Origin of the sequence: Flavobacterium sp. DG1-102-2, assembly GCF_033042555.1 — a bacterium.
In the GTDB taxonomy this organism is placed as follows: Bacteria; Bacteroidota; Bacteroidia; order Flavobacteriales; family Flavobacteriaceae; genus Flavobacterium.
The window spans coordinates 1-57671 of the sequence record NZ_JAWLIK010000004.1 but is presented as its reverse complement, the minus strand read 5'-3'; the positions used below and the strand labels follow the sequence as shown (position 1 = coordinate 57671).

46 protein-coding genes and 1 tRNA gene (1 of these 47 running past the window's edge) are annotated in these 57671 nt (G+C 39.8%); 18 read left to right on the top strand and 29 right to left on the bottom strand.

Annotated features, from left to right (window positions below):
• From R1T16_RS07430 to porU, 10 genes are all read right to left on the bottom strand, one after another.
• Positions 1-3987: the 5' portion of a gliding motility-associated C-terminal domain-containing protein gene (locus R1T16_RS07430; RefSeq protein ID WP_317500472.1), read on the bottom strand. The gene continues 267 nt to the left of window position 1, outside the view; 3987 of the gene's 4254 nt are visible here — the first part of the coding sequence; its start codon is at positions 3985-3987; its stop codon lies off the left edge, out of view.
• A gap of 87 nt (positions 3988-4074) precedes the next feature.
• Positions 4075-5148 (bottom strand): mannose-1-phosphate guanylyltransferase, encoded by a 1074-nt coding sequence (locus R1T16_RS07425; RefSeq protein WP_317500471.1) that lies wholly within the window; start codon positions 5146-5148, stop codon positions 4075-4077.
• 79 nt (positions 5149-5227) lie between these two features.
• Positions 5228-5824: a SprT-like domain-containing protein gene (locus tag R1T16_RS07420; protein WP_317500470.1), complete on the bottom strand. Its 597-nt coding sequence runs from the start codon at positions 5822-5824 to the stop codon at positions 5228-5230.
• Between the two features lie 11 nt (positions 5825-5835).
• Positions 5836-6513, bottom strand: coding sequence for an SDR family oxidoreductase (locus R1T16_RS07415; RefSeq protein WP_317500469.1), 678 nt, complete (start codon positions 6511-6513; stop codon positions 5836-5838).
• Positions 6513-7469 carry a M28 family peptidase gene (locus tag R1T16_RS07410; RefSeq protein WP_317500468.1) on the bottom strand — a complete coding sequence of 319 codons (957 nt, stop codon included), beginning with the start codon at positions 7467-7469 and terminating at the stop codon, positions 6513-6515. Before R1T16_RS07410 ends, R1T16_RS07415 begins: the two co-directional genes overlap by 1 nt.
• A 203-nt stretch (positions 7470-7672) precedes the next feature.
• Positions 7673-8299 (bottom strand): alpha-ketoglutarate-dependent dioxygenase AlkB family protein, encoded by a 627-nt coding sequence (locus tag R1T16_RS07405; protein ID WP_317500467.1) that lies wholly within the window; start codon positions 8297-8299, stop codon positions 7673-7675.
• 93 nt (positions 8300-8392) lie between these two features.
• Positions 8393-10060, bottom strand: coding sequence for a pyruvate dehydrogenase complex dihydrolipoamide acetyltransferase (locus R1T16_RS07400; protein WP_317500466.1), 1668 nt, complete (start codon positions 10058-10060; stop codon positions 8393-8395).
• A gap of 1 nt (position 10061) precedes the next feature.
• Positions 10062-11063: a pyruvate dehydrogenase (acetyl-transferring) E1 component subunit alpha gene (gene pdhA, locus R1T16_RS07395; RefSeq protein ID WP_317500465.1), complete on the bottom strand. Its 1002-nt coding sequence runs from the start codon at positions 11061-11063 to the stop codon at positions 10062-10064.
• 220 nt (positions 11064-11283) lie between these two features.
• Positions 11284-12474 (bottom strand): type IX secretion system outer membrane channel protein PorV, encoded by a 1191-nt coding sequence (gene porV / locus R1T16_RS07390; protein WP_317500464.1) that lies wholly within the window; start codon positions 12472-12474, stop codon positions 11284-11286.
• 40 nt (positions 12475-12514) lie between these two features.
• Entirely contained in the window at positions 12515-16372 is a 3858-nt protein-coding gene (porU, locus tag R1T16_RS07385) for a type IX secretion system sortase PorU (RefSeq protein ID WP_317500463.1), read from the bottom strand.
• Between the two features lie 204 nt (positions 16373-16576).
• Here porU and gldJ point away from each other — a divergent pair, with 204 nt between their 5' ends.
• The 4 genes from gldJ (at position 16577) to R1T16_RS07365 (ending at position 22300) form a co-directional block, all read left to right on the top strand.
• Positions 16577-18247, top strand: a complete 1671-nt coding sequence (gene gldJ / locus R1T16_RS07380; RefSeq protein WP_317500462.1) for a gliding motility lipoprotein GldJ — start codon at positions 16577-16579, stop codon at positions 18245-18247.
• Between the two features lie 68 nt (positions 18248-18315).
• A complete protein-coding gene (locus R1T16_RS07375) occupies positions 18316-19605 on the top strand; it encodes a UDP-N-acetylmuramoyl-tripeptide--D-alanyl-D-alanine ligase (RefSeq protein WP_317500461.1) in 1290 nt (429 codons plus the stop codon).
• A gap of 155 nt (positions 19606-19760) precedes the next feature.
• On the top strand, positions 19761-20948 hold the full coding sequence (locus tag R1T16_RS07370) for an ankyrin repeat domain-containing protein (RefSeq protein WP_317500460.1): 1188 nt from the start codon (positions 19761-19763) through the stop codon (positions 20946-20948).
• Between the two features lie 17 nt (positions 20949-20965).
• Positions 20966-22300, top strand: coding sequence for an ankyrin repeat domain-containing protein (locus R1T16_RS07365; RefSeq protein ID WP_317500459.1), 1335 nt, complete (start codon positions 20966-20968; stop codon positions 22298-22300).
• Between the two features lie 66 nt (positions 22301-22366).
• On the opposite strand, the gene R1T16_RS07360 is transcribed toward R1T16_RS07365, so the two are convergent.
• Together R1T16_RS07360 and R1T16_RS07355 are read right to left on the bottom strand one after the other, a co-directional pair.
• Entirely contained in the window at positions 22367-23020 is a 654-nt protein-coding gene (locus tag R1T16_RS07360) for a suppressor of fused domain protein (protein WP_317500458.1), read from the bottom strand.
• A 100-nt stretch (positions 23021-23120) separates the two neighbouring features.
• Positions 23121-23681: a DUF6642 family protein gene (locus tag R1T16_RS07355; protein ID WP_317500457.1), complete on the bottom strand. Its 561-nt coding sequence runs from the start codon at positions 23679-23681 to the stop codon at positions 23121-23123.
• Between the two features lie 138 nt (positions 23682-23819).
• Between R1T16_RS07355 and R1T16_RS07350 the strand changes: the two genes are divergently transcribed.
• The 6 genes from R1T16_RS07350 to R1T16_RS07325 all read left to right on the top strand — a co-directional run bounded on the left by R1T16_RS07350 (position 23820) and on the right by R1T16_RS07325 (position 28930).
• Positions 23820-24686, top strand: a complete 867-nt coding sequence (locus tag R1T16_RS07350) for an alpha/beta hydrolase (protein WP_317500456.1) — start codon at positions 23820-23822, stop codon at positions 24684-24686.
• A 127-nt stretch (positions 24687-24813) separates the two neighbouring features.
• Positions 24814-26502, top strand: coding sequence for an RluA family pseudouridine synthase (locus tag R1T16_RS07345; protein WP_317500455.1), 1689 nt, complete (start codon positions 24814-24816; stop codon positions 26500-26502).
• 31 nt (positions 26503-26533) lie between these two features.
• Positions 26534-27112, top strand: a complete 579-nt coding sequence (locus R1T16_RS07340; RefSeq protein WP_317500454.1) for a Crp/Fnr family transcriptional regulator — start codon at positions 26534-26536, stop codon at positions 27110-27112.
• 71 nt (positions 27113-27183) lie between these two features.
• Complete coding sequence (locus R1T16_RS07335) at positions 27184-28071, top strand: SDR family oxidoreductase (RefSeq protein ID WP_317500453.1); 888 nt, start codon at positions 27184-27186, stop codon at positions 28069-28071.
• Between the two features lie 129 nt (positions 28072-28200).
• Positions 28201-28446, top strand: coding sequence for a redox-active disulfide protein 2 (locus R1T16_RS07330; RefSeq protein ID WP_317500452.1), 246 nt, complete (start codon positions 28201-28203; stop codon positions 28444-28446).
• Between the two features lie 31 nt (positions 28447-28477).
• Positions 28478-28930, top strand: a complete 453-nt coding sequence (locus tag R1T16_RS07325; protein ID WP_317500451.1) for a GNAT family N-acetyltransferase — start codon at positions 28478-28480, stop codon at positions 28928-28930.
• Positions 28931-28960: 30 nt separating this feature from the next.
• On the opposite strand, the gene R1T16_RS07320 is transcribed toward R1T16_RS07325, so the two are convergent.
• Both R1T16_RS07320 and R1T16_RS07315 read right to left on the bottom strand, forming a co-directional pair.
• The gene (locus R1T16_RS07320; protein ID WP_317500450.1) at positions 28961-30109 is read right to left on the bottom strand and encodes an aspartyl protease family protein; all 1149 of its coding nucleotides are present in this window, start codon (positions 30107-30109) and stop codon (positions 28961-28963) included.
• Between the two features lie 136 nt (positions 30110-30245).
• Positions 30246-30464 carry a hypothetical protein gene (locus R1T16_RS07315; RefSeq protein WP_317500449.1) on the bottom strand — a complete coding sequence of 73 codons (219 nt, stop codon included), beginning with the start codon at positions 30462-30464 and terminating at the stop codon, positions 30246-30248.
• A gap of 164 nt (positions 30465-30628) precedes the next feature.
• Here R1T16_RS07315 and R1T16_RS07310 point away from each other — a divergent pair, with 164 nt between their 5' ends.
• On the top strand, positions 30629-32443 hold the full coding sequence (locus tag R1T16_RS07310; RefSeq protein WP_317500448.1) for a histidine kinase: 1815 nt from the start codon (positions 30629-30631) through the stop codon (positions 32441-32443).
• The gene (locus R1T16_RS07305) at positions 32443-33189 is read left to right on the top strand and encodes a LytTR family DNA-binding domain-containing protein (RefSeq protein WP_317500447.1); all 747 of its coding nucleotides are present in this window, start codon (positions 32443-32445) and stop codon (positions 33187-33189) included. Before R1T16_RS07310 ends, R1T16_RS07305 begins: the two co-directional genes overlap by 1 nt.
• A gap of 66 nt (positions 33190-33255) precedes the next feature.
• On the opposite strand, the gene R1T16_RS07300 is transcribed toward R1T16_RS07305, so the two are convergent.
• From R1T16_RS07300 to R1T16_RS07285, 4 genes are all read right to left on the bottom strand, one after another.
• Positions 33256-34557: an NAD(P)/FAD-dependent oxidoreductase gene (locus R1T16_RS07300; protein WP_317500446.1), complete on the bottom strand. Its 1302-nt coding sequence runs from the start codon at positions 34555-34557 to the stop codon at positions 33256-33258.
• Positions 34558-34746: 189 nt separating this feature from the next.
• The gene (locus R1T16_RS07295) at positions 34747-35220 is read right to left on the bottom strand and encodes a hypothetical protein (protein WP_317500445.1); all 474 of its coding nucleotides are present in this window, start codon (positions 35218-35220) and stop codon (positions 34747-34749) included.
• 17 nt (positions 35221-35237) lie between these two features.
• Entirely contained in the window at positions 35238-35657 is a 420-nt protein-coding gene (locus tag R1T16_RS07290; RefSeq protein WP_317500444.1) for a Dabb family protein, read from the bottom strand.
• A gap of 9 nt (positions 35658-35666) precedes the next feature.
• Entirely contained in the window at positions 35667-36995 is a 1329-nt protein-coding gene (locus R1T16_RS07285; RefSeq protein ID WP_317500443.1) for a hypothetical protein, read from the bottom strand.
• Between the two features lie 260 nt (positions 36996-37255).
• Between R1T16_RS07285 and R1T16_RS07280 the strand changes: the two genes are divergently transcribed.
• Positions 37256-37945 (top strand): response regulator transcription factor, encoded by a 690-nt coding sequence (locus tag R1T16_RS07280; RefSeq protein ID WP_317500442.1) that lies wholly within the window; start codon positions 37256-37258, stop codon positions 37943-37945.
• Positions 37942-39315, top strand: coding sequence for a HAMP domain-containing sensor histidine kinase (locus tag R1T16_RS07275; protein ID WP_317500441.1), 1374 nt, complete (start codon positions 37942-37944; stop codon positions 39313-39315). The genes R1T16_RS07280 and R1T16_RS07275 overlap by 4 nt, the downstream gene beginning before the upstream one ends.
• 54 nt (positions 39316-39369) lie before the next feature.
• On the opposite strand, the gene R1T16_RS07270 is transcribed toward R1T16_RS07275, so the two are convergent.
• From R1T16_RS07270 to R1T16_RS07245, 6 genes are all read right to left on the bottom strand, one after another.
• A tRNA-Val gene (locus tag R1T16_RS07270) sits at positions 39370-39444 on the bottom strand.
• Positions 39445-39662: 218 nt separating this feature from the next.
• The gene (locus R1T16_RS07265) at positions 39663-40877 is read right to left on the bottom strand and encodes a folylpolyglutamate synthase/dihydrofolate synthase family protein (RefSeq protein ID WP_317500440.1); all 1215 of its coding nucleotides are present in this window, start codon (positions 40875-40877) and stop codon (positions 39663-39665) included.
• A 63-nt stretch (positions 40878-40940) separates the two neighbouring features.
• The gene (locus tag R1T16_RS07260; RefSeq protein WP_317500439.1) at positions 40941-42167 is read right to left on the bottom strand and encodes a Glu/Leu/Phe/Val dehydrogenase dimerization domain-containing protein; all 1227 of its coding nucleotides are present in this window, start codon (positions 42165-42167) and stop codon (positions 40941-40943) included.
• Positions 42168-42240: 73 nt separating this feature from the next.
• The gene (locus tag R1T16_RS07255; RefSeq protein WP_317500438.1) at positions 42241-44199 is read right to left on the bottom strand and encodes a sensor histidine kinase; all 1959 of its coding nucleotides are present in this window, start codon (positions 44197-44199) and stop codon (positions 42241-42243) included.
• A gap of 147 nt (positions 44200-44346) precedes the next feature.
• Entirely contained in the window at positions 44347-44520 is a 174-nt protein-coding gene (locus R1T16_RS07250; RefSeq protein ID WP_317500437.1) for a hypothetical protein, read from the bottom strand.
• 334 nt (positions 44521-44854) lie between these two features.
• A complete protein-coding gene (locus R1T16_RS07245) occupies positions 44855-45580 on the bottom strand; it encodes a LytTR family DNA-binding domain-containing protein (RefSeq protein ID WP_317500436.1) in 726 nt (241 codons plus the stop codon).
• A 107-nt stretch (positions 45581-45687) separates the two neighbouring features.
• Here R1T16_RS07245 and R1T16_RS07240 point away from each other — a divergent pair, with 107 nt between their 5' ends.
• Complete coding sequence (locus R1T16_RS07240; protein ID WP_317500435.1) at positions 45688-46365, top strand: response regulator; 678 nt, start codon at positions 45688-45690, stop codon at positions 46363-46365.
• On the opposite strand, the gene R1T16_RS07235 is transcribed toward R1T16_RS07240, so the two are convergent.
• Positions 46362-47429 (bottom strand): anhydro-N-acetylmuramic acid kinase, encoded by a 1068-nt coding sequence (locus tag R1T16_RS07235; protein ID WP_317500434.1) that lies wholly within the window; start codon positions 47427-47429, stop codon positions 46362-46364. The two genes, R1T16_RS07240 and R1T16_RS07235, sit on opposite strands and share 4 nt — an antisense overlap.
• Before the next feature lie 91 nt (positions 47430-47520).
• On the opposite strand from R1T16_RS07235, the gene R1T16_RS07230 reads away from it, so the two are divergent.
• Complete coding sequence (locus R1T16_RS07230; protein WP_317500433.1) at positions 47521-48663, top strand: acyl-CoA dehydrogenase; 1143 nt, start codon at positions 47521-47523, stop codon at positions 48661-48663.
• 38 nt (positions 48664-48701) lie between these two features.
• Here R1T16_RS07230 and R1T16_RS07225 read toward each other — a convergent pair whose 3' ends face one another.
• A complete protein-coding gene (locus R1T16_RS07225; RefSeq protein ID WP_317500432.1) occupies positions 48702-49040 on the bottom strand; it encodes a hypothetical protein in 339 nt (112 codons plus the stop codon).
• Between the two features lie 366 nt (positions 49041-49406).
• Here R1T16_RS07225 and R1T16_RS07220 point away from each other — a divergent pair, with 366 nt between their 5' ends.
• Both R1T16_RS07220 and R1T16_RS07215 read left to right on the top strand, forming a co-directional pair.
• Positions 49407-49748 (top strand): helix-turn-helix transcriptional regulator, encoded by a 342-nt coding sequence (locus tag R1T16_RS07220; RefSeq protein ID WP_317500431.1) that lies wholly within the window; start codon positions 49407-49409, stop codon positions 49746-49748.
• A 68-nt stretch (positions 49749-49816) separates the two neighbouring features.
• On the top strand, positions 49817-52228 hold the full coding sequence (locus tag R1T16_RS07215; RefSeq protein ID WP_317500430.1) for a hybrid sensor histidine kinase/response regulator: 2412 nt from the start codon (positions 49817-49819) through the stop codon (positions 52226-52228).
• A gap of 4 nt (positions 52229-52232) precedes the next feature.
• Here the strand turns inward: R1T16_RS07215 and R1T16_RS07210 are convergent, their stop codons facing one another.
• The 3 genes from R1T16_RS07210 to R1T16_RS07200 all read right to left on the bottom strand — a co-directional run bounded on the left by R1T16_RS07210 (position 52233) and on the right by R1T16_RS07200 (position 57444).
• On the bottom strand, positions 52233-53579 hold the full coding sequence (locus R1T16_RS07210; protein WP_317500429.1) for a sigma-54 dependent transcriptional regulator: 1347 nt from the start codon (positions 53577-53579) through the stop codon (positions 52233-52235).
• A gap of 126 nt (positions 53580-53705) precedes the next feature.
• Positions 53706-54020 carry a hypothetical protein gene (locus tag R1T16_RS07205; protein WP_317500428.1) on the bottom strand — a complete coding sequence of 105 codons (315 nt, stop codon included), beginning with the start codon at positions 54018-54020 and terminating at the stop codon, positions 53706-53708.
• A gap of 154 nt (positions 54021-54174) precedes the next feature.
• Positions 54175-57444 carry a T9SS type B sorting domain-containing protein gene (locus R1T16_RS07200; RefSeq protein WP_317500427.1) on the bottom strand — a complete coding sequence of 1090 codons (3270 nt, stop codon included), beginning with the start codon at positions 57442-57444 and terminating at the stop codon, positions 54175-54177.
• Between the last annotated feature and the right edge of the window lie 227 nt (positions 57445-57671).

Below are 57671 nucleotides of genomic sequence, written 5' to 3'. Positions count from 1 at the left end.
TATGGTAATGGTTGCGTCGGCAGAGCAGCCCTCGTTGTTTGTAACCGTTGCAATGTAGTCTCCCCCAGCAAGATTTGTAATGTTTACAGGACTTCCCGAGGCAGAAAAATTATTAGGCCCTTTCCAGGAAATCACCGCTCCCGGAATATCTGATGCGTTGGAAACCCATAATCTATACTCATAATCTATACAACCCGAATCAAGCACCAACTCAAATGCATTATCATTTAAGGTAACAGGAAACTGAAGGCTTGTAGTACAACTATTATTATCTACCACAACCTCATACTGTCCCGTTTGCGAAACATTAATTGTTGCAGATGTTTCGCCAAGCTGTGCCCCGTCAAGATACCACGCAAAATCTACATCGGCTGCATTAAAATTAACGGGTTCAACAGTCAGTTCTGTTACCTGCCCTTCACATATTACTGTATTTCCATCTATGCTGAACTGGGGCATTGCCATTACTGTTACCGGCACTATCGCAGCGTCAGATGTACAATCGTTTACCGTAACCGTAAGCCTGTATTCTCCTGCCGCTACAATACCCACGCCGGTAAGCAGTGGATTTTGTTCAGCAGATGAAAATCCGCCAGGACCTGTCCAGCTATACACTGCATCTGTTACTGCCTGGGCAGAAAGCTGAATATCAGACCCTTCGCATAGAGGATCAATAGCAGCAACTGCTGGAGGCTGCGGTATGTCTTTTAATGCTACTGTAATTATCGCTTCATCTACAGTATTACAGCTATTTGTCACGGTATATTTAAAATTATAAGCCCCCGCGGCAACACCGCTTGTAGAGAGTACACTTCCGTTAAGTGTGCCTGTACCATCAGTATCTTCCCATATCCCCCCGCTTTCAGAAACTCCTAAAAGAAAATCGGTAAGGTCTACAGCTGTACCGTCGTTACATAACTGAACGGCATTGTCATCGCCTGCTTTAGGCGAAGCATTTACAACTATATCTATAGATGTTGCCGGAGATGCACAGCCGTTTGCCGTTACGTTAAGGATATAGGCTCCCGATGCGTTAACGCCCACACTTGACAAAACAGGGCTGGCTTCAGCTGATGTAAACCCATTAGGCCCCGTCCACTGGTATGTTACGCCCGGAACCGTAGTAGCAGAAAGCGTAATATCGCTTCCCTCACATAGTGGGCTATTAGCTGTTACTACAGGCGCAGCCGGTATACTTTTAAACTCAAAGGTTAGTATAGCGTCGTCTGTAAGATCACACAGGCCTGTTATTGTATACTTAAAGTGGTATGTGCCTTCTGCAAGAGGTGCAGTGGCAAGCGTGCTGTTGTTAAGCATTCCTGTACCGTCAGTATCTTCCCATTCTCCATTTGTAGCGATACCTGCCGCCAGGTAATCTTTCAGGTTAATGCTCACTCCGTCATTACAATACTGAACTGTAGTATCTGCGCCTGCGTCAGGCTGTCCATTTGGTTCGAGTGTAAATGAAAAAGTCTGGTTAACACATGAGAGCGGATTATCTGTCATGATGCTTACGTAATATGTTCCTGACTGTGTTGCCGAATTATATGCCGGAAAGGTAAGTGTCGGCGACTCGCTCAATATAACTCCTGGAGCGCCTTCCTTCCACCATTTGTAATCAATAAAATCAAATCCGGGGATTGATAACGAGCCCGCCTGGCCTTCGCAAAAACCATCGGCAGTTATAGATAGCGGGTCAAGCGCATCAATATCTACCTCTACGTTTCTTATGTTTCCGCAAACATCAGTTACCCTTAAATTGTAGATGGCCTCTTCAAGTCCGTTAAAATAATTTGATGCCCCATTATTAATGAGAAACGGCTGGCCGTCTTTTGAGGTGATGCTATAGGTAAGTGGCGGCACTCCCTCGGCAATTACTGCCACATCTGTAAGGCCTTCTTCACAGGGAAAGCTATATGTATCTTTTATAACAGGCCCGCCATCATAAGTAAAGGTATAAAGCACATCATAACATCTTATGTTTCCAAAACTTCCGTTATCATACACAAAAAATGTTTTTATTACCCTGAATAATCCTGTAAACGGATAACTAAGGTTGGCTCCGTTATTTGTAAGCGGTATACCATTATTGATATTTACCGGTGTACCTTCGGTGTAATTCAGGCCTGTTTGGGGATGTTCCCATATGTTTTCGGCAGGGTTAAATTTCTGAAGGTAAAAAGTCTGCGTAAAAGTACCGTTGCTCACGTGCTGAAACTGTAGGTCAAATGCACCGCAATGCGGTACTACGGTAAAGTTATTTGTTGTTATTGTATAGCCCGAAAGCGCCACTGTTCTCGTTATGATATCGCCACATATCGTTGTAGACTGAAAAGTATAGGTACCTGCAGGAAGCGTATTTATATATGCCCTCTTATCTCCTGTATTTATAAAAGATGACATATCTGCCGGAAGCGGCTGGTTAAAGGCCGCAGGGGCAGCAGTTATAAAAAGGTCTATAAGCTCATCAGTCTGCGAATTCACAATTCGCACAGAGCCTTCACCAGGCCCGCAGCCCGGGCGCTGAAGTATGGTAAGCGATTCGGTGCTTCCCTGAAAAACTACCTCATATTCCAGATCTGTTACCTCGCCGCACTCATCGGTTGCCGTGAACTTATATAGCCCCGCAGGAAGATCTTCAACAATCATTTCTCCGTCAACTATAAATTCATTCATGTCTTTTGGGAACGGGCCGGCAAAGTAAGCCACAGGACACGCTGTCATGTCCACATCAACAACATCCCTGCCCGTTACTCTTATCCTGATCTTTCCTCCTTCAACACAATTAACATCCTGGCCTATAATCTGGGCCGGCACAGGGCTGTCCTGAACTGTAAAAGGCACAGTAACCGATCTTCCGCAGGCATCTGTAACCACAGCAATATAATTACCTTCGGGAACAAATGTACCTGAAAGACCATAATCAACAGTCGCGGCAGTAAACGTAGGGTGTGCAGGATTTGCAGTAACCGCATTAAAACCAGCCGGAGCACTTGTAAAATTGATTGTATACGGAGGGGAATAATTACCTACATAGAATGTAAAAAAGTTATCGCCGCAGCCTTGCGTATTGTCTTCCACAACAACATTAAATGCAGCAAGCATAGGATTACTGTTTTTAATTACTGTATTACCACAGGCATCGGTAATTTTAATATTGTAGCTGTAAGGCTGATTGTTATAAAAAGGGATGTTTATTGTGAGGTCGTATTCCGCCGAATCGGCTGTAACTGTTTGTGTTATTATAATTGGAGCACCGCCACCAGGTGGAAAAACAGTTACCTCTACCGTAAGCGGATTAAAATAAACCCCTCCAAACGGGATTACAAGTTTATGCACTACATCTATTGTTGAACAGGATGTTAATGATGCTCCATCAGGCGCACCTGTACCAATTAAGACTCCAGTAATAGCTGTTGTAACCGTTACACTAACCACCTGCGCATTATTGCAGTTATCAAAAACCCTTACAGAATATAACCCTGCCGGCAGGCCGGTAAATACATTAGATGTTTGCAGCGGTTTTATAACAGGCCCCGCAGATATCTCGTAGCTTACAGGATTGCCAGATGTTACATTTGCCGTAATAGTAGCATCTGTACCGCACATTACCGGTGTGTAACTAAGTGTAAAGGTGAGCGGCACTTTGAGATCAAGTATTTGTACCTGTTTTGTTTTGGTACTTGTCTGCGCATTAAGTGTTTGTGTTGCCGTAATGCTGTAAGATCCTGCTCCCAGTCCTGATACTGAAGTGGATGTAGTAGTAGTTACGGGTGTTGTAGCATTAGGCAGCAGATAAACTGCATAACTCATTGTAGCACCGGGCTGTGTACCCGACACCGCAAATGTAAGCGAACCGTTATTAAGGCAGGTTTCATTTACCGGCGTTACACCAAAGGTAAAAGCAGGGAGCTGCGAAAATACATTTAACGAAAATAAGAGCGCTATTATAAATAGCACCCTCTTAAAAGGTAGTGGTTGGTTCATGCGTTTGGTTTAAGTACCAATAAAGATATTGATTCTAACAACACGCACGCTAAAACCTACAAAATTTAACATAAATACTTACAGTATTTATACTTTTTTTGCTGTTGAAGTTACAAGTTCTGTAATTTTTTTGATTTCCTGTTCTTTTTCCTTCGGATAAATTAACAGGATATCTTCCTTATCTACAACAATATAATTATTAAGTCCGTCTACAATAACCGTCTTTCCCTTATCTGTCCTGATTATATTATTCGTAGCGTTTTCAATAAAAAGCCTTGCATTTACTACTGCATTATTGTTTTCATCTTTAGTAAGCTTATCATGCAACGATCCCCACGTACCAAGATCATTCCAGTCAAAAGCAGCCGGAACAACATAAACGTTAGATGCCTTTTCCATCACGGCATAATCTATAGAGATATTATTACTTTTGATATAGTTCTCGTCGATAAACTCCTTTTCTGCAGGTGTATTGTATACATCATACCCATCCATGAAAAGTTCATACATATCCGGCTGAAACTTCATAAAAGCACTTAGAACAGCCTTAACGCCCCAGATGAAAATTCCGGCATTCCAAAGGAAGTTGCCTTGTGCCAAAAATGTTTTTGCGGTAGCATAATCAGGTTTCTCCCTAAACTGCGCCACTTTTTTTATCTGCCTGTCGGTAGTCGTGTCATATTCAATGTAGCCATAACCCGTATTAGGGAACGTAGGCTGTATGCCAAGCGTCATAAGTACCTCTTCTTTGCCCGCACAGTCAAAGGCACGCTGAAGGTTATCCAGGAAAGCATCTTCGTCTTCAATCCAATGGTCTGTAGGTGCTACCACCATAAGCGCATCCGGATTCATTTTTTTGATCTTTAATGTAGCATAAAGTATACAAGGTGCAGTGTTGCGCATTGCAGGTTCGAGCACAATCTGTTCGGCACAAAGGCCCGGCAGCTGTTCAAGAACAATATCATTATAGATCTCGTTAGTAAGAACAAGTATATTTTCCTGTGGTATAAGCTTGGTTAGCCTGCTAAAGGTTTTCTGGATAAGGGTCTCACCGGTTCCAAGCATATCGTGGAACTGTTTAGGGAACTGCGTAGTGCTTACCGGCCAAAAACGCGAACCTACACCGCCCGCCATTAACACCGCATAATAATTTTTGTTCATTTTCTTGGTTTTATTTCCTCAAGTAAAGATTTCACTTAAAAAGCGAAAATCAAAGCCGTTTAATTTTCATTTAACACACCTAAGGCAAAAGTTCAACTTCGGCATTTGGGTTAAACAAATAGATCCTTCCTGTACTCACCTCCTGGCACTCAAAACGCTTAATGCGCTGCGGCCCTTTTTTAAAGACTTTTCCGTTGTGGATCCTGAAATTGCTTCCGTAAGGAAGTTCAAATATATAATTCTTTTCAGACCTTTCATCAAATTGTTTCAGCGCAAGCGAGAGCGTAGCATCTGTATCACTGCTTGCCTTTGGATTTCTGAAATGCCTCGCCAATAGCGGAAGCAGCTGCGAAGGAAAAATTTCAGGCCGTATAAACGGAACCATCAATCGCTGGAATGTGCTTTTCCATTCGTCACCGTGCGGCTTTATATTTCGCCCATACTTCTCAAAGGCAGCAAGATGTGCAATTTCGTGTACAAGCGTAATCAGGAAACGGTATTTATTCAGGTTAGAATTTACCGTTATCTGATGCTGCCCGTTCTGGTCGCGATGGTAATCGCCGTGGCGGGTTACCCGCTCATTGACGATCTTGAGGTTTACCCCATACAATTTTATCAGTTCAAAAACCGTATCGGTAGCATGTTCCGGTAAATATGGGGAAAGTATATGCTTCAATGTGACTCTTCTTAAGGCGTGGTACTGGATACCTGCAATACTTTACCATTAAAATAGGTATTGCCGGTAAGTGCAAAATTAAAAATATAATCGCTCATTTCTTTAGGTGAAAGCGGCGCTTCATACCCGGGGAATGCCTCCTGAAGCATCTCCGTATTTACGGCGCCCAGTGCCAGCACATTAAACGCAACACCCTGCTCACGGTATTCCTCGGCAAGGAGCTCGCTAAGGGTAATCACCGCACCTTTGCTAGAGCTGTATGCAGCAAGCCCTGCAAACTTCATCGTGCCCTGTACGCCACCCATACTGCTTATGGTTACCACATGGCTCCCTTTTTGCATAAACGGCAGCACTACCCTGTTTAAAGCGGCAACGCCAAATACATTTACCTTGTAGATATATTCAAATTCGTCGGCTGTAATTTCGCCAAATGGCTTAAGTAGCAATGCGCCCGCATTGTGAATCACAATATCTACATGCTTCCAGGTTGTAGTTATAAAATCTTTTACATTCTCAAGGCCATCGCAAGACGCAAGATCTATACCAAGACAGGCAATATTCTGACTCTCTATAAATGCCTGCGGTATTTTTCTTGATATGGCCAGCACACTGTGTCCGGCATTAGCAAACTGAAGAGCAAGTTCATAGCCTATCCCCCTGCTTGTGCCCGTTATTATTATATTTTTCATTATTTTTTTACTGTAATATCGCCTGCAGGCGCGTTTACCATTTTGTCTATTACCGGTACCATCTCCTGTATAAAGTTAGTCATGGCGGTTACATCCATGTTTTCAAACTCATCGTCTACGTGGTGGTAATAGTCAAAATTTGTGAAGTCAAAAGTACAAACCGTTTGCGACGGCTTGTGGAATTCGTTATAAAAACTATAGTTATCACTGCGGCGGAATAACTGGTATTTCATCTCCACATCGAGATAGCCAACCAATTTCCTGCCTGCATATTCGTTCATTTTGTCTCCCATGTTGCTCGTGCCCCATCCTGTAACATAGGCCAGGATATCACGCTTCATTGGCACGCCTACCATCTCAAACTCAAGCATGGTGTACAGGTTGAAATTCTTTTGTTTAAGCTTTGCAGCCAAAGATTGTGAGCCTAACAGTCCTTCTTCTTCCCCAGAGAAAAAACAAAAAAGCACACTGCGCTTGTTGTTTTTCATTGTACCAAAGTAGTTCACCATTTCGGCAACGGCCGTAGTTCCCGACGCGTCATCGTTAGCACCGTTATAGATACTGTCGGTACCTGTTGGGTTCTTTTCTACACCTATGTGGTCGTAGTGTGCGCCAAGCACCACAAATTCTTTTTTAAGAACAGGATCTGTACCTTCAAGGTAGCCAACAACGTTATAAGTGACCTTATTATAGTTTGTAAGTGTATCTTTAAACGTTGTAAAATAAGGCTTAACACCATTCTTTTTAAAAATATCTTCAAGGTAAACAGCCGCATTTTCCAGCTCTTTGCTGCCTGAAGCACGCCCTTTAAGCTCGTCTGACGATAAAAACTTAAGCGTAGCTGATACCGATTTTTCCTCTACTTTATAAGGAGCTTTTGCGGTTTTCTTTTTCTGGGCAGATACCACAGTCATACATCCCAAAGCTAAAAGGGAAAAGAATATATTTTTTTTCATTTGTGATTTTTGTTTCAGCTAAAATAAGAAAAAATATCAGTTGTTTTTTCATGTTAAAACATACATTAAAGAGGTATCAAAAAGCGGAATGTTTTTAAAATACCAAATGCGTAACATTATTTTACAATCTGTTGATTTTTAGAATTTTGACTGACTCTAATTTTACGCACGAAAACGGCGTTTTGAGAACCAAAAGCGTAACATTACAACTGCCTTTTCACTTGTCTGAATGTAAGATTTATCCGCGGTAAAATGTCTTTTGCAGTCTTTGGGATGTGGTGTTCCCAATGTGTTTGCGTAGTGCCTGCCATCAAAAACAGCGCACCATGTGTAAGCGGAACCTCCAGCATTGACAGGTCTTTACGCGCTTTATGCCTTAAACGAAATGGCCTTGTTTCTCCAAAACTCACTGAGGCAATGACCTGGTTCTGACCAAAGTTTTCAGTACGGTCGCTGTGCCACCCTACCCCATCTTTGCCATTCCTGTACAAATTGAGCAAAACGCTGTTGAATGTAAAATTGGTCTCCGCCTCTACCCTTTTTTTGATGGCTGATAATTCAGGTGTCCAATCCTGTCCGTTTTGATTGGCACCAGGGTTAGATTTATCCTCATACCAGGCTATCATCCTGGGGATTATGTGGGTTTTATCATAGACTGTCAGATCAGCCTCTTTCCAGTTGGTAGAAACTAAAAGCGTGTTATAATAGGCATCCGACTCCTCTTTGGCAAAGAAGCCTTCATACAGCATCAAATCGGCATCGGGTACATCAAAAACCGTTTTTTCAGGCTTGCCAGATGTAAAAATATCAGTATCGTTAAACAGGTTCATCTTCTTTCTTTCATTAGGTAAACAACTTATATTAAACACAATACCCGCCCTGAAACTCAGGACGGGTATGCTTATCTAAAAGATTACCGTGGCTTATGCCAGCATGGTAACCGGGTTTTCAACATACTGTTTAAGGGTTTGCAGGAATTGTGCTCCTGTAGCCCCGTCAATAGTCCTGTGGTCGCATGTAAGCGTTACAGTCATTGTATTACCTACAACAATCTGGCCATTCTTAACAACCGGCTTCTGAACGATAGCACCTACTGAAAGGATTGCCGAGTTAGGCTGGTTGATGATTGAAGTAAACTCCTGGATACCAAACATACCAAGGTTAGAAACTGTAAACGTGCTTCCGTCCATTTCTGCCGGAGACAGTTTTTTGTTTCTTGCTTTACCTGCAAGGTCTTTAACCGCGCCACCTATCTGAGAAAGGCTAAGGTTATCTGTAAACTTAACTACAGGCACTACAAGTCCGTCTTCTACCGCTACAGCAACACCTATGCTTATGTGTTTGTTATAAACGGTAACATCGTCTTTCCATTGCGTGTTAACCTGTGGGTGCTTGCGAAGCGCCATAGCACTTGCTTTGATAACCATATCGTTAAACGACACTTTAGTATCAGGTACAGCGTTAATTGTATTACGGCTTGCAATAGCGTTATCCATGTCAAGCTCAATAGTTAAGCTATATTCAGGAGCAGTGAATTTAGATTCAGCAAGACGCCTTGCGATGGTTTTACGCATTTGGTTGTTTTTCACCTCTTCGGTAGCAACCTCACCTGCAGGAACGTATGCAGCAGGAGCAGCAGCAGATTGCGCAGGAGCAGCAGCTGTTGCAGCCGGTTGCGCAGCCTGTGGTGTATAGTTTTCTATATCTTTCTTAACGATACGTCCGTTTTCGCCAGATCCTTTAACCTGGTTAAGGTTAACGCCTTTTTCTTCAGCAATCTTACGGGCAAGCGGAGAAACAAATAGTCTTCCGCCATCGTTAGCAGCAGCCGGAGCTTCTTCAGCTTTTGCAGCAGGAGCGGCATCAGCTTCTTTTTTATCTTCTTTTGGAGCATCTGCTTTTGCCTCGGCAGCAGGAGCGCTTGCTTCTTTACCTGTAATACCAGATACATCTGTACCTGCAGGGCCTATGATAGCAAGAAGGCTGTCAACCGAAGCTGTTTGTCCTTCCTGGATACCTATTTTAAGAAGTGTACCTGCATTAAAAGATTCAAATTCCATTGTTGCCTTATCAGTTTCGATCTCAGCAAGAATATCACCTTCTTTAATAGTATCACCTTCTTTTTTAAGCCATGTTGCAACAGTGCCTTCGGTCATGGTATCACTAAGGCGGGGCATCGTAACGATAATTACACCTTTAGGAAGTTCTGATGATGCAGCAGCTTTTGGCGCTTCAGCAGCTTTCTCTTCTGTTTTAGCTTCAGGAGCAGCTTCTTCTTTTTTAGGCTCTTCTTTCTTTTCAGTTTCGGCAGCAGGAGCAGCTTTACCGTCAAGAAGCGAAGAAATATCTTCACCTTCTTTACCTATGATGGCAAGAATTGCATCTACAGGAGCAGTTTCACCTTCCTGGATACCGATATGTAATAATGTACCTGCATCAAAAGCTTCAAATTCCATTGTTGCTTTATCCGTTTCTATTTCAGCAAGGATATCACCTTCTTTAATGGTATCTCCTACTTTTTTTAACCACGTAGCCACAGTACCTTCAGTCATAGTGTCGCTAAGGCGCGGCATATTTATAATCTTTGCCATATTATTGTAGTTTGTGAGGTAGGAATGGATAATCTTTTTGGTCGTAAACAACGTCATACATAACATTTAAGTCCGGGTATGGCGACTCCTCTGCAAATTTCTCGCATTCGTCCACAAGGTCTTTTACCCTTTGGTCAATAGCTTCAATTTCTGCTTCAGTTGCATAGTTGTTTTCTTTAATGATATCAAGAACCTGGATAATAGGGTCAATTTTTCTGTACTCCTCTACCTCTTCTTTAGTCCTGTAGTGCTGTGCGTCACTCATTGAGTGGCCACGGTAACGGTACGTTTTCATTTCAAGGAAAGTAGGGCCATCGCCTCTTCTTGCTCTCTCCATCGCTTCGTGCATTGCCTCAGCAACCTTTACAGGGTTCATTCCGTCCACTGGTCCGCATGGCATTTCATAACCAAGTCCCAGTTTCCATATATCAGTGTGGTTTGCAGTACGCTCTACAGATGTACCCATTGCATAACCATTGTTCTCTACGATGAATACTACAGGAAGCTTCCATAGCATAGCCATGTTAAACGCTTCGTGAAGTGATCCCTGGCGTGCAGCACCATCACCAAAGTAAGTAAGGGTTACACCACCGGTATTAAAATATTTATCGGCAAAAGCCATACCTGCACCTACCGGTATTTGCGCTCCTACGATACCATGTCCTCCAAAAAATCCTTTTTCTTTAGAGAAGATGTGCATAGAACCACCCAGACCTTTAGAAGTACCAGTAGCTTTACCAAGAAGCTCTGCCATAACCCTTTTAGGATCTACGCCCATGCCTATTGGCTGAACGTGGTTACGGTAAGCAGTAATCATTTTATCTTTAGAAAGGTCCATTGCATGTAGTGCACCTGCAAGAACAGCTTCCTGACCATTATATAAGTGAAGGAAACCTCTAACTTTTTGCTGAATGTACAAAGCTGCCAGTTTGTCTTCAAACTTCCTCCAAAACTGCATATCCTCGTACCAATTCAGATAAACCTCTTTTGTTATTTCTTTCATTTGCTAAATTATTGTTGCTGATGTAATTTTAAAAAAATGTTTTATTGGAACGCAAAAAGTTTCCTCACACGAATTTGCGAAATGCAAAAATAAGACTTCCCTTTTATAACAAAAAAAATTAAGGGAAGTATTTTGTTATTTTTTAGTCCGCTCATTAAGCATTTGTTAATATGCCAAAAATAAAGGGCCATTAAGGCCCTTTATTTTTTTATGCTGTCTACTAATATTCGTCGTAATCGTCGCCAAAGTTAAATGTAAGCGAGAAACGAAGCGTATTTTCAAGCGGATTTCTAACCTGAGAAGCAGAGAACAGGTAAGACACATCTATCTTAACCACTGTATACCTGAAACCGGCACCAAGTGAAAAGAATTTACGTGCCCCTTTAGATTTATCCTCGTTAAAGTAACCTAACCTGAACATGAATGCATCCTGGTAAGAATATTCAGCACCTACAGAGTACGTTACCTCTTTAAGCTCTTCGCTGAATCCACCCGGCGCATCGCCAAATGATTTGAATATACCTGAAACCCAGTTGATGTCATTATGTTCTGAATTAAGAATTCCCTGGTCCTGGTTATCAATCACACCATCACCATTTTTATCAGTATCATTTTTTTGAGGTGTTGGCACAAGTAGCTTTGAAAGCTCAACGTTTACACCAAGTTTATTGTATTCATCAAAGATAAAATCAAAACCTCCACCAAGCCTCATTGTAGAAGGCAGGAAGTTTGAACTTAGATCCGGGTCATTATCATAGCTGATCTTTGGCCCAAGGTTCTGCATATTGAAACCCGCTCTCCAGCGGCCATTGAAATCAGAATAAGCAACCTCTTCAGACTGGTAGAATGCTGCAAGGTCAAAAGCAAAGGTTTTTGCTGCACTTGCATCACTGCTGCCACCGCTTGCTTCAGGAATCCTTAAGTTAGAACTAATGAAACGACCCGCAACAGCCATAGAGAATTGCTCATCAAGCTTAAGCGAATAAGAAAGGTCTATCGCAAGTTCATTTGGGCTGCGCACAAGCGCCTGGTCATCCGGACCCTGGCGAAGATCTACGTCTCCAAGACCAAAATAACGTAAGCTACCTGCAAAAGCCATCCTTTCATCAAACCTGTTGTAGTACGTAACCTGGCCTAATGATATATCGTTAGCGATATTAGTAAGGTAAGGCGTGTAACTTGCAGAAAGCCCCTGAGATTTTAATGCAAACGCATATTTAGCAGGATTCCATTGCTGAGAAAAAACATCGGTAGAAGTTGCCACACCCTGGTCTGCCATACCTGCTGCACGCGCATCGGCTGCAATAGTTAAAAACGGAACCCCGGTAGTAATAACCCTTGTGTCGGTTGTTTGGGCTTTCGCCATTTGCACGCCCAAAAGGGAAAGTGCTATCAAGATTATCTTTTTCATTCTTAGTTTAAAAATTTAAAGGTCACAAATATAATGTTTTTTACAGCAATACAAGCTTTTCGTACTTTTCTGCAGTTTTATTTGTTGTAGTAGACTTCACAGTAAGCTTATATACATATACACCCTTACCGATACGGTCTCCAAAATCGTCTTTACCATCCCATTTTATATCGCGGCACAAAAAACCATCTGTCGTTACCGACTGGTTTATCGTCTTAACCACCTTACCTGTTACAGTAAATATCTGCACCTGAACATCCAGCGGCTCAAACGGCCTGTTATGGGTAAACCAAAATTCTGTATAACTCACAAAAGGATTAGGATAATTAAGCACCTTATCCAGCGTTAAGCCCTCGTCACCTACCACCACAAACTGTATCTCGGCAGTGACAAGGTTATTATACACATCCCAGGCCTTGAACACAAGTGTATGCAACCCTTTTGCCAGGTTTGTAAAAGGAAAACGAAGCGATCCCTTTTTATAATTATCGGTCTCCGTCTGGTAATAATCATTCATTATGTACGGATTATTTTCATCGCCATCCAGCACACCTACTATATCGTGACCTATACCACTTGCAGTATTAATACCGTGTTCATCTTCCAGAAACGCAAGGAATATAGGCGAAGCATTAGTTATTCCTCCTGACACAAAAGATTCATCGTTCATGTACAGCCTCACTTTAGGAGGTGTGGTATCTGCTTCGGCATTTACATTTTGACCACCCACCTTTACATCATTACTAAAACCATACTGATCCTCCAGAACACCGGCACGCTTTGCATAAAAACTAACACGGCCATTAGCTATGGGTATACGTATATCTTTAGGCACTACAAAACCAAATTCAAACAGTCCGTTCACTACAGACGCATTACCCCTAAATATTGTTTCGCCCAAAACATTGAACGGGGTAATAATAAGCTGCCCTGAACCATTAGTAACTCCATCGTTAGCCAAAGTTACCTTTGCAATGCCTTTATCAAAAATAGTAACCTCAAGCTCACCTGTATAATTTGTAATAGTTGCATCAGCCTCGTTTACTACACGCCCTGCCAATTTTACAAAGCCCAGTGCGTTTAGCGAACCCGCAAAATCAGCAATAGGAGTATCATTTATTGCAGTAAGTTTTACCTGAGGCTTAGGCACCGCTAACTTTAGGGCAGGATCACCAAAAAGGAAGATCATTCTCAACGTGGTCCTGTTAAGCTGCACCTTTGCCCTTCTCAGCGCCTCTCCCATTGTAGGGATCACACCATCGTCATAGGCGTATAGCTTATTAACGATCAAAGGATTGAAAGCATACGCATCACTAATAAATAAAGCCCTTGAAGTGCTTATCATCCCTATTGCCCCCCCTTTAGGGTTCCAATACGTATATTCCCCAACAGTTGGCCTATATGGGTTATCAAATTTAGATATCTCACAACTGGCTGTAATAAATAAGGAGTATTTACCGGTATTCAGTAAATTATCTGCATCTGTCTTATCAAACATCCGTTCGCTCGCCATACCATCTTCACCGCCATGACCAAGATAATTAACTATAAGTGCGCCATAATTTATAGCTCTCAAGAACTGTTCTTTGGCATCAGGATAACGCTGCCCACCGGCTGAAGCCTCCTGTACATAAGAGTCAGTATATATTTTTTTTACATTGACAAAAGGCTTTGCAGCAGAAAGCTGCCCCGTCAACGCATCCATCTGTATCACAAATTCTTCAGAGCCATCCCCATCAAGGTCATCACTCATGGCCACAAATTCGTTGCGCCATCTTCCGTAGTTTTCTGCGTTTTTGTACTCCACTACTTTATTCACCATTTCATCAGCCAGCTTCTTATCGGTAACCAGCATCCTGCCCACGGCAACATCCAACCCCTCAACACCGGAAAGCAGCATTGCACCCTCCCCCGGATCCATCAGTCCGTAAAAATCATCGCTCACAAAAGTCGTAACAATACTGTAATTACCCGTCCCTGTAAGAGCCGGATTAAAACAATGCACCGTAGGCACTATATTACTATTATTAGGTATCCTGTTCTTATAATCAAAAGAACCGTCACCAAAAAGGTTAACATATTTTATCCGCTTATCCGGAGAAGACGCGTTATAGTAAACATACTTTACAAGGTTGCGTATAGCTCCTATATCCTGCTTGCCTGACGAAAACTCCTGATATATATTTTCGAGATTAACAACTTTCACATTAAGCCCCTCTTGCCTGTGAAGGTTAGCAAGCCTTTCGGCAGAAGAACTTATATTAGCAGGCGTCACTATTATATAATCTACATCCTGAAACTGCCCTGCTGCATTATTAAAAATTGTTCCCTTTATATTTTGATTCGTCACCCGCGAATTATTATCCCTTAATGGCGTAAGATAATTTGATGGGACTACCGAAATATATTTTCTTATCTCACCCAGTACCGCTTTAAAAGAAAACTGGTTCTGAAGCCCTTCATTAACTATCCTGCCCGCATTGTAAATATCTGTAATATCCCAAACCTCGCTTATACCTGCAGCGTTAGAAATATCATACTGGATAACCCCATTATTGGTAGCGGCCTCATTATACTGAAACCTAAATTGCCTGCCATTGCCCTGCAGCTTTCTTTTTGCCTGAACTATAATATAATCAAGCCAGGCATTAGAGCCCGGCGCGCCATTATTATTATAGGTTAATTCTACAGTCAGCGTGTTTCCCGATGGCGTATAGGTACCGGTAACGAAACCATCATAAGCACTATTATGATCTCCCGGGATGAGAAAATTAGCCTGCCCAAGAGACTGTCCGTTTACCGTAGCCGCCATGGAGGTAGCTACAACAGAATTTGCCGCAGCACTAATCCTTATTGAAACAGGAGAAGGATCTATATCTGGAATTGTAAATTCAAACTGCTGCTTATTATTAACATTAAATGCTTCTCCATGCCATTTCCTGCCCAGCCTGGCTATATTTACAAGGTCGCGTTCATGGTATTGATATTCATCAAAAATTGCAGTGGTAAGCGTTGCTGCACCGGTAGGCTGACCCATAACCGAAACACGCTTACCGGCACCACCCTGAGCAGTCACATAATAATAAGACTTATCTGCAAAAAGGTTATTATGGGTTCCACTCTCCGCGTTCCAGTTATCTACACCTTCGGCATAGAGTAGGATATAGTCTGAATTATCAAAGCTGCCATCTTCTTCACCAATAAAACGTATGGCGTTTTCTTCAAGATCAGACGGATAATCTACACTGTTAGCCATAGGCACCATCCTGCCCCCGTTACCATATATTTTGATATTCCTGGGATCTGTATTAACATTTAAACCAATTTGCTGTAAAAAACTTCGGGATATTCTGTAAACCCCCGATTTTTCAACGTAAAAACGATACCATTCTCCTGAGGCGAGAACAGAATTTGAAATCTGGTCAAAATCGTTGACACCCAAAACGGTGTTAGAAGCACCCAGTGAATAGGTATAGCTAAAAGATTTTACCCTTTTATATCCGCTGCCGTCCTTAATAATAGGAGACAGCGTTAACTTAGCATAAAATTCGTCCCTTGCCTTTGAGGTGTTTATCGACGCATTTACCGCCAATGGAATGAGCGAAACAGACAAATTACCCAGTTGTTCGCGGGTAATGCTTTCGTAAACTATATTTGTAAGCTGGAGTGAAGATGGCACGACAGTACCGTCAACTTTAAAAGAATAACTAAAAAACTCCTGATTATAATCGGCATTATAATCAAAATACTCACCCTGAAATTGTGGCAAAACAACTTGTTTCTGATAAACGAAAGACTTTACATTATCAGTCCAGTTCAATACGATTTCCTTCTTTTGCTGGGCAAAAGAAACTATACAATAAAGGAGTGCAAAAAAGGGTAATCTGTTTTTCATCATTGAAAGAACGCTGCGAAGCGTAATATATTACAGTTATGCGAAAAAAAAATTCACCTAACCCAAGTGCAATATTACTTCAAAAACACCGTTATAGAAACAGACATTTAACATAAATTTAGATTTTTATTAAAAATTTTAAAAACGTGTTGCGGTTTAACGGTTAATTATTATATTGCGCCACGAAATTTATTTACCTACTGAAAGATGAAAGTTAACAAAATCACGGCTTTACAATTGCTACTGGCATTCGCTATGGCGTTTGGTTTTACTGCGTGCAGTAAAAAAGGGTCTAATGGTAATTCCACCGCTACAGGCTGGAAGATCAATGACAAGAAAGGTGGATTCCAACACAACTCTAAGTACAAAAAGCAGGAGACTGCTCCCGGACTTGTAGAGGTAGAAGGTGGAACGTTTACTATGGGTAAAGTTCAGGACGATGTTATGCACGATTGGAACAACACGCCAACACAGCAGCACGTTCAGTCTTTCTTTATGGATGAAACTGAAGTTACTAACGTAATGTACATGGAGTACCTTGACTGGTTAAAAAGGGTTTTCCCTCCAACAGAAGAGAACTACAAGAACATTTATGTAGGTGCATTGCCTGACACTCTTGTTTGGAGAAGTGCTTTAGGTTACAATGAAACAATGACTAACAATTATCTGAGACACCCGGCTTATTCGGATTTCCCTGTGGTAGGTGTTAACTGGATACAGGCAGTAGAATTCTCTAAATGGAGAACAGACCGTGTAAACGAATCTGTACTTGAGAAAGAAGGCTACCTTAAAAGAGATGCAAAAGTTCTTGACGTAACTGCAGAAACTACATTTAGTACTGAGGCTTACCTTGAAAGCCCTACTAAATCGTATGGCGGTAATGAAGAGATCGTTCTTAAAGGACAAAGAAATAAACTTGCGGCTAAAGAAGGCGCTACTAACGTATATGCTCAGAGAACATCGGGATTAATCCTTCCTGAGTACAGGCTTCCTACTGAAGCTGAATGGGAATATGCAGCTGTTGCCCTTGTAGGTAACCGTGAGTACAACCTTTACAGAGGTGATAAAAAATATCCTTGGAAAGGTTCTTACACACGTAGTGGTAAAAGAACTTCTAAAGGTGACCAGCTTGCCAACTTTAAACAAGGTAAAGGTGACTACGGAGGAATTGCAGGATGGTCTGACGATAACGCAGATATCACCGCTCCGGCAAAATCTTACCCACCAAACGACTTTGGTCTTTATGATATGTCTGGTAACGTTGCAGAATGGGTAGCTGACGTTTACCGTCCTATAGTTGATGATGAAGGAAACGACTTTAACTACTACAGGGGTAACGTTTACATGAAAAACAAAATTGGTGATGACGGTAGAGCTGAGATCGTAACTACTGACAACATTCAGTATGATACGCTTGCTAACGGTAAAATCCAATACAGAAACCTTCCTGGACAAATTTCTCAGGAACAAGTAACTTCTGACGATACATACCTAAGACAAAACTATACTAAAAGTGACAACAGAAACTTTAGAGATGGTGACAGACAGTCTACACGTTTCTACAAGTTTGGTGACACTGAAGAAGAAAAAGCAGGTGAAAAAGATGCTGAAAGAATGTATGACTCTCCTAAGCACCTTGTAACTAAAGATAGTTTAGGTAACATGGTAAGAGAATATGACAAATCTTCAAAAAGAACTACTCTTGTAAACGACAACGTAAGAGTTTACAAAGGAGGTTCATGGAGAGACAGAGCTTACTGGCTAGATCCTGCACAAAGAAGATATTACCCACAGGATATGGCTACAGACTACATCGGATTTAGATGTGCAATGTCTAAAGTAGGCCCTAAATCAGGTAAAAAGAAAGCAAGAAACTAATTAAGTTTCACCATTTATACAATACAATAAAAGCCCTATCTTAGGGCTTTTATTATTTTATACACCTCATGGAAACCAAAGACCTTTATAACTGTTTCTTAGAATGCAGCGGTATCACTACCGATACCCGTAAAATAACACGCAACTCTCTTTTCTTTGCCCTTAAAGGCGACAACTTCGACGCGAACACCTTTGCAGACGAAGCAATCAATAAAGGTGCGCGCTATGTCGTAATAGATAATGCTGAGTACAAAACTTCAGATAAAATGCTTTTGGTTAAAGACAGTCTAAAAGCATTACAGGATTTGGCGCGCCATCATCGCAGGGAACTCGGGCTTCCGGTTATTGCACTCACAGGGAGTAACGGAAAGACCACTACAAAGGAGCTTATAAATGTGGTCTTATCTAAAGTGTATACTACCACGGCAACAATTGGCAATCTAAACAATCATATAGGCGTGCCCCTTACCCTGCTCTCCTTTACAAAAGATACCGAAATAGGCATTGTAGAAATGGGAGCCAATCATCAGCAGGAAATTGCTTTTCTATGCAGTATTGCTGAACCTAACTTTGGCTATATAACAAATTTTGGCAAGGCACACCTTGAAGGTTTTGGTGGTTTTGAAGGCGTAATAAAAGGGAAAAGCGAACTATACAATTACCTTATAGAAAACACAAAAACAGCGTTTGTAAATCTTGATGATCCTATCCAGAAGGAAAAGACGGCAAGCCTGTCGCGCTACACTTTTGCGGTAGACGATTACAATTGCGACGTAAGGATAGAGGCAGTTTCTGCAAACCCAATGGTAGCTGTAAAATATAATAGCCTTACCATAACTTCGCACCTGATAGGTATTTATAATGCAACAAACATAAGTGCTGCAATTACGATTGGGCATCATTTTAAAGTGAGTGATACACTGATTAAAGATGCCATAGAAGATTACATTCCTACCAATAACCGCTCACAGCTGTTAGAAAAAAACAGCAACAAAATAATACTTGATGCTTACAATGCTAACCCTAGCAGCATGAAGGCAGCCATAACAAACTTTCTTCAGCTCAACACCGAAAGCAGCTACAAAATTGCTGTCTTAGGTGATATGTTTGAGTTGGGAAATGAAAGTTCTGAGGAGCATTTAAAAATCGTCGAATCATTGAGCAATGTAGAAGACCTTGAAATTTATTTTGTAGGCAAAGACTTCTACAGCCATAAAAATGATATCGCGTACCTGCATTTTTATGAGAGCTACGACAGTTTCAAGGAAAATTTCATTAGAGTCCATCCGCAAAACAAAACAATACTTATAAAAGGTTCGAGGGGCATGGCACTCGAAAGAACATTAGATCTTATATAAAATTAAGCTTCCGCTAGGGAAGCTTTTTTTATGCACAATGCATAATTAAAGTAAACGTTAAAAAAATGTTTAAATTCCATGTATATTTTCTTACTCTCTTTACATTTGGAAACCCTTGCTATATACTCATAGAATAGGAACCAAAATACATCATCATGTCCAATCAGACCGAACTTATTGAAGCTTTTTCAAGGCATAAAATAGACGATGCCAGAATACTTTTAAACAATCCCGAAAACATTCCCCAAAGCCTTGATGCCTTCAGGAACAATCAGCTTTTTGATACGCTTACAAGAGAAAAAGCTTTTGATATCATAAACCTTTTTATCGACAAGAAACTTATTGATACTGATATTTATGATTACGATCGTTTGTCAGGATCGCTATTTGAAAGCATTTTCAGGAATTTAAAAGATGATGAAGAGTCGGTGGCATTTGTTAAGGAACTAATGCCTAAACTGAGCAGCATTAACGACGCTGTAGCTAATGAAACTTTAGTAAGCCTTGCACTTTCGTCAAGAGCGAACCCTGCCCTCGTTAGTGTTCTTATAGATGAAGGCTGTGATGTTTCTGCTGTAAATAATGCTGAAGACACCTACCTTCACCAGATAGCAAAAGACCAGATGATGCCTGTTGACCTTAGTCTTGCTTACGCAAAGCTTTTAATTGATAACGGACTGGATGTTAATGCCGGAAACATAGTTAAGGAAACACCAATCATGACGGCTATCTCACGCAACAAGAAAGAATTGGTGCAATTGCTCATGGAAAATGGTGCGAAGCCAAACGAAGAGAATAAGGATGGCGAAACAGCCTATTGCCAGATTGTCGTGCATCAGCTAAGCGCTGCTTTGTATAACATTGTTAGGGAATTTGAGAAACCTGATTTCGATAAAAAAAATAAGAATGGAGAGGCTTTTTTTATAGAGTACTTAAGGCGTTCCAATACTGCTTCGGAGTCTACTGTAACGCTTCTTAAAGCGATGCTGGAAGATGGGGCAGATCTGCTTCAGACATCCAATTATTACAGCAAGGATTTAAACGGCTATGACGTATTAGCAGAAAAACCTTTTGACTTGTTTGAAATTATCATAAAGGCAGACGGCACTGACGTGAATTACACTGATAATAATGGCAATACCCTGCTTCATAAGGTTGCGGCATATAACGTTAACTACGATCAGAATGCAGCACGCGATACCTATAAAAAGTCGAAGGCACTACTTGAACTTGGTGTTGATGCCAATGCTACAAACAACGCCGATGAAACAGCCATGATGATCGCTTCTGCCGATAACCTGAAAAGTAAAACTGTCGAATTGCTGCTTAGCGCAAAAGCTTAAAAAGAAACTTTATGTCAATGTCATTTATAATTGCCTGCGAAGCAGGTAAACGAAAAATAGCCGAAATACTGCTTAAGAATAAAGAAGTAGATGTAACCTATACCGATGAAAAAGGAAGGACTGCATTGCACTATGCCGCACATAACGGATACCTTGACATCGTAAAAGGCCTTGTTGAAGAAGGGGCTGACATCAATTACGAAGACCATCAGGGCGAAACGCCTCTTTATTTTGCGTGCCTGCAAAAACAAAAACAGGTGGCAGGATACCTGATAGACCAGGGTGCATCGGTAAATATCAACGACCACAAAGGCAACAGCCTGCTGCACCTTACGGCAAGCCTGGGTCAGACAGATGTATTGGAAAAGCTATTGGACAAAGGGCTTGATGCTAACCTTGAGAACAACGAAGCTGAAACGCCAATAATGCTCGCAGCGTATTGCGGGCACAGGGAAGTGATCGCTAAACTTGCCGACAGGGGAGCGAATATCAATGCAGTAGACAAAAACGGAAATACGGCATTACTTTTTGCAGTACAGTCGAAGAATCTGCAGGCAGTACAAACGCTTACAGAAAAAGGTGCAGCCGTAAACCACCTGAACCAACGTGGCGAAAGTGCGCTGCTATTGGCGTGCTACCAGAACAACAATATGATCATAAAATATCTGCTGCTTAATGGCGCCGATCCTAAAGTTGCTGCAAACAACGGACTGTCGCCAATATGGTATGCCTGCAATAATAACCAAAAAGAGATTGTTGCCCTTTTCCTTGAACATGGCATAGATGTAAACTACAGCAAGCCAATTGCAGGAAACGACAATGATATGGGTTCGTACCTTGACTGGGTGCTCGCCACTAATGACCTTGCTGCCGACAGTAATTTCAGCCTGAGCACAAGCGCCGCTTATGGTGCTGAAAGTCTGCTGCATGCAGCTGTAAAAAACGGCCATTTGAGCATGGTAAAACTGCTGGTTGAAAAAGGCGCAATAGTAAACGTACAGGACCAGAGCGGTAACACGCCTTTACATTATGCTGCTGCCGGGGGTAAAAAAGATATCGTAAAATACCTCCTTGAAAAAGATGCCGATGCGTCTCTGACCAATGTAAAAGAACAAAAGGCGATAGACTACTCAAATACTAAAGGCTTTAATGAAATAACCGAATTGCTGCTCACTAAAAGCCCTAAAGATGTCGTAACGATGGAGCCTGCTCCACAAGCCGCGACAACAGTACTATCAGGTGGAATTGCTGATAAGAAACAGCCATTACTGGATATAAAAGAACTCCTTGATGCGGGAATACTGACACAGGAAGAATTTGATGCTGAAAAGCAGAAGATACTCAAGGGATAATACTTATACTAACAAAGCTTCAGTTCACACTGAAGCTTCGTTTATTTCTAAAAGTAGTAGACTGACCTAAACAAGGCTTTCGCGCCCGTTATCAACAACTTCTTTAGTATCGTTTTCTATAAGCAGGTCAAAGAACCTGCCATAGCCATTTTCAATTTTAAATTCAACCTCGTCCCTGTATAACGGAAAGACAGAGTGAATTGTAATGAGCTTTCCATCGCGCCTTATCTCTGTAAAATCTTCATCAAGCGTAGCTGAAGGCAAAAGCACTGCACCTGCAAATTCGGTTTCGTCAGAATAAGGTTCAAAGTCAGCAGAATACTGGAGCGTATGCCCCTCGCCTATCCAGGTATCATACTCGTGCGGAAAGCGTGCCGTAAGTTTCAGCATGCTTATGATCCAGTCGTTAGGATTTTCCCCGGTGTGCACATCGGCAAAGTCGATATCTTTTGGCACTAAAGCCATAAGTTCGGCAAACTGCAAATCTTCATACCCATCGATATCTTCCGGTATATTCATAGCAAGCGTACTCATGCCTGCTGTAAGCAGTATATTGAAATTATGCTTATCTGAACGGATATAATAAACATCAAGATGAATATCGGGCGAAAAAATCTCATGGAAAACGGTAACTTCATCATCAGAATACAAATTAGAAAGATGTTCGTCTATCCATTCCGCATGTTCATAAAAATAGTGTCGGTCGTCTGTATTTTCCATAAATTAAAATTGCTTGTTTTACTATTTGGTCTGCACTTTATTTCCCTAATTTAGTTTAAATATCCTACATAAAAAAATCGGGTTACAAACTAACATAATTTTAATAATACAACCTGAAATCAAGCAATTTGCAAAGCGCATAGTAGTTTTGGTGAAGCTCTTCGACAATATCTATTACATCATCTGTTTCTTCAAACAGGCTAAAGAAGGCTTTATCCAGGCCGCTGCTGGTTACACTCCTCGTCATTTCGCCATATCCAGATACGGCACGCGCGCCTGTAATATCTAAGAAATATTGTGACTCCTCTGCGGTAAGGTCAAGTACCTTCGCATTGGCAAAGTGAATGATCTTTCCTTTCATCCTCCCTTCAAAAAGTTCGGCAATCTCTTCAAAACTGTAATAATAGTTATTCAGACAAATGTTGTTTCCCTCGCCCGGCATCACGAGATATATGATCTCATAATTCTTAAAGTTATGATCATCATACAGCAGGGCATTCAAACTTTCCTCCAGCCCTTCAATCGTATCACAGGTTTTGTAAATACTGTCAATCCCCTGATTAAAGGCGAGCTGTTCTAAATTCTTCAGCACCTCGCTATTACTATCTACCTCCACATCATCTACTGCTTCAAGACAGAAGATAAACTTTTCATCATCCATACAAGTCTGTTTTTTCTCAACGTACCACAAATATATGAGTTTGCGTAAAAACATGATTTGCAAAAATCAAACCTTATCAAATAAAGAAGGCCTATCAAACAAACGTTAGTATCTTTACAGACTTACAACAATCGATAGATGAAATCTGCATTTACACTATTCCTTACCGTATTATTATCACTTAACGGTTTTTCGCAATCAGGCAAAAAAACAAAAACGAGCACCAAAAAGCCATTTGTACTGGGTATCATTGATGAGATCTATTCTAAAGAGCTGAAAGAAAAAAGGATACTGAACATTTACCTACCTGAAGGATATTCTGAAACCGACACACTAAAATATCCTGTAACCTACCTGCTTGACGGGTCTGCCGATGAAGATTTCATACACGTTGCGGGCATCTATCAATTCAATAATTTTGAATGGGTTAACCAGACACCAAAATCCATAATTGTAGGCATCGCCACTGTTGACAGGCGCAGGGATTTTACCTATCCTACAGCAATAGAAACTGACAAAGAAAAATATCTGACATCGGGCCACTCTGATAATTTTATTGCATTTATAGAAAGAGAGCTCCAGCCGTATATCCAACAAAATTATAAGGTAACCGAAGACAAAACGATTATAGGCCAATCGTTAGGCGGATTACTGGCTACTGAAATCCTGTTGAAGAAACCGGAACTGTTTACCAACTACATAATTATAAGTCCAAGTTTGTGGTGGAACAACGGCTCGCTGCTTAATACGACTACTGCACTACTTGAAAAAATCTCTGCTACAACTACCATTTATATTGGCGTAGGAAAAGAAGGCCTTTCCCCTACCCAGCAACCGCGTGTCATGGAAGTGGACGCCAATCTGCTGGCAGAAAAAATAACGAACGCCGGGAATAAGAACCTAAAAGTATATTTTGAGTATCTTCCGCAGGAAAACCATGCTACAATCTCTCACCAGGCGATCGTAAACGCGTTGCGAAAAATTTACGCGACAGACAGGTATTAGGAAGATAAAACGTATCAAATGTTTAGTGACCCGCAGGATTTTACTAAAACAGAAATTAATTGTGCCTCTGTGATTTACTATGCAAAGAATATCTATTACTTTCGCAGTCTAAATTAAGAGATAGAAAGTGCCCGATACACCCCATAATAGAATCACCTATTTTCCTGAAGCCTCAATTGCCGGAATAGCATTACCCGAAAGGTTTACCTTTCCGTTTTTCTATGAGCCGCATCCGCTTACGGTAATTGCAGCCAACGAATTGCAGCATTACCTTGAAACGCAAACAGACCTTGACCATAATTTCGGACTCATAGAAGGCCAGGAGGGATTGGTAATAGGCAAAATGTTTGGGGTGCTTGTAGTTGAAGATAATCAGGGACGTTTGGGCTACTTATCGGCATTTTCAGGAAAGCTGGCCGATTCTAACGACCATGATCGTTTTGTACCTCCCGTTTTTGACATGCTTGTTGAAGACAGTTTCTTCCTCAAAGAACAATACATACTAAACGACATAAATGACCGGGTAAAACAAATAGAGGAAAGCGAAGACTACCAATTGCTGAAAATACAGTTTGAAGAACTTTCTGCACAATCATTAAGAGAAATAGCAGCCTTTAAAAAACACCTTAAGAGCAATAAGGCCTACCGGAAAAAATTAAGGGAAAGACGCAAAAATGTCATCAACGAAACTGAATACGCCCGTTTTGAGGCGTACCTGATACGACACAGTCATTATGACAACCATCAGTTCAACCTGCTTGCTGACCGTTGGAAAAAACAACTGGAAGAAATTCAGACGGAACTGGTAAGGCTTAGCGATACCGTAGAAAATTTAAAGAAAGAACGCAGGGAAAAGTCTGGCGCATTACAGCAGCAGCTTTTTGAACAGTATGTGTTTTTAAACAAAGATAAAAAAGAGAAAAGCCTGCACGCTATTTTTAGCGAAACGGTTTTTGGTAAACCGCCTGCTGCTGCCGGAGAATGTGCCACCCCAAAATTACTGCAATATGCATTTTCTAATAATTACAAACCGCTGGCCATGGCAGAATTTTGGTGGGGAGCGCCGCCAAAATCGGAGATCAGGAAACACAAGCAGTATTACCCTGCCTGCAACGGAAAATGCAAACCGATCCTGAAACACATGCTTGAGGGAATGACCCTTGACGAAAACCTTCTGCTGAAAAACCTTGGCGAAGGAAAAAAACTGGAAATCGTTTATGAAGATGATAGCTTCGTTGTAGTAAATAAACCTGCCGAACTCCTATCGGTACCCGGAATACAGGTCCAGGATTCGGTGTACACACGTCTTCAGTTTGAGTTTGGCGACATAGAGCCGCTTATCATTCACAGGCTGGATATGGCAACATCCGGACTATTGGTAGTTGCTAAAACTAAGGAAGCGCATAAAGAGATACAAAGGCAATTTATAAAACGAACCGTTAACAAACGCTATACAGCACTGCTTTCTAAAGTCATCGACGCAGAAGAAGGGACGGTGACATTGCCACTTCGTGGCGACCTTGACGACAGGCCAAGGCAATTGGTATGCTTTGAATTTGGAAAAAAGGCAGTTACTCGATGGAAGGTCGTAGAGCGAAAAGAAACAACAACTAAAGTACACTTTTGGCCCCTTACGGGCAGGACGCATCAATTGCGTATGCATTCGGCACACGAACTGGGACTTAACGCACCCATAGTAGGTGATGACCTTTACGGAACTGCTTCAAACAGACTTCATCTTCACGCTGCCTACTTAGAATTTACCCATCCGGTAAAAGGAAAGATAGTTAGTTTTGAAATAAAAGAGGATTTTTAACCAGAATCATATTATTTGATACTTTTGTATCATGCTATCTGATTTTGAAAATTACTTAAAATTACAAACCGGGCTGCCTGACGATGCCATACAAACCGTTAGCGGCATGGCAGAATTACGCACGCTAAGCCGTAATGAACAGCTGCTTACCGCCGGCGATATCTGTCGCCATAAGGTGTTTGTGATTTACGGCCTGTTGCGCACTTTTAGCACCGGTACAAATGGTAATGAGCATATCTTACAGTTTTCTCCTGAGAACACATGGACGCTGGATGTAGAAAGCTATGACAAGCAGATACCCTCACTCGTAACTATTGAAGCCATAGAACCGAGCGAAGTATTGTTATGGCAGAGGGACAATTTCAACAAAATACTGCATGACTTTCCGCTGCTTAAACAATTTTCTGAACAGCTCATCGCCCGCAATGTGCACTACAGCAGACAGCGAATCATAATGAGCCTTGGTGCAACACCCGAAGAAAAATATGAAGACTTCGTGCGCACCTTTCCCGACTATCTTAACCGCCTGCCTTTACGAATGATTGCCGGCTATCTCGGCATTTCAGTCAAAACACTTACACGCTTACGTCATGCGCAATTGCACCGATAATCAAACAGGGACATTTGACCACGTTTTTAGATCTTGCATTACCTTTCTTTGTAGTACTAAAATCATAAATTATGCGAGTATTTGTTACAGGAGCCTCGGGTTTTGTAGGTTCCGCTGTTGTAAACGAACTGGTATCGGCCGGACATAAAGTACTGGGGCTGGTACGATCTGAAAGTAATGCAAAAAAACTGGAAGACGCCGGTGCCGAAGCCTGCCTGGGCGACGTAAACGATCTTGATGCCATTAAAAAATGTGCAGCTGAATGCGATGCAGTTATACACACTGCCTTTAACCATGACTTTTCACAATATAACGCCAGCTGCGAAGCCGACCGCAAAGTTATAGAAGCTTTTGGCGATGCGCTTTTAGGCACAGATAAACCTTTGGTTATCACTTCGGGCATAGGCCTGCTGCGCCTCGACCGACTTGTGACTGAAGACGATTCACTTTCGGTATCATCGGATGTAATACCAAGAGCAGCATCAGAAGAAGCTGCAAAAGCAACAACAAAAAAAGGCGTGAACACCTATGTAGTTCGCCTCCCTCCTACCGTGCACGGTGCCGGCGACTACGGATTTGTTTACTTTACAATTACCATGGCAAAAGCTAATGGAAAGTCGGCGTACATCGGTAATGGCTCAAACCAATGGCCTGCTGTGCACAGGCTGGATGCAGCCAAAGTTTACCGCCTCATCGTGGAACAAAAACTGGAACAAAAAACATTTCATCCAGTTGCAGAGCAGGGAATACCTTTTAAGGATATCGCCGAAACCATTGGCAGAGGACTCAACCTGCCAACAGTAAGCCTGACGCAGGACGAAGCCGAAAAACATTTTACATGGTTTACCCATTTTGCAGCAATGGATGTTGCAGCCTCTGGTGAGAAAACACGCAGAATACTCGGTTGGGAGCCTACAAATATTGATCTTATAAGCGATATGGAAGCTTCTTATTTTTAATTTAAAGACACTTTAAAATCCTCAGTTAATACTGGGGATTTTTTTGGCCAAAATCTACAGTCTAAAAAATAAGAAAATTTAGATAAAAAATAATACTTTAGTAAATTCATACAACCAAATCGACCCACAATGAAAAAGGAAAAATTTACTAATAAAACCACAGAGGAGCTTATAAGGGATGAGAAAAGTTTAAGAGTGATCTCACTTATGTTTGCTGGAGCATTATTTGTGCTTTTTGTTGCAACAATTTACATGACATTTAAAAATGGTTTTACTGCATTATCTATTGTTCCAATTGCCATACTGCCTACCCTGATCATAAACATCAACAACTGGAATGAGGTTAAAAAGGAAATAAAAGAGAGAAATTCATAGCCCGAAGTAAATCTACGCCATTCGTAAAGCTATGAAAATACTCAGAGCAAACAGCAGGGACAGTACCACGTTAACCAAATTAACCAAACGGTCTAAAGCACACTGGGGCTACTCTGATGAACAGATAGAGCTATGGTCGGAACAGCTGACTATTTCCGCGTCGTATATCGAAACGACATCTGTCTATAAGTTGATGATCGGTAACATAATTGCAGGCTACTATTCTTTTTATAATAAAGATGAATACACCATAAAACTGGACAACTTATTCATCCTGCCCGAATACATTGGCAAAGGGTTTGGCCGAATCTTAATGAATGATTTCCTGCTTCACCTGAAAAAGACGAATGCTAAAAAAGTGATCCTTGATTCAGAACCTAATGCTGAAGAGTTTTATGCAAAGCTGGGGTTTATAAAAACCGGACAACATAAATCATCAATCAAGGACCGGTTTTTACCCATGATGGAGTTATCCATCATTTAAAAAGCTGCTTTTCAAGGAATTTACAGCTTACTATTTCTCAACATACTCCACGTCAAAAAGTGAGTTAGGCTTAAGGTAAACCACATTATGCTGAAAGTCCATTACTATGTTGAAGCGTTTAAGCACTTCGTTGCCTAATATATGGATGTTTGCCCCGCGCATTGGCTTATTACCGGTAAGCACCTGAGCAGGAACATTTTTTAAATGATATTTCCCTATTGACAGCGTTTGTAAACGCGAAGTAATAACGGGTACTTCATTACCCGATGCTCCATGCATTAAAACCTTGTTTATAACTTCCATTTTTTCTGTCGGAAAGTTATGTTTCGCCAAGAGATCATTGTCCAGCATCACTGTTTTTTGGAATCCCGTATCAAACAAAAACCTCTCGGTATTTGTCACACCGCTTTGTGTTATGCTGCTTTCTACAACAAAAATTTGGTTGAAATAACTAATATTCAGTTTGGTGTATGCCTTATCTTTTTTTACGTTTTTAGGAATTTTAGAATGCACGACCATGAGATTCTTATCATAGTTAAGCTCTACAATCATTCCGTCAAAAAGGTTCCATCCAAAACGGCCATCAGTATCGTGTCCTGTTAATTCTGTATCAAACACCACCGGATCATACATCCTTCCTCCTAATTCCAGCTCATGTCTCTCGCTATATAATTTAGGAGCTGATTTGACCTTAGACTGCAGCGCTTCCCTGGTAATAACTAATTCGGTCGTTCCCGAATCGTAATTCAGATTCAGAGTATCGACTTTATTCAGCACCCCCTTTACATAAATAGTATTCTGTTCGTTCATTACCAATGCTATTGAATCATGGATCTCCGGTTTAAGAGTACTGAAATCTTTACGCTGCGGCCCCTGAATTTTCGTGTAGCAGGAATCCTTACCTTTTAACAGTACGATAAAATCCTTTTGCTCCCCGGGCTTAATGGTAAAGCTTATCGAGTCAGCATCGGTTTTAAACTTTACAATAGTTGACTTTACAATTTTGCTGGTTGTAAAAACATCGGGTTTGGTTTCGGGACTTAAATTCCAGTTTGTAACAGAATTACCAGCCTCAAATATCCATGCCTGCTTAGAACCAGCTTTAATTACAGGGAGCTTTTTTTGCGAAAAACCAAAAGTTGAAAAAAGTATGAAAAAGGTAAGCGTGATTTGTTTCATGGCGCAGATAAATTTTGGAGAAGTTACTACATTTTCTTACACAAAGCCTAACGAAAATGCATCCAAAATTATTGCTATAAAACAAAAAAGCCTTAGTTTTCACTAAGGCTTCATGTCAATAAATTCTTTATCAGAATTATTTTTTTACTTCTGTAGAAGTTTCAGTCTTAACTTCAGTAGTTTTAACTGTATCAACTGCAGGAGCAGCAGCAGTATCAACTGCAGTCTCTTCAACTGGAGCAGCAACAGTATCAGTAACTACTTCAGTAGTTTCTGTAGTTTCAGCTTTTTTATCACAGCTTGTAAGGTTAAGTGCAGCAACTAGAGCAATGCTAAGTACGATTAATTTTTTCATGATGTTATTTTTAAAAGAGTTATTTTTTCGATTTTTATCTGGTACAAATGTATTTCAATAAACCACCCACTTTATAGAGAAATGGTGAAACAGGCATTTCACTTGGTCAAACTAATAGGAAAAGCATGTAAAATTGATTTACTTTACATTACTAATACTTTACAATGCAACGTTTCACGGCCATATTATATCTGTTTACTGCTCTTTTCCTGATTCCAAACGGAGTAAAAGCGCAGGATAGCGTACCTAAAAAAAAGGAAACTCCTGCCGAACTAAAAAAAGCAGCTACCAACCTGGAACGTTCACTTATTGAAAATGACAACTCTAAGATTGCACGCAACTATGAGCTTCTTGCACAGGGTTTTGTAGACAAGGACGATTTAGCTAAAGCCGAAGAATACCTCATCAAGGCACAAGAGATATATGTCGCTTCAAAAAATGCATCGGCGAGGGCAAGGGTTATACGAAATATTGCTAAAATACAGGAGTCGCAAAACAAACTGCGCTATGCTACCCAAAATTACAAAGCTGCAGAGCTGACTGCTACCGATAAAACGTCTAAAACACTGAATGCTAACGATTACAACCGCCTTAAAAACGCAGGTAACAGTGAACTTGAAGATAAATACCTGAATGCTAATATAGACCTGCTTAAAAACGTTGGCAAAAAAAGTGAAGTGGCAGATACCTACATTCAGCTGGCCGAACTGAACCTTAAAAATTCTGACACCGTTAACGCCCTCGAAAAATATGAGCAGGCGCTGCCTTATGCCAAAAACATATCTGAAAAAGTAATTAAGATCTATAATGAAACAGCCAGGCTGGACGTTGCCGGAAAACAATATGAAGAGGCTGTTGCGGTTGTAGAAAAGCTACTTGCAGAAGCCGCAAAAATTAAAGATTACAACACCCAGATAACACAGTTGCAATATCTTGCCTCGATATACTTTAAAATGGAGGATGCCAAAAATGGTGTAGATGCCCTAAAAGAATCATATAAGATTGCCTCTGTAAACGGAAAAACCTTTGAAGCCAGAGGCAGCCTCCTGCTGCTGGTGGATTATTATAAGTCTATAGGCGATGATAAGGCTATCATGGAGACGTACGAAGAGTTCCTAAAAAACATTGACCGCATAATACTTTCTGACAATTCACTTACCGACGCGAAGACATTTAAGGTAACCGAAGAAAGGATACGCAGGCTGGAAAACGAGAAGATGTTTAAAGACGAACTTATAAGCAGGCAGAATACGTTCAACTATTTCCTGTTGGGCGCAATGGTACTACTGCTATTGCTTTTTGGTTTTATCGTTAAAACGTTCTACTCTATAAAAACGAAGAATAAAGAGATTGCGCTGCAGTCGCTCAGGCTGGAGATGAATCCGCATTTTTTGTTCAACAGCCTTAATAGCGTTAACCAGTTCATTGCACAAAACAACGAGCTTGCCGCTAATAAGTACCTTACCTCTTACTCTAACCTGATGCGCAATACGATGGAAAATTCTAATAAAGACTTCGTAACTTTGGGCAATGAGATCGAGAACTTAACAAAATACCTGGAGCTGGAGCACCTGCGCTTTAAAGATAAGTTTGACTTTGAGATAACGGTAGACGAAAAGCTGGATCACGAAACTATCTGGATACCTAATATGATTATTCAGCCACATCTTGAAAACGCTATTTGGCACGGGCTTCGATACAAAGAAGAGAAAGGTAAACTGAAGCTTCATTTTTCGCTAAACGGAAAAACAATCCTTATCACTGTTGATGACGATGGCATCGGCCCCACAAAAAGCAGCGAACTCAAAACGCACAACCAGAAAGAGCACCAGTCACGCGGACTGACCAACACAAAAGAACGCATGACACTGCTTAATGAATTATACAAAACAAAAATGGACTTTACCATAACCGAAAAGAAAAGTCCGGAAACCGGAACCGTTGTTGCAATCACGTTCCCGATAATACACAGAAAATAATGAGTCTTTCTAAAATAAGAAGCGTAATAGTAGAAGATGAAACTGCCGCGAGGGAAGTACTGCGAAGCTATCTAACAAAATACTGCCCTCAGATAGAAATCGTAGGCGAAGCTCAAAACAGCAGGGAAGCTGTTCCGCTTTTACACGAACTTCAGCCGCAACTTGTTTTCCTTGATGTAGAAATGCCCTTTGGCAACGCTTTTGACGTGCTTGAAGCCTGCAGCGACCTTACTTTTGAAACTATTTTTGTTACCGCATTCTCTGATTATTCATTAAAAGCACTGAATATGAGTGCAGCTTACTACCTGCTGAAACCCATAAGCATTGAAGAGCTTATCGTCGCTGTGAATAAGGTATACCAGGAGATAATGAATAAAGAGCTGTTTAACCGTAACAAGGTGATAGTAGAAAACTTCAGAGAGCCTAAAGCCGAAAAGCAGCAGGTAATACTGCCTACTATGGAGGGCTTTGAGATAGTAAAAATGGACGAAATAATGAGGCTTAAAGGCAACGGCAATTTTACCGATCTGTACCTTACCAACGGTTCTAAAAAAATGGCCTGCCGATTCCTGAAACATTTCTCAGAAATGCTGCCGCTTCCTTTTTTAAGGGTTCATAAATCGCATATTGTAAACCTCAACTTTGTAAAACTATACAACAAAGGGGGCTACATAACCCTTCAGGATGGTGCAGAAGTGGAGATATCACCTACCTATAAAGAAGATTTTCTGAAGAATTTTAAGTAATAAATTTAAAAGCTGCTAATTTTAGGGGAGCGTTGCTTAATAATAAATTTTGAACCTGTTTTAACGCTATTCTAAAATCATCTCTGCCACTTGCTTTCCGCTGGTCAGGGCCGCTTCTACAGTACCCATCGCAGGCCCGTCGTATAAATATTCGCCTGCAAAATAGATGGTATTTTCAAATGGCTCTTGCAAAACTTTGCGGGCTTCAGGGCTTTTAACTTTATCGTAGGCATAAGAGCCACGCGTAAATGACTCTGAAGTCCAGTTAGCTACATTCCATGCCGTCAGTTTGTTTTGCAATTTCTCCGGGGCGATTTTAAAGACATGGCTTAAAGATGCAATAGCCATTTTCATAATTTCCTGATCAGGAAGATCTTTGATCTTGTAGGCGGGCGGGCCACCTATCCATCCTGTAAGCAACGTACTGCGATTTGGCGATTGTGTCCAGAAGGTTGAAATTTCAGTATCCGCAAATAAAAAACCCATTCCCGAAAGATCTGAACCATTCAGGCTGGTTAAAGCAGTGTCCTCCCAAAACATCTCATCAAACTCAAGAAGTATTTTTATAACCGAACCAAATCCAATATTCTGCGTTGCCTTTAAATGTGAATATAATTGCGGATTAAATTTAACCGAGCCTTCACCCTCTTCTGATTGTAATACTCCTAATGGCAATGCTACAATTGCCTGCTGCGCTTCATAAACGATTCCATCATTAGTAATAACTTTCAGGCGGCCATCTTCTATCAGCACTTCTTTTGCTATGGTATTTAAAAGAATTTCATTATTGTTTCCAGTACAGGCATCGGCAAGATACTGTACCATCGTCTGGTATCCATCCTTTAGCCGAAACTGGCTGTCCTCGTCTTCATTATTCCATTCCCTGCGCAGGGAAAAGACACTTGCATCAAGTGCATCTGCCGTATCATATCCTGCAACATAATTCTCAATCTGTGCGCGCTGCTTTTCCCGCTCTTTACCCGAGTAGTGTTGTTCTAAAAAATCGTGCAAAGTCATATCCTTTTCTAAGCTATTCAGTTTTTCCAGCAATCCATTCCAGCCTTCAATAAACTCGTTGTTTTGCTTGAATGCAGTCTCACGATACTGCCACATCTCAAAACCCACTTCAACTACCTCTATTCCGGCTTCCCTAAGGAGATTCAGGGTAACAGGCAGCTTCCCGTGAACAAACTCCGCCCCTAATTCTACATGCCCTGAAAAACCATTCTCTTTTATGGTATGTATCCTTCCGCCCAAGCGATTGCGTGCTTCAAGTACCCTAATTGATTTACCTGCTTTTACAAGACCATAGGCAGCCATGAGCCCGGCAGCTCCCCCTCCTATTATAATAACATCTGTTCTTTTCATTGCATTCATTAATGATACAAGATAGTAAATAATGGGTTATCCAATTTTATAAATTTATTGTATAATTCTAATGCTTTATACCATTATTTTAGTAACATTCCAACACAAAAAAGCTCCAGTAAACACTGAAGCTTTTAGAAACAAAAAACAAATTGAGCAGTAAAACCAACTCATAAAACTATTTACAAATTATTGTGCATCTGCAATAAACAGGTCATCTGCATTTTCTGTAATAGGTATATAAAGGCGTTCCCAAACATTAGTATCAACCATATCCCAGCTGTGCCCTTTACCTTTAAGGTCTTCGGCAAGTAACACTACGCCGGGCTCTATTACAAACGTACTACCGTCGGACACTTTAAATTTAATTTTACCTTTTACCGTTACTACATACTGCCTTCTTGGCGCAGGGTGTGCATTCTTTTCCCATTCTTCAGTTTTATTGCTGTACCAGCACGAAGCAGTATTCATGTGCTTTAAAGAAGGTATGTAGCCTTTTTCAAATGCACAGGTGCCATCAGGGTTATTTATCAAACGTATTGCAGGTATGCTGCCTGCTTCCTCTAAAGGTTTTGCAGATATATTTTTTTGAGTTTGCGCGTTGCCGTTATTGGCTAACATAAAAGTTACGATCACGAGTAGTCCTTTTAATAAGCGTATCATTGTATTTGATTTTAAAGTTATTTATCATACACTGTATCGTGTACCATCATTTTAGTGAAATAGGGTTTGTATTTTGCTACCAGTGCCAAGTGTTCTTTAAGCTGGCCATAGGCCTCAAGGTCTTCTAGCGAATCAAAATCCATTGAGGCATTGTAGGTAAATGAATTGTCAACAACAGCCCTTGGCGTAGAATTTGCCGGTTTCCCATAACGAAAGTTCTTTACATACGGCAGTTTTTTAAGGCCTTCAAAAAAGTTTTCAAATTCTTTAACCTCCGCTGTGGTAAGCTCAGGTTTCAGCCAAAAAAGCAGATAGTGAAAGTAAACTGTTTTTGGTTTAACTTCGGTTTCGTTAAAAGTGCTTCCTAAAACTTTTCCTCCTACAAGTGCAAGTGCTCCCGCTCCTGCCGACTTGATAATAAAATTTCTTCTTTCCATATTATTTTTTTAATTAAAGTCAATCCTGTATTTTAAGACAAACTGCCATTTCCTGTCAGACACCGTTGCCTGACCAGCACTGTTTAGCGTATAAATGGGGCGGTTTTGCGCATCAAACGTAAATCGTGACGACATACCATTCATGAGCAGCGATATACCAGCATCATAGGTTAATGCTTTGTCATGCAGCCCGTCAAGGTCAGACAGCGTTATACTACCGGCAGGCTGTAGCTGAAGTGTGTTTTTTTCTTTATTGAAGTAAGGCAATGTACCGCCTATCTGTAAGTAATATGTATTTCCTGTTCCTATTACCGGAGAGGCATTACCTGCGCCATTTAGGCTTGCAGATACCGCAACCACACCGCTTGCAGGGTTACTTACACCTGAATAGCGTGTGTAGTTAGGCCCATAGTCATTATTCATCGCCATAGCATAAGCACTGAATGATGTACCGCGCTCTTTATTAATTGGGGTGTCATAAAAAAGGTCTACCGCAAAACTCTTTTCATCATCATGAACTGTGGTGCCTGCACCGTCTAAATGCCATAAGGCATTATGCATATATTCGAAACCCGCACCTAATGCCAATACTTTTTTCTTCCCGTTATATGTACCTGAATGGAATGGCGAAGAATTATTTTCGCTTTCAAAAAATTCGTATTTAAAGTAACCAGAGTAGTCTTTGTTAGGATGTGTTTTACTAAAGTTGGCTACATTAAACTGTGGGTCGGCACTCACATTTGTATACGGGTCAGCAATTACAAGGCGATAGTCCAGCCTGCCTATCTGCCCTTTTGCATATATACTAAACTCCCTCACCACCTCATCAGATATACCTGCATTTGCCGTGGCATAAGACGGTAAATCATACAGCAATGTATTTAAAGGACCTGTTGTAAACCTTGAAAGTCCCCTCCATGTTGATCTACCTGCACCGGCAGAAATCACGTTGTTAAACTTATACTCGGCATAGGCATCAAGAAGTTCAAAGCCCGGATTTGTTTTAGCGGCCACGTTTACGTTAGTAAGCCCGCCCTGTAGTATGAACGTAAGCTTCTCTGTTGGCTGATAAGCCATTTTTATCCTTACCCTTCGTAATGACAGGTCAGATATACTGTTAACCTGCTCGCCGTTTACTAAGCTCCCGGGGTTAAGCTCTGCGTAGCGGGCCCATATTTCGGTATAGCCGCTAAACGATATGGACCGTGTTTTTTCAGGATTAAAGAAATGTGTAAGTGTGGGGTTGCCAAAATCATTTGTTTTTTGTGCGTGTACCATAGTGACAGCTCCTAAAAGAAAAAAGAAGCACAACCCAATTTTTAAATAACCTGTTTTCATTATAGTAAGAGTTACATTTTGCGTAGCGGTGATCACTACTTGTTTTTTAACAGGTCAAAGGTAAGTTCAGGCTGCGCCAGGGGTCATTAGAAAAGTATTAGAATGCTTATAGAATGTTATTAGAAAGAAGCAATTTTAAAACATAAAAACCTAACATCCAGAATCTTGAAAACCACATACATCAAACAGCCATTCTACAGGGAATCTATAACAGGAATTATTGTTGTAATTTTGAGACTGATTTGAAAAACAGTATCCAGATGAAGATGTTGATAGTAGAAGATAACAGTCGTGTCTCGGCATTGCTTAAACGGGGACTCGAAAGCCAGGGCTACCAGGTATATATAGCTGAGGATGCAGAAGAAGGACTTGTCCTGTTAGAAAAGATTGCTTTTGAACTCATCATTACCGATATCATGCTGCCCGGTATAGATGGTATTGCCTTTTGCAAAAGAATACGCCATTCAGGCAGCAAAACACCTATAATAATGCTCACCGCTTTAGGGACTATTGATGAGAAGATTGAAGGCTTTGATGCAGGAGCAGACGATTATCTTGTTAAGCCCTTTGAAATAAGGGAACTTTATGCGAGAGTTAAAGCACTATTACAACGCAAGCAGGATACAGCAAACCCTGTTGAAGAGGCCACGCAAATTGTTTATGACAGCCTGAGGATGGACAAGCTGACCAAAGTTATATACAGGGATGGATTAGCTATTAACCTAACTCCTAAAGAATTTAACCTGCTTCACTTTATGATGCAGAATCCCGAAAGGCTCCTTACCCGCGATGAAATAGCCGATAATGTATGGGGAAATAATTTTGACACAGGCACCAATTATATTGATGTATACATTGCCTACCTAAGAAAAAAAATCGATAAAGGTTTTGACCAAAAGCTTATACATACCAAAGTGGGTATGGGATTCATATTAAGCAATAAACTATGAAATTAGTTACCCGCACGGCACTCGCCTATGCTCTTTTAACAGCAGCTATCCTTTTCGTATTTGCTTACAGCGTATACTTTGTATCTGAAAAGAACAGAAAAGATGAATTCTTTGACCGACTGGATTATAAGATAATATGGCGCGCCGAATTTATTTTTGATGCTCATATAAATAAGGACCTCATAAGGATATTGCACAGAAAAAACCAGACAGTTTTAAACGAGGCCGACATTAGCGTTTATGACAGTAATTTTAATCTTTACTTCTCCGATAACACACCGCCTCTTGGCAACCTGAAACAATTACAGGTAATAAAAAAGAACACTTTTTTAAACTGGTCTGACCAAAAATACCAGTATCGTGGTATTGTATACCGCAATAAAAACGAAGACTTCTATATTATTGGCAAGGCTGTAGATGTAACCGGACTTAATCATATTAGTGCTTTTAAAGAAAATGTACTATATGTTTACATTGGATCTATAGCAGTCATTTTTATTATTGGTTTTGGCTTCTCGTATTACACGTTGAAGCCGCTAAAGGAAATTATCTTCCAGATAAGGGATATCTCTGAGCATAACCTAAATAAACGTATTGTGGTACCAAAGGCTAAAGATGAACTTTATGAACTCACACAAACCTTTAATGCAACCTTTAATCGGTTAGAACAATCGTTTAACAATCACAGGAATTTTGTAACCACCATATCACATGAGTTTCGTACGCCGCTTTCAATTTTGATAGCCGAAATAGAATTAGGCAAAGAACTCAACCAGACTATTGACGATTATAAAATTTCGCTTGACAATGCCCTTGAAGAAGCAAACCATGTTTCTCAGCTTTCCACGGCACTGCTTGACTTTGCAAGAGCAAACTATGATGTATCTCAAATAAAGATGTCACACCTGCGTATTGATGAAGTTCTTGTAGAAGCAAAATTAAACCTGCTAAACAGAAAAGATATAAATTACAAAATTGGTGTAAGCTATGCCGATTCTGATGAAACAGATGCGAACTCGTATGACTATCTGGGAAATCCTTATTTATTACAGGCTGCATTTTCTAATATCATAGAAAATGCGTGTAAATACTCAGACAATCATTCCTGCCACATTAATATTAACGCATCTGAAGATGCAGTTACCCTTAAATTTTTGGATAATGGAATAGGTATTCCCAAAGAAGATCTTGAAAAGATATATGGGCTGTTTTACAGGGGGAAAAATAAAAACCATGAAAAAGGTTATGGCATAGGTTTGTCAATAGTCAAACAAATTATCAGTCTTCACAACGGTTCAATTGATGTTACATCTGTTGTGGGAAAAGGAACTGTGTTTACGGTTGTGCTGCCTATAAATAACAATTTATAGCGTAGAACTGTCCGGAAATGTAAAAAGCCGAAACTTGCGTTTCGGCTTTTCTTGTGGGCGATGAGGGATTCGAACCCCCGACCCTCTCGGTGTAAACGAGATGCTCTGAACCAACTGAGCTAATCGCCCTATTTTTCGTAATTCGCAACCGTTATTTAGTTCCTTATTACGGGTGCAAATATAGGGCTGTTTTTGATATCTGCAAACTTAAAAGCAAAAAAAATAGAATTATTTTTCTGGCTAAGCTTGTATTTTAGGTTAAACTTTTAATAACATTCTGTTATAAAATAAAATACAGAACACTTACGATTTAAACTTTTATATAATTATTTTTCACTCCCTACACATTACAAAACCTCTGCAACAACAAATGTACTTCCTCCAATATAGATAAAGTCGGAAATTGCCGAATCACCCAAGGCTGTTTGGTAGGCTTCCGTTACAGAGTTATAAATTTTACCCTGTAAACCGAAGCTTTCTGCTGCTTCTTTTAATATTACCACATCTAATCCTCTTGGTACATTTGGTTTACAGAAATAGTAAACAGCATCTTTTGGGAATAGCGGCAATATACTTGGAAGGTCTTTATCGTTTACCACTCCAAGCACGATGCGAAGCGTGTCAAACTTTTGCTCAACAAGCTGCGCCATTACAAGTTTAAGCCCGTGGCTGTTGTGTGCAGTGTCTGCTATCACCACCGGCCCTGAGTGTATTTGCTGCCATCTGCCCATAAAGCCTGTATTTTTGGAAACGTGAAGCAGTCCTTGTTTTATATGCTCTGGATTTACTGCAAAATTTTCCGGCAACAGTTCGATAGTTTTTAAAACTGTTTTTTGGTTCTGCTTTTGGTAATCGCCTTTAAGGTCTGACGGATAATGTTCTACAACCTCATCTGAAGCAAAATACAGCGGAGCATTCACCTCTTTGGCTTTTGCTAAGAACACAGATTTGGTTTCAGTAATATATTCACCTATCACCGCCGGAATGCCTGCTTTTATAATCCCTGCCTTCTCGCCCGCTATGGCTGTAAGCGTATCGCCAAGAAACTGCATATGGTCCATGCCAATATTAGTGATTACCGATACCAATGGCGTGATCACATTGGTAGAATCAAGCCTTCCTCCCAGCCCGGTCTCTATTATCGCAATATCCACTTTTTCCTGCCTGAAATAGTCAAAGGCAAGCCCTACTGTCATTTCGAAAAAACTAAGCTGGCTGGACTCAAAGAACGATTTATTATCGGCAATGAATTTTACGACAAAGTCTTCTGAAATATCTTCACCATTTATCTTGATGCGTTCCCTGAAGTCTTTTAGGTGCGGCGATGTGTAAAGTCCGGTTTTATAACCCGACTCCTGTAATATTGAAGCCAGCATATTAGACACAGACCCTTTGCCGTTAGTCCCGGCAATGTGTATCGTCTTTACTTCTCTCTCAGGATTACCCAAATGTGCTGTAAGCAGCAATGTATTTGTTAAATCTACTTTATAAGCTGATGCCCCCTGGAATTGATACACAGGCAGCTGGGCAAACATCCATTCTACGGTTTCTGTATAGTTCATAATAAAAAAATGACAGGGGTAAAATCCCTGTCATTAAAAATAATGTTTTTATTTATCTGCTGCTTATACTAATTGCTTTAATGCAATCTCAAAAGCAGTGTGGCTAATATTTGTTTTTGATGGGTTTAGCGCATGCACTTTTGCAATCGCATTACCTATAATTTCAGATGTATCGTTAAACACAGCCTCGTCTGTCATGCCCACTTTTTTCTCCATGAAGTAAGCAAATACTCTTGCCATACCACAGTTAGAGATAAAGTCAGGAATAAGGCTTACCTTACTGTCTGTAGCCTCCATGATAGGACCAAAGAATATTTCTTTATCGGCAAAAGGAACGTTAGCACCGCAAGAGATAACTTCAAGGCCTGAAGCGATCATGTTATCAATCTGGTCTTTAGTTACAAGCCTTGATGCTGCACAAGGAGCAAATATCTCTGCACCTATTTTCCAAACTTCTTCGTTGATGGTCTCAAACGGAATCATGTTAGGAGCGACAAGTTTGTTACCGTCTTTGTTTAGGAAAAGTTCTTTGATCTCATCAAAAGAGAATCCCTCTTTATTAATAACACCTCCGTCACGGTCAATGATACCTACCACTTTAGCGCCCATTTTAGCAAGATAGAATGCGGCAGCAGAACCTACGTTACCAAAGCCCTGAACTATTGCTTTTTTACCTTCTATAGAACCACCGTATATTTTATAGTAATGACTTACAGCTTCGGCAACGCCGTAACCGGTAATCATATCTGCTACTGTATATTTTCTTGTAACGTCAGGAGAATATATTGGGTTTTCAATAACCTTTACAACACCCTGGCGTAACTGACCGATACGGTTAATCTTATCTGCTTCGCTTGGTTTAAAGTGGCCTGTAAAGACACCCTCCTGCGGGTGCCATACACCGCACTCTTCGGTCATCGGGATCACCTCATGTATTTCATCAACATTAAGGTCACCGCCTGTACCATAATAACTTTTAAGAAGAGGCGATACAGCTTTGTACCATCTTTGAAGAACGCCTTCTTTTCTCGGATCTGCTGGATCAAAATTAATCCCTGATTTAGCACCGCCAATAGCAGGCCCCGAGACAGAAAACTTCACTTCCATAGTTTTTGCAAGCGAAAGCACCTCGTTCATGTCAAGGCCTTTTCTCATTCTTGTACCACCTCCGGCAGCGCCGCCTCTTAGCGAGTTGATCACTGTCCACCCCTCGGCTTCTGTTTCAGAATCTTTCCAGTTAAAAACTATTTCGGGTTGTTTATTTTCAAATTTACTTAGTAAATCTTTCATTTGTTTGTGTTTTTATAAATCCGCACAAATATATGAAACATATATATGAGAAATTCGCATTTTATTGAGAATATTACACCGAAAACTGAACCGCTATCGTAGTGCCTTCTCCTGGTTTTGAGGTTATTTGCAAGATCCCGTTAAGTGCCTCAGTCCTTTTTTTGAGGTTTTTCAGCCCTATCCCGCCTTTTGCCTTTTCAGGATCAAACCCCTTGCCGTTATCTACAACGGTAATTACAATTTTGTCCTCTTGTTTTCCCGCAGTTACTTTTACATATCCTGCTTCAGAATATTTATTTACGTTTTGCAGTGCTTCCTGGATAATCCTGTACACATTTACTTTAACAACGTTAGACATCTCCTGCCAGTCTATAGTACTATCTATATCCGCCTCAAACTCGGTCTCAAATTCATTTTTCTGAGACACTATCATAAATTCGAGCAAATTTTCAAAGCTCTGTTCCTGGTTAAAAATCGCGTTTCTGCTAAGATCGTGTGAAACGCCCCTTATTTCAGATTCCACATTTTGCAGCTCTTTAATATATTCTTTACGCTTTGCTATAGATTCGTCGTCGGCTTTTTTATTAATGAATTCTAAATTTAGCCGTACTGCATAAATATTATTGAGTATGCCATCATGCAGTTCCATGGCAATACGGGATTTTTCTTCAGTCCTGGCTGTTTCTATCTTTCCCTGCTGCTCAAACATAAGCTCGTAAATTTCTTCGTTTGCCCTTTGCTGTTCCTGAATAAGAAGAAGTTCTTTGTTACGTGAATTTAGGTAATAGATAATAAAAATAGCAGCAACGAAAAATAGCACGATAACAGACACCCCTATGATGAAGCTGTTCTTTTTGGCAAGAGCCTCCTTTTCGGTAATGATCCTGTCGGTATCATATTCTATCTTGGCAAATTTATTCCTTGTATTTTCTGCCAGACGCTGGAGACTGTCACTTACAGAAACATATCTTTTAAAATAAAAATCTTTGTTGTTTTTGTCTATTGCAGATAAAGTACGGAGACTGCTAAGAATATCTTCATTACTGTTTTTAACTTTTGCTTTAGTATAAGCCGACTTTAAATACCTCACGGCTCTTAGTGTATCTTCTTTGTAAAGACTGTATTCACCCAATGTTATATCACTCGCTATAATTCCTGCTTCGTCATTTATACTATCCCTTATTTTTAACGACTTATACAGCAGTGCAGGTACTCCTGCATCATTTCCTGATTTATATTTAACCGAGGCGAGATTATTTATCAGCTTTGCATACAAAGCAGGCGAATTTCTTGCTTCGGGTATTGCAAGCGCCTGATTATAAATATCAATAGCTTTTTCCAGCTGCCCCATTTTTACATAGGCCGTCCCCATATTATTATAACATGTAGCTTTAATATAGTCAACATCACTTTGGGTATAGCCTTCATCTTTATAACCGTCTGCATAAGATAGTGATGTCTTAAAATATTCTATCGCCTCCTTATATTTACCTAATCCTTCTACAGAATTAGCGATAAGATTATAGCAATTATAGAGGTCAGATGACTTATTTTGCACCTTGAGCAACTTCATTGCTCTATAAGCCTCCTCCTCGCAAAGCACAAATTCACCTACCCTATAATATATGTAAGCCTTATACAATACAATTTCACCAAGTGTTCTTGTATCGGTATTTTTTAACTGGCTATATAATTTCTCTGCCCCGGCGTAAAAATAATATGCGCTGTCCAGATCAGATTTACCATAATAAGAAACACCTAAAAAATAAAGTCCTTTGGCCATCCCAATAGTATCCTTAACGTCTGACGACATTTTGTACACTTTTCGGCTAACTTTTATTGATTTATCAAAAGCATCGAGGTTATAGTAGTTTACTGCGGCTTTCTTATAATAATAGCGTGTAAGAGTATCATTTTGCATATCTTTTACCGCATCATAAAGACTATCGTTATAAGCAAGCTTTTTAATATTGGGTAAATCACTGTCTTCAAGCAAAACTACAAGACTATCAATGTGATTTTTGCTCTTCATAGAGGAGAGTGCAGATTTTTTGCAGGATACAACAAAAAATAGTAAGGCTATCGCAATGAAATAGTGTAATTGACGTGTCATATAAATTTTTGAGGCAGTAGTTATACAAACTACTGCCTCAAAAATAATACTTTTTATGTTAAAAACTTACGCTCTGATTGGTGGTTTTGGAAGTTCTTTATCTCCAGGGCCCGGAATAACTCCTCCGCCAAATCCGTCAGCTTTAGTTTCCTGCTGAAGTCCGCTGTCGTCTGTTGAACATGATACTAATGAAGTACCGATAAATGATACAAGGGCAAGTGTAAGGATAATTTTTTTCATGTGTAGTAAGGATTTTATTAGATGTATTTTTTTAAATTTTGTTTCTGATGAACTCCGCGATTACCGTTTGATTCTGAAGCAAAACTAAGCGCAAAAAAACTTCCAGCATAATGATTTACAGCCAGTTTAGTAAAACACACCGCTACACGAGTAACTCGACCGATTTGAAGGGTAACTGTACAATAAAACGTTAAAAATACTACAAATAAATGTCATTAAATGGACACCTAAAAACACTAAACAACTAAAATACAGCCATTTATTCAGAATTTAAAAAATTCAGAATTTGTTAAAAACTTCAAAAATGACATAGGAAAGCGTAAAAAAACTGCTTTTATAGATATTCAGGTGCAATTTTCCTGATAATTGTATCTACATTATCCTTAAATGTTTTGGAAAAGGATATGGAAAGATCACTATTATTTAAATAACATAGTGACTTTCCTGTATTAATCCTTGACACAAAATTGATGTTCACAATATAACTGTTGTGAATCCTGAAAAAATAAAAGGGAAGGTTGGTTTCGTAATGTTTAAGCGTTTTATATGCTGTAAGCTTTCTGCCATTTTGCAGGTAGAAGTCGGTCGTATTATTATCTGCCTTAAGATATACGATATCATTAAGCGATATAAACTGATAATCGCCATAGGACCTTATGCAAATGGTCCCGTTAGCCGCCGCAGGATTTGTCTTTTGAAATTTAAGCAGGCTTTTTCTAAGATCAAACTGGCTTAATGGTGCCAGCAGGTAGTCAGAGACGCCCGCTTGTATAGCTTCAAATGCCAGTTTGGACGATGCAGTTAGGGCGATGAAATAGGGTACATTATCTATAAAGCGATATAACTCTGTGATTATATTTAAAGAAAGATTACTTTTCTTGTTTTTAGGACTGATTTCAAGAAAAACTATCTGAGGCTGAAGCTCAAGAATCTTATTAATGGCATCATCTTTGTTTTCTGCTATACCGGCACAATAGTAGTCCGGGAACTCCTCGAATTTACGCAAGGTCTCCTGGATATTTGTCTTGTTGTCGTCTACTATTAAATAAGAGTATTGCACGAAATATTTTGAGAAAATTTTGCGCAATATAGATATATTTGATTTTACGATTTTACGGGAAAACCGTAATTTTTGTTAATTTTGTAATGCCCTAACAAAACCATTTTATGCGTAAAGATTTGAATATTCTGATTGTTGACGACCATCCCATGACGGTAAATGGCTACGTTAACGTGTTGTCTGAAGAGGAATTTGAAGACACTGATCTTATTTTTACAAAAGCGCTGGATTGTGAGCAGGCTTATAACCTAATAACTGATTCTCAAACCGGGGGAACTAAATTTCAGGTTGCTTACCTTGACCTTAGCCTCCCACCATATGCAGAAAAAAACATCTTCTCAGGCCTAGACCTGGGAATCCTCATACGTAAAACGTTACCGGATTGTTTGATAATAATCCTCACCATGCACAGTGAAGCATCATTGGTAGACAGGCTTATTAAAGAAATAAACCCCCAGGGAATTTTATGTAAAAGTGACATTGATATTGATGAGTTCCTCAATGCATTTAAGATTGTATACTCAGGTGACACCTACTTAAGCAATAAGATAGTAAAATCGCTTAAGGATAAAGTATTTGACAATTATAAGCTTGACAGTTACGACAAGCAGATACTTATGAGGCTGTCTGAAGGTATATTAACCAAAAATATCCCTAACTATGTACCGCTTTCATTAAGCGCCATTGAAAAAAGAAAGGCACAAATGAAAAACATGCTATTACAGGGCAAAGGTGGTGATGATCATGAACTTATAGAGGCAATCAAAAAGATGGGTATTCTTTAAGGAAGGAATACATAACCTGAACTGTGATCTCTCTTTGCTCCCGTTACACTATTCAGTACATTAATTTCGTCTCTTAATTTAAGCACACCTAAAAAGGCAAAAATCAGTGCTTCTTTAAATTGTATGATTTTATCGTCGGGAATGGTAACGGTTGTATCAGCAAGGAGCTCCTTAAGACGAACAATCAAAAATGTATTATAGGCTCCTCCACCGGTTATAAGCAGCCTTCCTTTACCTTTTGCATTTATAACATTTGCTATCTGAACAGCGATATGCTCTGTAAAAGTTGCCAGCCTGTCTTCCGCTGACGCAGGATATTTTTCAATTAAAGGAAGCACCACTTCCTTAACAAATTCAAAGCCCAGTGATTTAGGAAAATCCTGTTTGTAAAAACCAAGGTTATTAAGTTCTTCGAGTAATGCTTCCTGTACAAAACCTTTTGAAGCAATCTTACCACCTGTATCATACTCAAACCCTAACTGATTTGCATAAAAGTTAAGCACCGTATTAACAGGACAAATATCAAATGCGATGCGATTTCCACTTTTTTCAAAAGAGATGTTTGAGAATCCACCAAGGTTTAAACAGTAATCATAAGCAGAAAACAACAGCCTGTCGCCTATCGGGACGAGTGGTGCACCCTGCCCGCCCAGCTGCACGTCCTGCACCCTGAAATTACAAACTACTTTTTGATTTATTATTGAGGCAATTTCCGGCAGGTTACCTATCTGGAGTGTAAATCCGTTTTGTGGCTGATGGAGTATTGTGTGTCCATGAGAGCAAACTGCATCAAGTCCCGTTAAATTATAATTATCTATAAAAATTGCTATAATACCACCAAGCAATTGGGTGTATTCTTCGTTAAGCAATTTCAGTTCACTTTCATCGAAGCTAATAGCTGTTTTAAGACGCTCCACCCACTCATGGGAATATGGAATTGTAGCCGATTTCTCTATAGAAAATTGCCATTTACTGTCTTTAAATTCAAATAAAATATGTGCCAGATCTACGCCATCCAGCGAAGTTCCTGACATTACTCCTACAACGTTATAGTTTTCTTTCATCTCGAGGCTAAAATTAAGCATTCATATTGAAAATTTCACATTTAATAGCTACATTTGGGCGCAATAAAACAAAAAATAATAATTAACTGTTATGGATTTTAAACTTACTGAAGAACATTTGATGATTCAACAAGCTGCGCGTGATTTTGCACAGAATGAATTGCTTCCGGGTGTTATTGAAAGAGATGAGAAACAAATTTTCCCTACTGAGCAAATCAAAAAAATGGGAGAACTTGGATTTCTTGGTATGATGGTAGACCCTAAATATGGGGGAAGCGGACTAGACACGATTTCTTATGTGCTTGCCATGGAAGAGATCTCTAAGATTGATGCTTCAGCTTCAGTAGTTATGTCAGTAAACAACTCGCTTGTTTGCTGGGGCCTTCAGACTTTTGGTACAGAAGAACAAAAACAAAAATATCTTACACGCCTTGCTACAGGAGAAATAATAGGTGCATTTTGCCTTTCTGAACCTGAAGCGGGTTCTGATGCAACTTCTCAAAGGACAACAGCTATAGACAAAGGTGACCATTACTTAGTAAATGGTACTAAAAACTGGATAACTAACGGCAGCACTGCTGATGTTTACCTGGTAATTGCACAAACAGATACCGATAAAAAGCATAAAGGAATCAATGCCCTTATCCTTGAAAAAGGCATGCCCGGTTTTGAAATAGGTGCTAAAGAACAAAAACTTGGTATTCGTGGTTCTGATACACACTCTTTAATGTTTACCGATGTTAAGGTCCCTAAAGAGAACAGGATTGGCGAAGATGGATTCGGGTTTAAATTTGCCATGAAGACACTTGCCGGCGGAAGGATAGGTATAGCGTCTCAGGCACTTGGAATCGCAGCAGGGGCTTATGAGCTTGCCCTTAAATATTCTAAAGAGCGTAAAGCTTTTGGAACAGAAATATGCAATCACCAGGCAATTGCCTTTAAACTTGCCGATATGGCAGTAAGCATTGAAGCAGCACGCCACTTATGCATGAAAGCAGCATGGGATAAGGACCAGCATAACAATTACGACATTAGTGGTGCAATGGCAAAACTATATGCATCTCAGGTGGCAATGGACACTACAATTGAAGCGGTACAAATTCATGGAGGTAACGGTTACGTTAAAGAATACCATGTAGAACGCCTTATGCGCGATGCCAAGATCACACAGATATATGAGGGAACTTCTGAAATCCAGAAGATCGTAATTTCAAGGTCAATAATCGCAGGATAAATAACAGTAATAAAGCCCCATACGGGGCTTTATTTTTTTTAGCTCACATATACTTTATCCAGTATATTCTGCACATCGTTTATTATCTCATTTTTGAGTTTATCTAAATGCAGATAATAAATATTCCCTTCCAGCTTCGAATCGTTGACTTTGTTCATTTGCGAGAGCCCCAGCAAAACCGGTACGCTGTCTTTGTAGAGTTTCATGAAGCTTAGCAATTCAAGTTCATCATAAAGAAAAAACATAAGCATATCATACTCTTTATCAAATAATTCGCTATTTTCAGGATTATACAATATAAAATCATTCTTTTCAGAAAAGTTGCTTTTTATCAGTTCATAGTAAGCAAACTGACTGTCATAAATTAAAATTTTCATGCCTTTTACACAAAGTAATTTAGATGTTAAGTAAACTAATTTCAGTTAATATATAACTATCAAAAAATAGATATATATTCATTTTTTACTTACGCTCGTCGGTAAAAAAGTGCATTACGTCGAATTTTAATCCATTACCACTTCGCAGTTGGACACGTTTGCTATTTTTATATAAAATAGCGGGCTAAAATAATGACTCAGCGTCTTTTAAGGTCCGAGCGGGCAAAAACAAAAAACCGGTGTAAGGTGTGGCAATTGTTATTGTCCAAATTAGACGGTTCAAATATAAGATTAACTTTAGAAGAAAATACTTAAATTTTTATAAATTCTTTTTTACTTAATACCATCCAACTAAACCACATTACAATGAATATTATTGGCCAGCGAATTAAAAAACTAAGGGAAGAAAAGGGCATAACACAGGAAACAATGGCGCATCAGCTTGATGTGACACAAAGTAACTATGGCCGCTTAGAAAAAGACGACAGAAGGCTTAACGTAGTTAAACTGCTTAAGATAGTAAGAATTCTAAACGTGAATATTTCTTATCTTTTTAGTGAAGTACTGAATGAAGTGCCGGAAGAAGAAACTGCTTCTTTTACCAATGCAAATAAAGAGGTTTACGATATCCTTGTAGAAAGCCTGAGAGCTGAGATACTACACCTGAAAGACGAAATTAACTTCCTGAGGGTAATGGTTAAAAGTTAATGTCTTTTTTATCTAAAATTACCATTGTACCATTTCCTTAAGATGATAAAATCTACTACTTTTATCTCATGGTACATAAACCTAAAGCTGTAAAGTATAAAGTTATCGCCGGATATGTGCTGCTATTTGCAATAGCAGCTTTTTCTGTTTGGCTGGTTTACACTGAAATATCGAGACTTGCTGAACCAAGCCAAAGCAGCGACGAAAACAAAAAAATCCTCAACATAAGTAAAACCATTGCTAATCTCTATGCTTCCGAAGCTATAGGACGTAATTCTATACTCACAGGTAAGCCGAATGATTTTAAAAAATACAGCAACCTAATAGACAGTATTTCTGTCGAGGTAGAACATATAAAAAATTCTGTAGACCAAGATCAGGCCCCTAAGTTTGATTCGATCCAGCTACTTATCAACCGAAAGAGGATAAGTATTATAAACCTTATAAAGTACAGAAAAAAATATGGCACCTATAACACCTACAAAGAGGGTATAGACGACATCTACAACACAAAAGATTCTATTGCCAGTACATTAAAGCCTATAATAATTACCAAACGCCATTCATGGCAAAAGGCTGTAGACGCAATCATAACACCGGAATTAAGGGACTCGCTCACGAGGGCAAATGTATCTATAGATACTTTCGCTATGGTTTATGAACTCAAGCTAAGAAACCTTATTGATAAGGATAACAAAATAAAACTGCTCCTGTTTAGAAAGGAGCAGAAACTTCTTGATGAAAACAGGATAATATCAGACCAGCTAAGGTCGATACTTATATCGGTAGAACAGGATTTTTCACAAAAGGTTTATCACGAAATGCGTGAGTCGCAGTCAAGCCTTAGGGCAACGATAGAAAATATTGCCTGGATAGGCGCCGTAACATTATTTATACTGATAATATTTGCATGGATAATTGTTCGTGACCTTACCATAAATCAAAATTACAGGAAAAAACTGGAAGTCCTTAACCATGAAAACGAAGAGCTGTTAAGAACAAAGTCTATGCTTATGGCTACGGTTACCCACGATCTGCAGACACCCCTTGGCAGTATCATTGGTTTCCATGAACTGCTTAAAAACTCGGGGGTTACCGGGAAGCAAAGCCAGTACCTTAACAATATTAATGAGTCCGCAAACTACATCCTTAAACTCGTTAATGATCTGCTCGATTTTTCAAAGTTAGAAAACAACAGGATCTCTATAGAAAAAACCAGTTTCAATATTAAGAACCTTATTGAGAACACCTGCAAAACACTTGAACCGATGGCAGAAAATAAGGGTATTGAACTCAATTATGATATAAGTGACGAACTGAATGGCAATTACATATCAGATCCTTATCGCATAAAGCAGGTTCTTACTAACCTAATAAGCAACGCTATTAAATTTACACCAGAGGGGTCTGTAGAAGTTATAAGCAAAATTGAAGATAACCATATCCACATCGCTGTACTGGATACCGGTATAGGCATATCGCGTGAAAAACACGGTGACGTATTTAAAGAATTCACACAGGCACATTCGGGTATCGAGAAAAAATTTGGTGGTACAGGTCTTGGGCTTACCATTTCTAAAAGGATACTTGAATTGCTTGACGGGGAAATAATTCTTGAAAGTGAAGAAGGACAAGGGTCTATTTTTACCATAGTTATTCCGTGCATTCCATCAGGCAGCAATTTCTCAGACGAAGAGGAAACAGAAAACAAGGAAACAGCACATCTTTATCCAGCGTTAAACGGCAAAAAAATACTTATTATTGATGACGATAAGATGCAGCTCGCGCTCATGAAAGAGTTGCTTTTAAATTACCCGGTAATGGTAAGGACCGAAATAAATGCAGCTGCCGTAATTTCACTCCTTGAAAACGAAACATTTGACATTGTACTTACAGACATTCAAATGCCTACGGTAGATGGTTTTGAGCTTGTACGACAAATAAGAAGCAGCGCAAACGAAGTTATCGCCACACTTCCTGTCATTGCGTTGTCTGGAAAAAGAAATCTAACTGCCACAGATTTTACGGATAATGGCTTTAACGGGCATCATCCTAAACCAGTCCAAATCGAACAGTTACTAAACCTTATTTCGCATTTTTTCGGTGGAGAGACAGTAATAATTGCCGAAATTAAAACGGAAGAGACCGAAGAAAAACCGCTGTTTAACTTACGAAGCCTTTCGCAATTTACCTATAACGACCCTGAATCGTTAAAGACAATCCTGAACACCTTTAAAGACAGCGTTACAGAAAATTGTATAGCACTTATAAAAGCGATAAAAGATAAGGATGCACAACAGCTTGCAGAAGTTGCGCACAAAATGATCCCGATGCTAAAACAAATGGAAGTACACAGCATTGTGGAGCTACTTGTACCTCTTGAGGAAAGAACCTACAACATGGATTGGGAAGTATTAGAAGACTATATAGACGACATTTGTAATCGCCTGGATACGCTGTGTAAAGCTTTCGATAAATAATATACTAAAGATCTATATTATAAAGTTTCAATTTATTGTAAAGGGTTTTACGGTCTATATCAAGCAAAATTGCTGCTTTAGACTTATTAAAGTTTGCCTTCTCTAATGCCTGTCTTATAGCCTGCTCCTCATCTGCCTTTGCATAACCCGAAAGCATTGTAGATTCTCTTGAAGCCTCCTGCATTTCATTAGGAAGAACCTCAAGATGGATCAGGTTAGATTTTGCCAGCAGCACAGAACGTTTAATGATGTTTTTCATTTCTCTCAGGTTACCCGGCCAGTCATAGTTTTTAAACAGGTCGGTTACATCCTGGTCAAAACCTTCCACCTCCTTTTCAAGGTCGTCATTTGCCTGGGCTAAAAAGTGATTGGCAAACATCATGATATCCTGTTTTCTTTCAGCCAGCCTTGGTGCTTTTATAGAAAATTCATTCAACCTATGGTAAAGATCTTCTCTAAAGTCGCCTTTTTTCACAGCTTCATTCAAATCTTCGTTGGTTGCGGCAATAACCCTTATATCTACTTTAACCTCGTGGTTGCTTCCCACTGGTTTTATCTTGCGCTCCTGAAGCGCACGCAGAAGCTGCACCTGTACTTCATAGGAAAGATTTCCTACTTCATCGAGAAATAGCGTGCCTCCGTTAGCAGCTTCAAAATGGCCTGTCTTATCGGTAACTGCCCCCGTAAATGAGCCTTTGATGTGGCCAAAGAATTCACTCGAAGCCAATTCCTTGGGTATAGCGCCGCAGTCAACCGCAATAAACGGTTTTTCCACCCTTTTGCTCAATACGTGTATAGATTGTGCAATATATTCTTTACCTGTTCCGCTGTCTCCGATAATAAGTACCGACATATTTGTTGGTGCAACTAGTTCTATGTGCTCATGAAGCCTTTGAGAATCGCTGCTGATACCCTTTACAAATGATAATGGAGAGGCAGAAGGCTTGGCTTTCGCCGAAGGTTTGGAAACAACAGTCTCTTTAGATGATTTTTTATTAAGTGCCAGCCCAATGGTGTGGAGTATTTCGTCGGGGTTTATTGGCTTGCCCACATAATCAAAAGCGCCGTCTTTTATAGAATTTACAGCCGTTTTGATATCTGTATAACCTGTCATTAATATAACCTGGGTTTCAAGTGCTTTTTCCTTGGCGAGCTTAAGTATTTTAAGTCCGTCACTGTCCGGCAGGCGGATGTCTGTAAGAACAATATCAAAAACCTGTTTTTTAATTTCTTCTTCAGCATCCTGCCCGGTAAAAGCGTTTATAACGTCGAAACCTTTTTTTTGCAAAAAAGTTTTAAGCATTACGCAGAAAGCAGTATCGTCGTCAATTACCAGTATCTTAGAACTCATCAGTTATATAAATAAGTACAAATGTAATGGTTTTGAATTTTAGAATGTGTTAATAAAAACAAAAGGAGACGCTCCCGTCTCCTTCTATTCGAAGAATAAATTCTTCAATCACCTTACTATATGTCGTTATGCCTGATTCGGCTTTGTTTTAATAAATTGTCCGGTTGTCCTGTAAAAAGCACTTACCGTTTTTCCTGACCTGCTTAGTACTAATTTTAAAATTCCGTTTCCAGATGAATATGATTTATTTAAAACATATCCGCTATATCTTGAACTTACATTCTTAAGCACATTTACAGGCACCTGTGTATTGTCAATTTTTTGGTACCCCTGAGTTACAGAATCAATCGAAGCTGCATTCACATTAACCACTGTTGCCAGTATTATAATCAAGAGCATTTTTCTCATTCTGTTGTTGTATCGGTCAGATGCTATACCCATATGAAATAATTATACCAAAACATCCTAACGCCAATAAAAACTTAAAACCCCTTAAAATAAAGGCTTTTTGGGAGAATAAAAAAAATGTAGAATATGAATAAAAGTGTAGAATTCTACACAATCGTGTAGAATTTCCACAATAAGGATTGTAGAATTATCGCATCATGGAAAAGTGGCCCTTGTGGATTCTGCCATCTTTTCGTTTCACTACAAACCAATAATCGGTAGAGGGCAATTTTTCACCATTAAAACTTCCATCCCAACCCTGATCAATGGGTGTGAACGCGTAAATAAGTTTTCCATAACGATCATAAACATAAATCAGCGCTTCCGGCTCTAACCAGGAATATTCAATACGCCATTTATCATTCATACCATCGCCATTTGGGGTAAAAAATTTAGGATAATTCAGCAACACGATCCTTTGAGAAACCATGCCGCAATCATTTTTGTCTTTAATATACACGGTATAGATTCCTGGTTTCAGTTTTTCAAATATTGGCGAATCCTGATACGTTTTATCATCTAATGAGAACTGGTAATAACCCTTACCTGTCGCATTTATAACAATACGATTATTCTCGGCTGTCCAGTCTTCTACTTTTATGTCCCACGATTCTGGCGGGCCCGAAATACTAACAGAAACGTCAGCTGTAGTTTCACAAATAATACCATTGAATTCATTCCCCACCGTAACCTGGTACTTACCGGATTCATTGACTGTTATTGACTGTGTTGTCTCCCCCGTCGACCATAAATAGCTATTAAAACCTGGATCGGCAACCAGTGTCTTCTTCGTTTCATCATCACACAAAATATAATCCGTTACCATCTTTAGTACAGGATATTTAGATACTCTTAGATTAAAGGCAACAATATCATGACACAATGGAATGTAATTATGAATAAGGCGTGCGTATATAATCTGTGGATTTGCTGTATTAGTATGTAACGTAGGGATAGCGTTTACACCATTATCTGCATCCTCATAAGTAGAGTGGTACGTAATTGTATATAGATCCGCAGGCTGGGTGTCGAGGATTTCACTATTTTGAGTCAGCAGATCAAATTCAGCAGAAAAAGAACCATTGGTTTCTTCAATACAAATAAGCATATCACCCGGATCATTGGCATTTGTCAGTTCGGGCAGCAACCTTATGTTTACTTCAATCCTGCCAATATATCCACAGGAATCTTCCACAACAAACTCGTAAATTCCCGGCTCGAGACCGGTAAACACATTATCATTACCATTATCAAGGGCAAAGGGCTGTCCGTCTTTTTTCGAAATAGTATAATGTAGCGGTGCCAAGCCTGTAGCATCTACATAAATAGCTCCGGCACTGTAGCATGAAATATTGTAAACGCTTTTTACTGTAACACCGTCGTAATATTCAAACGTATCAAGTGCACCAAAACAGGTTTTTATATTGTTTGGGCTTACGTAACTTTCAAAATGTTTTATGATTCTGAATTTACCTTCATATTCTAATCCATATAACGTTTCACCGTTATTCATAGAAATAGAATTATCAGTTGTTGGAAGCGTACCTTCAGTATAAACTATATTGGTTACAGGATGTCCCCAAATGTCATTAGCTGCATCAAGATTTTTTTGAAGCCAATAAGTAGGTGGTACAGACAAATTGAGCGTTTGAGAATCTGCCAATCCTAAATTATAAGACCCACATAGCCTGGTAAAGATAACCGCATTACCCGGAGGCGTACCTGCGTTAATAGTGATCTGGACATCGGCTTCCATACCACATGCATCCTTACCTGAAAGTGTATAGTCACCCGGCGGAAATCCTTCCATATAGAATACACCATTTACATCAATAAACGAACTAACATCAAACGGGAATGCTTCCTGAAATTCTTCCGGTGCCGAAATAATTGCCATTTCAGTAAGCTTGCCGTTTTCGCTAACTACTCTAATAGCGCCGCTATTTTCTGCACAACCTGTCATCGCCGTAGGCAGAAAACCTTTCGGTTCGAAAATAGGAATATTTGCATCCACCTTATGTTCTTTACCACATTCATCTATCACTTTTATAACATAATCGCCAATTGGCATATTTATTAAAACAAGCTGGCCGCTTCCGTTTATCTTGTTCGTAACATTTTCAGGTAGTATATGATTAAGCAGATAATCATCCGGTGCTTCTAAAATTTCAGCAGACACAATTTTTCTATCAGGCACCGTCACACCTATCTTTCCCAAATTTGAAAGACATCCATCACTCGAACCTCCTGCAGAGGCTTCAGGCTCTTCATCAGAGATAACAAATTCTAATGATTTGGTTTTACCGCAGGCATCTACAACAGTAACCTCATAATTACCTTCAGGCACCGCCTGTTCTTTGCTACCAAAAATTAACGTATTAAAATCAAATGGCCCGGGAATTTGAGAATTAAAAGCAGAAGGATCAAAATCTTCGGGTTTCAAAACAAATTCTAATGTATAGGGAGGTACAAAATTTACAGTATTAAGCGTAAAATAATGCTGCCCGCAGGGAAGAATTATATTGGGTGTAAAAATAATATCAAGCTCAGGATTGAGCGACATACCACTTTTTGTAAAAGTTGAATTACACCCATCGGTAATTTCCATACTATACGTGTAACCATCCCCGGAAGGAAAAGTTTCTGTAACCGAAAATTCTACGGTATCGCCGCTTTCAAATGTTTCTGTAACAACAATTGGCGGATCGCCATTTAGTGATGTTAGTGTGTATTTAATCGTAACGGGATAGCTTACAGCCACGCCTTCTCCATAAGTGATAGTGTTAGTAATTGTGGTAGTATCGCAGTCGCTATCTACACCAAAGCTATATACCGGATCAGAAACAATCGGAGGAGTACTATTTGCGGTTACTGTAATCGTCTTAACATTAGCATCGCCACATTCGTTAAATACACGAATTACATACAGACCGGGCGTAATACCTTCAAAAATATTTGATTCTTGCAGAGGCGCTGTTACAGGTCCGGATATTATTTCGTATAGACTTGCTGCGCCACCGGTTACCGTGACGATAATTTTAGCATCATTAACACAAGCCTGGTTAGCTACACTCAAACTAAAATCTACACCGGTAAGGGATTGAACAATTGTTGCCTGCGCTTCCTGCGTGCTGGTCGATTGACCTAAAGTTTGTGTAGCAATAATTTTATACGTCCCTGAACTCAGGCTTCCTAAAAAATTAGAATTCGAAATGGAAATAGGATTAGCAAGATCAGGGTGCTTATATACTGTATAGATGATTGTAGCGCCTGGAGTAGTATTCGAAACATTAAAAGATAAAGTACCATTACCGGAGCACGTTTCGTCCGTACTTGTCACCTGAAGATTAAATCCCTGAAGCTGAGCACAGACAGGAGTAAAAACCAGCAATAACAAATACAATATTGAATTCATCATATACTTCTTACAGGAAGTATTGTAAATAAAAGTTAACAAACTTAATTTCAGTATTATGTGTTAGTTAAGAGAAGTTAATATTAGTTAAAAAAAAGCTAACTAATACATTTAAGACTAAAAAAAAGTAACTAAAAACTTTAAATTTGTTATAAAACAAAAAACCCTATCCTGTTTGGATAGGGTTTTCAAAAGAAAGGCGACGACATACTCTCCCACAAATTGCAGTA

Coding starts and splice junctions, on each gene's coding strand:
- R1T16_RS07265 (WP_317500440.1), bottom strand. CDS start 40,877: ATGAACTATACAGAAACCGTAGAATGGATGTTTGCCCAGCTGCCTGTG.
- R1T16_RS07325 (WP_317500451.1), top strand. CDS start 28,478: ATGAAAATACTCAGAGCAAACAGCAGGGACAGTACCACGTTAACCAAA.
- R1T16_RS07350 (WP_317500456.1), top strand. CDS start 23,820: ATGAAATCTGCATTTACACTATTCCTTACCGTATTATTATCACTTAAC.
- R1T16_RS07410 (WP_317500468.1), bottom strand. CDS start 7,469: ATGAAAAAAAATATATTCTTTTCCCTTTTAGCTTTGGGATGTATGACT.
- R1T16_RS07330 (WP_317500452.1), top strand. CDS start 28,201: ATGAAAAAGGAAAAATTTACTAATAAAACCACAGAGGAGCTTATAAGG.
- R1T16_RS07405 (WP_317500467.1), bottom strand. CDS start 8,299: ATGAACCTGTTTAACGATACTGATATTTTTACATCTGGCAAGCCTGAA.
- R1T16_RS07290 (WP_317500444.1), bottom strand. CDS start 35,657: ATGGAAAGAAGAAATTTTATTATCAAGTCGGCAGGAGCGGGAGCACTT.
- porV (WP_317500464.1), bottom strand. CDS start 12,474: ATGAAAAAGATAATCTTGATAGCACTTTCCCTTTTGGGCGTGCAAATG.
- R1T16_RS07285 (WP_317500443.1), bottom strand. CDS start 36,995: ATGAAAACAGGTTATTTAAAAATTGGGTTGTGCTTCTTTTTTCTTTTA.
- R1T16_RS07315 (WP_317500449.1), bottom strand. CDS start 30,464: ATGAAAAAATTAATCGTACTTAGCATTGCTCTAGTTGCTGCACTTAAC.
- R1T16_RS07370 (WP_317500460.1), top strand. CDS start 19,761: ATGTCCAATCAGACCGAACTTATTGAAGCTTTTTCAAGGCATAAAATA.
- R1T16_RS07215 (WP_317500430.1), top strand. CDS start 49,817: ATGGTACATAAACCTAAAGCTGTAAAGTATAAAGTTATCGCCGGATAT.
- R1T16_RS07250 (WP_317500437.1), bottom strand. CDS start 44,520: ATGAAAAAAATTATCCTTACACTTGCCCTTGTATCATTTATCGGTACT.
- R1T16_RS07365 (WP_317500459.1), top strand. CDS start 20,966: ATGTCATTTATAATTGCCTGCGAAGCAGGTAAACGAAAAATAGCCGAA.
- R1T16_RS07220 (WP_317500431.1), top strand. CDS start 49,407: ATGAATATTATTGGCCAGCGAATTAAAAAACTAAGGGAAGAAAAGGGC.
- R1T16_RS07320 (WP_317500450.1), bottom strand. CDS start 30,109: ATGAAACAAATCACGCTTACCTTTTTCATACTTTTTTCAACTTTTGGT.
- R1T16_RS07210 (WP_317500429.1), bottom strand. CDS start 53,579: ATGAGTTCTAAGATACTGGTAATTGACGACGATACTGCTTTCTGCGTA.
- R1T16_RS07400 (WP_317500466.1), bottom strand. CDS start 10,060: ATGGCAAAGATTATAAATATGCCGCGCCTTAGCGACACTATGACTGAA.
- R1T16_RS07230 (WP_317500433.1), top strand. CDS start 47,521: ATGGATTTTAAACTTACTGAAGAACATTTGATGATTCAACAAGCTGCG.
- R1T16_RS07260 (WP_317500439.1), bottom strand. CDS start 42,167: ATGAAAGATTTACTAAGTAAATTTGAAAATAAACAACCCGAAATAGTT.
- R1T16_RS07340 (WP_317500454.1), top strand. CDS start 26,534: ATGCTATCTGATTTTGAAAATTACTTAAAATTACAAACCGGGCTGCCT.
- R1T16_RS07335 (WP_317500453.1), top strand. CDS start 27,184: ATGCGAGTATTTGTTACAGGAGCCTCGGGTTTTGTAGGTTCCGCTGTT.
- porU (WP_317500463.1), bottom strand. CDS start 16,372: ATGATGAAAAACAGATTACCCTTTTTTGCACTCCTTTATTGTATAGTT.
- R1T16_RS07355 (WP_317500457.1), bottom strand. CDS start 23,681: ATGGATGATGAAAAGTTTATCTTCTGTCTTGAAGCAGTAGATGATGTG.
- R1T16_RS07235 (WP_317500434.1), bottom strand. CDS start 47,429: ATGAAAGAAAACTATAACGTTGTAGGAGTAATGTCAGGAACTTCGCTG.
- R1T16_RS07360 (WP_317500458.1), bottom strand. CDS start 23,020: ATGGAAAATACAGACGACCGACACTATTTTTATGAACATGCGGAATGG.
- R1T16_RS07240 (WP_317500435.1), top strand. CDS start 45,688: ATGCGTAAAGATTTGAATATTCTGATTGTTGACGACCATCCCATGACG.
- R1T16_RS07295 (WP_317500445.1), bottom strand. CDS start 35,220: ATGATACGCTTATTAAAAGGACTACTCGTGATCGTAACTTTTATGTTA.
- R1T16_RS07280 (WP_317500442.1), top strand. CDS start 37,256: ATGAAGATGTTGATAGTAGAAGATAACAGTCGTGTCTCGGCATTGCTT.
- R1T16_RS07425 (WP_317500471.1), bottom strand. CDS start 5,148: ATGAACAAAAATTATTATGCGGTGTTAATGGCGGGCGGTGTAGGTTCG.
- R1T16_RS07375 (WP_317500461.1), top strand. CDS start 18,316: ATGGAAACCAAAGACCTTTATAACTGTTTCTTAGAATGCAGCGGTATC.
- R1T16_RS07415 (WP_317500469.1), bottom strand. CDS start 6,513: ATGAAAAATATAATAATAACGGGCACAAGCAGGGGGATAGGCTATGAA.
- R1T16_RS07200 (WP_317500427.1), bottom strand. CDS start 57,444: ATGATGAATTCAATATTGTATTTGTTATTGCTGGTTTTTACTCCTGTC.
- R1T16_RS07305 (WP_317500447.1), top strand. CDS start 32,443: ATGAGTCTTTCTAAAATAAGAAGCGTAATAGTAGAAGATGAAACTGCC.
- pdhA (WP_317500465.1), bottom strand. CDS start 11,063: ATGAAAGAAATAACAAAAGAGGTTTATCTGAATTGGTACGAGGATATG.
- R1T16_RS07310 (WP_317500448.1), top strand. CDS start 30,629: ATGCAACGTTTCACGGCCATATTATATCTGTTTACTGCTCTTTTCCTG.
- R1T16_RS07300 (WP_317500446.1), bottom strand. CDS start 34,557: ATGAAAAGAACAGATGTTATTATAATAGGAGGGGGAGCTGCCGGGCTC.
- R1T16_RS07225 (WP_317500432.1), bottom strand. CDS start 49,040: ATGAAAATTTTAATTTATGACAGTCAGTTTGCTTACTATGAACTGATA.
- gldJ (WP_317500462.1), top strand. CDS start 16,577: ATGAAAGTTAACAAAATCACGGCTTTACAATTGCTACTGGCATTCGCT.
- R1T16_RS07275 (WP_317500441.1), top strand. CDS start 37,942: ATGAAATTAGTTACCCGCACGGCACTCGCCTATGCTCTTTTAACAGCA.
- R1T16_RS07255 (WP_317500438.1), bottom strand. CDS start 44,199: ATGAAGAGCAAAAATCACATTGATAGTCTTGTAGTTTTGCTTGAAGAC.
- R1T16_RS07205 (WP_317500428.1), bottom strand. CDS start 54,020: ATGGGTATAGCATCTGACCGATACAACAACAGAATGAGAAAAATGCTC.